This window comes from Pseudomonas sp. Marseille-QA0892 (assembly GCF_054950135.1).
In genome coordinates, this window is the sequence record NZ_CM143104.1 from 2,562,297 (window position 1) to 2,618,855 (window position 56,559).

Here is a 56,559-nt window from a genome sequence, read left to right on the forward strand (position 1 = left end):
CAAGCAGTACAACCTTTCGACGTCCGAGCTGAGCCGTCTGCACAACGAAGTCGACGAGTTCCCGGACTTGATCAACCCGTATGGCCTTGTCTTCCTCTTCCGGCTCGATGACAAAATTATCAGGGTGGGTGCCTGCCGCAATAAGGTGGCAGGATTTGCACTGGCCACAAGGCTGGCGATCTGCCGGGCTGTGACAGAGCAGCAATGCCATCAGACGGTCTGCAAACAAGCGCTTTCCGATCCCGGCAGGGCCGTGAAGCAGATACGCATGTGCATGCCGCTCGCGACTCGCCAGGCTAGCCCAGGTAGCGGCCTGCCAAGGCAGCAGATCAGGCACGTAGACGCCCCCGGATCATTGGCACGAGGGTATCGAGGTGCCGCTGGACGTCAGCAAGCGGCTGCGCAGCATCGAGCACGCTATATCGATCCGAATCGAGCGACGCGCGTTGGAGGTAACACTGCCGAACAGCTTCGAAAAACGCCTGTCCTTCCTGCTCGAAACGGTCCAACTGGCCTCGCGCGGCTGCACGCGACAATCCGACCTCGACCGGCAGATCGAACACCAGGGTCAGGTCTGGTACACGGTCACCTTGTACAAACTGTTCCAGCGCGGCGATCCGCTCGACAGGTACGCCACGGCCTCCGCCTTGATAGGCGTAGGTCGCATCGGTAAACCGATCGCAGATCACGATTTCCCCACGTGCAAGCGCAGGCTCGATGACACGAGCGAGATGCTGCGCACGAGCGGCAAACATCAGCAGAAGCTCAGTGTCGACCGCCATAGGTTCGTCACTCGGCGAAAGCAGAATTTCTCGAATACGTTCGGCGGTCGGCGTTCCGCCAGGCTCCCGGGTAAGGCAGACCGTCAGGCCGACGGCGCGCAGTTGTGCCGCGAGATACTCCCGGTTGGTACTTTTACCAGCGCCCTCTGGGCCTTCCAGGGTGATGAACAAACCACTCATTCGGAATCTGCCTCGGTAGAAGCCGCCGGTGCCGGGCTTGATCGATAATCGGAGCGCCGCTTGAGCTGATAATCGCGAACAGCCTGATTGTGCGCATCCAGCGTGTCAGAGAACACATGGCTGCCATCACCACGCGCGACGAAGTACAGGCTGTCACCCGGTTCCGGGTGAAGCGCCGCATGAATGGATTCCCGTCCGACGGCCGCGATTGGCGTGGGCGGCAACCCGGCATTGGTGTATGTGTTGTAGGGCGTCGGCGCACGCAGATCAGCGCGCGTGATCCGTCCCTGATAACGCTCTCCCATTCCATAGATGACAGTCGGGTCGGTCTGGAGGAGCATGCCTTTGGCTAGCCGTCGAACGAAGACACCTGCGATCTGACCGCGCTCCTGCGGTACACCGGTTTCCTTCTCGATGAGCGAAGCCATGATGAGCGCTTCATAGGCATCCTTGTAGGGCAGATTCTCAGCCCGCTGCGCCCACTCTTCCTCTAGGATGCGCGTGAGGCGTTGTTGCGCCTGTCGCAGGATGTCTGCATCGCTCACGCCGCGAACATAACGGTAGGTGTCCGGAAAAAACCTGCCTTCGGGGTGCTTCCCCTCAAGCCCGACTCGCGCCATAACGGCAGCGTCATCGAGCCCAGCCAAGGTTTGTTCGAGCTTGGGCTGAGCCGCCAATGCCGCTCGAATCTGACGAAAGCTCCATCCCTCAACCAGCGTCAACGTATATTGCACCACTTCCCCGCGCTGCCAGGCACTGAACAGATCTGCCACGGTCTGGCCTGGCACGAGCCTGTATTCACCGGTGTGGAGCGAATGATCAGCGAGACGGAATCGCCAGTACAGTTTCAACAGAAACGCATCGCCGATGATGTCGTCCGCCTCGAGCTGACGGAGAATCCCCCCGGGCGTTGCACCTTTGGGAACGTCCAACAACCGCTCTTCCGAAATCTGCAGCGGCTGGGTAAGCATGGCGTGCTGTTTCCAGGCGACCAGTCCGATGCCAACGATCACCAACAGACACAGCCCAACAAACACCTTGAACAGCTTTCGAATCACGCGCCTGTATCCAGCAACTGGTGAGAGAGGCCTTGCATTTTACGGGTCAGTGGCCCTACGGACCATCGTTTACCCTTAAATTCCGTAACGGGCCATATCCCGACCACGCTGTTGCAAACGAAAACTTCCTGAACCGCCAAAAGGGTCTCCAGCGAGATTTCACGGACCTCGCAGCGGATTCCGCATGCGGACGCTGCATCGATCAGAGCGTTACGCATGACGCCTTCGACGCCACAACGGGAAAGCGACGGCGTTACAAGCGTGCCATCCTCAACCATGAAGAGATTGGTGAATACACCTTCTATGACGAGTCCTTCCGCATCTCGAACGAGGCCCTCGGCGAATCGCTCGTCGGACCACTCGGCACGTGCCAGCACCTGCTCCAGTCGGTTGAGATGCTTGAGCCCCGCCAACATTGGCTGGTGCGCAAGGCGTGTATTGCAGGGAAACAGCGCGACCCCCTGCTCTGCATTGCGCGCCGGGTAGCTGGGAAGCGGTGACGCCGTAAGTATACGGCGAGGCGTTGCGGGAATCGGTACCGCATAGCCCCGCTTTCCATCGCCGCGGGTATAGGTGAGCTTGATGACGCCCTCCCCGACCACGTGTGCAAAGCGATTGAGCTCATCGTGCATGGCCGCCACATCGAAGGGCAGGTAGAGCCGCTCGCATCCAGCGCGCAATCGCGCCAGGTGCTGCTGCATTAGCGTAGCGCGCCCATCGCGCACAAGGACGGTTTCGAACAAACCGTCCCCATACGCAAGACCTCGATCGCCGACGGGGATCCGATCGACAGCAAGGCCATCGACCCAGGTCAGCATTAGCCAGCGAACCGCCGGAAAATCAGACTGCCGTTGGTCCCGCCGAAACCGAACGAGTTCGACAGCACGGCCTCGATCGGCATTTGCCTCGCAGTATGCGGTACGAAGTCCAGATCACAACCGTCGCCTGGCTCGTCCAGATTGATCGTCGGCGGTGCGACCTGGTCACGCAGCGCAAGCACACTGAAGATGGCCTCGACAGCGCCCGCAGCGCCCAGCAAATGACCTGTCATCGATTTGGTCGAGCTTACCGCCAGCTTATAGGCATGGTCCTCGAAAACGGCCTTGATGGCGCGCGCCTCCGCGACGTCACCCGCTGGCGTGGAGGTACCATGCGCGTTGATGTACTGGATGGCATCAGGCGGCAGCTGCGCATCCTTCAGCGCATTGCTGATGCAGCGGCGTGCACCCGCACCGTCTTCCGGTGGTGCTGTCATGTGAAATGCGTCGCCACTCATGCCAAAGCCTACGAGTTCGGCCAGGATATTGGCGCCTCGCGCCTTCGCGTGCTCGAGCTCCTCAAGCACCAGGATGCCTGCCCCGTCACCGAGCACGAAGCCATCACGATCCTTGTCCCACGGGCGGCTTGCCTTGACCGGGTCGTCGTTGCGCGTCGACATCGCTCTAGCCGCAGCGAATCCGCCGATACCCAAGCCACAGGAAGCCATTTCCGAGCCGCCGGCGATCATCACGTCAGCTTCGCCATAGGCAATATTGCGTGCTGCCATTCCGATACTGTGCGTGCCGGTCGTGCAGGCGGTCGCCACCGAATAGTTCGGTCCCTGAAGCCCGAGGTGGATCGACAGGAAGCCGGACACCATATTAATGATCGAACCGGGTACGAAGAACGGTGAGATACGGCGCGGCCCCTGATCGGCCAGGGCCTTGCAGTTATTCTCGATGTTGGTGAGCCCGCCAATCCCGGAACCAATTGCAATACCGATACGCTCTCGGTTTGCGTCGGTGACTTCGAGACCCGAATCAGCCACGGCCTGAAAACTAGCCGCGAGCCCGTACTGGATGAACAGGTCCAGCTTGCGTGCTTCCTTCGCCGACAGATACTGCTCGACATCGAAGCCCTTGACCGAGCCTCCAAAGCGGGTAGCGAACGCCGAAACGTCCATGTGTTCGATGGTGGCGATACCACTCCGACCATCCAGGATGCCAGCCCAAGTGCTGGCGACATCATTACCCAGCGGGGAAACCATCCCCATGCCGGTAACTACGACGCGTCTACGCGACACAAATGCTCTCCTCATCAGCACATGTTCCGGTGCGATTCAGCTCGACACGAAACACCTGGGCTCTTTGACGGTCAGTACGAACGTACGAGAAGTGATCTTATCAATTACCGGCCGCCTCGAGACATGCGACAGGCGTAAGCGACCCACGCGGGCCTGAGGCCGATCGCGCCAAACAAAAAACCGCACGCCCTGGCAAGGCAAGGCAGTGCGGTTGTACCGGTCGGGAATCCGACGATTACATCATTGCGCGTGGGCGTTGATGTAATCGATAGCTTCCTGAACAGTGGTGATCTTCTCGGCTTGTTCGTCCGGGATCTCGGTCTCGAATTCCTCTTCCAGAGCCATCACGAGCTCAACGGTATCAAGGGAGTCGGCACCCAGGTCCTCAACGAAGGAAGCGCTGTTGGTCACTTCCTCTTCCTTGACGCCCAATTGCTCGGCGACGATCTTCTTGACACGTTCTTCGATGGTGCTCATACCTTGTTTTCACTCCTAATGGAAAAATCCGTGCAGCCGGGGCAGCAGTGTATAGAAAGGGTTTTCCAACTTTCAAGCTGAGCCCCATCGAACCAACCGTGCCTTCGGCTACACCAATCGTCCCCGCAACACGGGGAAGCTGATTCACATATACAAACCACCGTTCACCGGTATGGTAGCACCTGTGATGTAACCTGCGTCATCCGAAGCCAGGAAGGCTACGGCCTTTGCAATCTCCTCGGGCTGGCCGAGGCGATCCAGAGGGATGCCTGCCAGCAACTGTGCGCGATGCTCTTCGCCCAACTCGCGGGTCATGTCGGTATCGATAAACCCGGGCGCAACGGTATTCACCGTTACCGCACGAGAGCCCAACTCACGTGCAAGCGCGCGGCTATAACCCTCTACGCCTGCCTTGGCGGCCGCGTAATTGGCCTGGCCAACGTTACCCATGGCTCCAACGACTGACCCGATATTGACGATCCGACCCCAGCGTGCCTTGGTCATGCCGCGAAGGACAGCCTTGGTCATGCGGTACATACTATTCAGGTTCGTATCGATGACGCTGAACCATTCATCGTCTTTCATGCGCAGCATCAGGTTATCGCGTGTGATACCGGCATTGTTGACCAGGATCAGAGGAGCGCCAAATTCCTTCTGAATACGCTCGAGAACGGCCGAAACGGAGTCGTCACGACTCACATCAAGTGTCATGCCGGCGCCTTTTATTCCATGCTGCTCGAGGGTCTGGGCGATGGCAGCCGCGCCCGAATCGGATGTCGCGGTCCCGATCACCACGGCACCCTTACGGCCGAGCTCGAGCGCGATTGCTTGTCCGATACCGCGGCTCGCACCCGTGACCAGGGCGACTTTGCCTTGCAATTCCATAGTGTTCCCTTACTCGTTCAACAGTGCACTACGCGCTGCCGCGAAGACGTCAGGCGTATCAAGATTGAAAGTTTCCACGCCCTTGACGCAGCGCTTGTTCAAACCCGACAGCACCCGTCCGGGGCCGCATTCTACCAGAGCCGTGACGCCTTGCTGCTGCAGGCACACCATTGATTCAACCCAGCGAACCGGGCTGTACAACTGAGCTACCAGATTGGCCTTCACGCGATCTGCGTCGCTAGCGATAGCGGCATCGACGTTCTGTACCAATGGCACCTTCGGCGCCTGCCAGTCGATTGCCGTCAACGCATCAGCGAAACGCTCCGCGGCCGGGCGCATAAGATCACAGTGGGACGGCACACTCACCGGCAGAGGCAGTGCCCGCTTGGCACCTTTGGCCTTGCACGCCTCGATCGCCCGCTCCACAGCCGCAGCGACCCCAGCGATGACGACCTGCCCAGGCGCATTGAAATTGACGGCACTAACGACCTCACCTTGCGACGCTTCGGCGCACGCAGCCAACACATCAGCGTCCTCCAGACCGAGAATCGCCGCCATCCCGCCCTGCCCCTGGGGTACGGCCGCCTGCATCAACTGTCCACGTAATTCAACGAGTTTTACAGCTGCAGCAAACGGAAGGCTTTCGGCAGCGACCAATGCGGAGTACTCACCCAGGCTATGGCCCGCCACGTATTGCGCACCGGGACCGCCCTCGGCATTCCAGAGACGCCAAAGTGCGACGGACGCAGCAAGAATTGCTGGCTGGGTTTTGTCGGTCTGATTAAGGTTTTCAGCAGGACCGTTCTGGGCCAGCGCCCATAGGTCGTAACCCAGTGCGTCAGAGGCTTCCTCGAATGTCTGCTGGATCAGCGGATAGTGTGCCGCCTGATCGGCCAGCATGCCTACAGCCTGGGAACCCTGCCCGGGAAAGACGAATGCAATGGATGAGCTCATCGATCTTCTCTTTCTAGCGTCGACTAAAAAATGCGACCGTTCACGACGGATCGCCCAACACGGCGCCAAGCCGGTCACTTACGCGACGAGGCAATCCCTCATCGATCTCACGCACGGCACGGCGAATGGCACTGGCGTAACCCTGCTCCCCCGCCGAGCCGTGACTCTTTATCACAATACCCTTAAGGCCAAGCAAACTGGCACCGTTATGACGAGCAGGGGCCAATTCCTCTTGGAGCTGCCTAAGCAGCGGCAGTGCCACCCCGCCAATGACCCGTGCCGACAGCGACTGATTGAATACGGAACGCAAGCGCTCCGAGATCATACCCGCCAGGCCTTCGCTCGCCTTTAAAAGCGCATTGCCCACAAACCCATCGCATACAACGACATCGGCCTTGCCTTTGTAGAGATCATCACCCTCGACGAACCCTATGTAGTTCAACGCGCCCGACCGTTCGAGCAACTCCGCAGCCAGGCGAACCTGTAGATTCCCCTTGCCTGGCTCTGCACCCACGTTCAGCAACGCCACTCGCGGCCTGGAACAGCCGGATGTCTCTACGGCCACAGCTCCCATTACCGCGAACTGGTAAAGCTGCTCCGGTGTGCAGTCGACATTCGCACCCAGATCCAGTACATGACACGGTTCGGCCCGCGTCGGTATAGCCGCCATCATGGCTGGTCGGTCGACACCCGGCAGCATGGTCAATACCTGCCGAGACAACGCCATCAGCGCCCCGGTATTACCCCCACTGACGCATGCCGCGCTTCTTCCGTCACGCACGAGCTCCAATGCGACCCGCATTGAGGCGTCAGGCTTGCTTCGCAGGACGGCAGAAGGCCGGTCGCCCATCCCTACCACTTCACTGGCATGCACAATCTCCAGACGTGAGTAATCAACGCCGGGACACTGGGCGGTAAGCTCTTTCAGGAGTTGGGAGTGGCCGACAAGGACCAGATGAAGCGAAGGGATTTCGGCCAGGCATACAGCGCAAGCCGGAACAATGCAGTGGGGACCGAAGTCCCCACCCATTGCATCGATGGCGATGACCGGGACTGACAAATTACTCGTCAGCGCCCTTGTCGATCACTTTGCGACCACGGTAGAAACCGTCTGGGGAGACGTGGTGGCGCAGGTGGACTTCGCCAGTGCTCTTCTCGACAGACAGAGCATTGGGGGTGAGCGCATCGTGCGAACGACGCATGTCACGTGCGGAACGGGACTTTTTGTTCTGCTGAACAGCCATAATTCATTAACTCCTAACCGTTTGGGTCACGCTTCAACTGCGCCAGTACGCTGAACGGGTTGGACCGCTTAACCTCGTCCTCGCTCGGCTCAGGCTCGTCGAGACCTGCCGGCTGCTGGCAATCTTCCGGATCGTGGACCGGCACGATCGGCAAGGCGAGCAACAACTCATCCTCAACCAACGTCAGCAGATCCAGGGGTTCTTCGCCTACTTCCAATGTGTCATAGGCTTTGGGCACCGACTGCTCGGAGCCCGGCCATACCACAACGTATGTATATTCGCCGTGGATTGGCAGTGCGGCCACATCGAGGCACCGCTGACATATCATCCTGACCTCGGTCTCCAGCACGCCACGCATCAAGGGAGCGCCGAGCTCGTCCCGTTCGAACGTGAAGCTCGCATGGACATCGCCGACGGTATCGACTAGCTGCGCAGAGAGACGCTCAAACCGCGACAGCGGCAGCGAACCTTGGAGGGACGCACCGCGGTCCGCCAGCTTGCGCGGATCAACGTGAGGTGGAATCGGGCCATTCAACATAGGCGCGGTATTCTATGGACGCCCCCTGGCGCTGTCAAAGAAAATCCCCAAGGCACATGCAATCGGCGCCGAATGGCAGTATCGCCTATTCGGCCTTGCATGCTCCCCCTTGATCGAGGCGTTTATGAAAAACCTTATTCTGGCATCCAGCTCGCCCTATCGCCGCGAGCTGCTACAGCGGCTGCATATCCCCTTTCAGCATGCTTCACCCGAGGTGGACGAAGAGCGACTACCACACGAACCGGGACGGGACATGGTGGCACGGCTCGCCGAGCAAAAAGCGAAGGCACTGGCCGACCGCTTTCCGAACCACTTGATTATCGGCTCGGATCAGGCAGCTATCCTAGGCGATGAAGTGCTGGGCAAACCCCATACCCATGCGCGCGCAGCGGAACAACTTCGAGCAGCCAGCGGGCAAAGCGTACGCTTCGAAACGGGCCTCGCACTTCTCAATACCTCTACCGGCCGGATTCAACGCGACACAATCACCTTTACCGTCCACTTTCGCGAACTGGACGAGACGATAATCGATCGCTATCTGCGAGCCGAGTCCCCCCTCGACTGCGCAGGAAGCTTCAAGGCAGAAGGACTAGGTATCGCCCTTTTCAGCAGCATGGAAGGCAGCGACATGACCAGTCTGATCGGGCTTCCCCTTATCAGACTGGTCGATATGCTGCTAGAGGAAGGCGTTCAGGTACCGTGACGCTCTTTAGTCACCGCAGCGACGGGCCGGAGAAGCCGGTCCAGATCGCGATGTTTTCTGCAACGCTCGCGCCCAGGCGCTTCGCGAACCGATCCAGGGGAGATTCCTCGATTGTATAATCGACAATATTCTCCTCGCCGATTACGTCTCGCGCCACCTGACTTGAGCTACCCAGCCCATCGATCAGACCCAGCGCCAGCGCCTGCTCGCCCGACCATACAAGCCCGGAAAACAGTTCCGGATGATCCGCGTCCTTCAAACGATCTCCCCTGCCCTGCTTCACGCTGGCTATGAATTGCTTGTGGGTTGTTTCAAGAACCTGCTGCCAGAAGCGTGCCTCTTCTTCCTTTGGCGGCTGGAATGGATCAAGGAAGGCCTTGTGCTCCCCGGCGGTATAAACGCGCCGGTCGACGCCGAGCTTATCCATGGCACCGACGAAGCCAAAACCTGCTGCAGTGACCCCTATGGACCCAACCAGACTTGCCTTGTCGGCATAGATCTGGTCCGCGGCGCTTGCAATGTAATAGGCACCGGAAGCCCCCAGATCCGTGATGACGGCGTAGACCTTGGTGTCTGGGTGCAGCGCACGCAAGCGCCGGATCTCGTCGTATATATAGCCAGACTGAACCGGGCTACCGCCGGGGCTGTTTATGCGAAGGATCACACCGCGCGCGCCAGGATCATCGAACGCTTTGCGCAGGCTGCCGACAATATTGTCCGCGCTGGCGCGAGTATCACTTGCGATTTGGCCACGCACTTCAATCAGCGCCGTGTGCGGTTCACCACTACCGCCACTGCCGGACGACAGGCTGAACAGCGGCGATATCAGAAACACAGCCACGAAGAGATAGGCGAAGGTCAGCAACTTGAAGAAAATACCCCAGCGCCGCGCGCGTCGCTGCTCTCGAATTCCCGCAAGTAGGGTTTTCTCCAGAAGCTTCCAGCTTTTGGCGTCCCCGTTCTCTGGTGGCGCCTTCCATTCATCCGACATGTTCGTTCAATCCCCTGGACTGCTGTGGACACATCAACCAATCGGTCAATGCCGAAAACTGGTCGATAACCCGGGTAGGCCGCGCCGCCTGGAGCCGCTCGGCTGGCTGCGCACCATAGGTGACGGCAATCGAGCGCATTCCCGCCCTGTGGGCCATCTCCAGGTCAAATAGCGAATCGCCCACCATCACCGCCCGAGATGCCGGCACGTCGCAGTACGACAGTATTTCATGGAGCATGCGTGGATCGGGCTTGCCCGCGGACTCATCGGCGCAACGCGTGACATCGAAAAATCGGGTCCAGCCGTGCTGCGCCAGGACCCGATCCAACCCTCGACGGCTCTTGCCTGTTGCCACCGCCATGCGATAACCCGCCTCCGCGTACGCAGAAAGAGCATCCGCAACCCCGGGAAACAATGGGGACGGCTGTACCGTATCAGCCTCCAGGTAATGGGCGCCGTAGGCAATAATGAAGGGTGCCAGCAGATCCTGATGCAAGTCCGGGTGAACCATACGGATCGCTTCATCGAGCGACATACCAATGATCGCTCGGACTGCGTCCGCACCGGCAGGCGCAATCCCGCAATCGAGCGCTGCTGACCGCATGGCGGCCACGATACGCGGCACCGAGTCACACAGCGTGCCGTCCCAATCGAAGATCAACAACTCGACGTCACGCATCAAGCCGCTCCAGTGTCTCCACCCAAATCTCATCCACGGGCGCCTCCAGCGACAATGCTTCGCCATCCGGCAGTGTGATGACGAGCGCGTGCGCATGCAGGAACAGGCGCTTGCCACCCAAATCCCTGATCTCGCGGGTGAAGTCGTCGTCGCCGTACTTGGAGTCCCCTGCAATTGGATGACCCGCATACTTGGCATGCACGCGAATCTGGTGGGTTCGACCGGTGACCGGGCTCGCTTCCACGAGGGTCGCAAACTCGCCAAACCGCCGAACGACCCGAAACGTTGTCAACGCTTCCTTACCCTCGGCGCTCACCTCGACCATCCGCTCGCCTGAGCGAAGGTTGCTCTTCTGCAACGGCGCATGGACCTGCTTACGCGAGGCAGGCCAACTGCCGCGGACCAGCGCGTAATAGCGCTTATCCACCCCATCGCCGCGCAACGCTTCGTGAAGATGACGAAGCATGCTGCGCTTCTTAGCGACCATCAGCAGCCCTGACGTATCGCGATCCAAACGGTGAACCAGTTCGAGCTCCCGGCACTCGGGGCGTAGTTGACGCATTGCCTCGATCACGCCAAAGCTCAACCCGCTTCCACCATGCACGGCAATGCCAGCCGGCTTGTTCAGAACGAGCAGACCCTTGTCTTCGTATACGATTGACGCTTCGAGCCGCTGCAACAGCGCCTTTGCCACCGGCACCGGCTCGCCCGCCTCAGCCAGCCGCATGGGTGGGACACGAACGATATCACCGGCCTGGAGTTTGTATTCAGGCTTGATGCGTCCCTTGTTTACCCGCACCTCTCCCTTACGAAGAACGCGATAGATCAACGTCTTCGGCGCACCCTTGAGCTGGGTTTTCAGGAAGTTATCGATGCGCTGGCCCGCATACTCGGGTGCCACTTGAATGAACTGCACGCCCTGCCCCGCCTGGGTATCAGTCGCCATGCACCCTCCATCGGCAGCTGATATCGACGGGCTGCGCCTTGGCGCCAGCCGAGCTTGCCCGACAGGACAGTGCTCTATGCAGATGGATCAAATCCTTCTCCTTCTTGAAGCCACACCGCTGGAGACCGCAAATCGCACGGGCTGCGATCCGTTTGGAAGGCCTCTACGGCGGCCCCGGAGCATAGCAATTTCAGCTATTTGAAGCACTTAAATATTACTGTTATAGTCGCGAACGCCGCTTGACGCGGCCCGCACGGAAGCCCGGCTCACGCCGTCCCGAGCAGATTGCTACAGTTCAATCCGGACGTAAGGCCGTCCCCTCGGTGCTCCGCCAAAAGCGATGAGCAGCCCGAAAAACCAGAGCCTGACTCGTGATGCGCAGCCTTGAAGAGGCCGCGAATTTTAATAAAACCCGCTCCGGATTCAGTGAGCGGCACCCGATTTTCAAGGGTTACGTGCAGGTGGAGATGCACGGAGCCGCTTGCGTGAGCGATAAGACGCTCGAGACGCGCTTGTCCCGTCCGCAACCGGTGTTCGATTCCTCCTCCTGATCCTGTGCTTGCGTAGTGCAACAGCAAGCAGGAGACGTCGTCGCGATCCGCCATTCGATGGGGGATTTTGCTAGACACTGAAGCGGCGTGCCGCTTCTGACGCACACCTGACACGACCGCGAGAGTCGTGTGTGCCGATCGTTGTTTCCGGTAGCCCGGAAACCGTTGGTAACACATGAAAAGAATGCTGATTAACGCAACTCAACCCGAAGAGTTGCGTGTTGCCCTCGTAGACGGCCAGCGCCTGTACGACCTCGATATCGAGTCTGGTGCACGCGAGCAGAAGAAGGCCAATATCTACAAGGGCCGTATCACCCGCATCGAGCCCAGCCTCGAAGCCGCCTTCGTCGATTTCGGCGCCGAGCGTCACGGCTTCCTCCCCCTCAAGGAAATTTCCAGGGAATACTTCAAGAAGTCTCCCGAAGGCCGGGTAAACATCAAGGACGTACTCTCCGAAGGCCAGGAAGTCATCATCCAGGTCGAGAAGGAAGAGCGCGGCAACAAGGGTGCAGCCCTCACCACCTTCATCAGTCTCGCAGGACGCTACCTCGTCCTAATGCCAAATAACCCTCGCGCAGGCGGCATCTCGCGGCGCATCGAGGGTGAAGAGCGGAACGAGCTTCGTGAGGCCTTGAATGGTCTCGACGCCCCGGCCGACATGGGCCTTATCGTTCGCACGGCAGGCCTCGGCCGCAGCAGCGAAGAGCTGCAATGGGACCTCGACTACCTTCTGCAACTGTGGACCGCCATCAAGGACGCTTCGCAGGATCGCGCCGCGCCCTTCCTGATCTACCAGGAATCCAACGTCATCATCCGGGCCATTCGCGACTACCTGCGCCAGGACATCGGCGAGGTTCTGGTCGACAGCGTCGACGCGCAGGAAGAAGCACTCAGCTTCATCCGCCAGGTGATGCCGCAATATCAGAACAAGATCAAGCTGTACCAGGACAGCGTTCCGCTGTTCAACCGCTTCCAGATTGAAAGCCAGATCGAGACAGCCTTCCAGCGTGAGGTGAAGCTCCCGTCCGGCGGCTCGATCGTCATCGACCCCACCGAAGCGCTCGTATCCATCGACATCAACTCGGCGCGCGCGACCAAAGGTGGCGACATCGAAGAGACTGCGTTGCAGACCAACCTCGAAGCAGCTGAAGAGATCGCGCGGCAGCTGCGTCTGCGCGACATTGGCGGCTTGATCGTCATCGACTTCATCGACATGACGCCCGCCAAGAATCAGCGCGCAGTCGAAGACAAGATGCGCGAAGCTCTCGAGGCCGATCGCGCTCGCGTCCAGATTGGTCGCATCTCGCGCTTTGGCCTGCTCGAAATGTCCCGTCAGCGCTTGCGTCCGTCGCTGCGTGAAACCAGCGGCATTGTTTGCCCACGCTGCAATGGTCAAGGGATCATCCGCGATGTGGAATCCCTGTCACTCGCGATCCTCCGTCTTATCGAAGAAGAGGCGCTCAAGGACCGGACTGCGGAAGTACGCGCGCGCGTGCCATTCCAGGTGGCTGCGTTCCTGCTGAACGAGAAGCGCAACGCGATCACCAAGATCGAGCTACGCACCCGTGCACGCATTTTCATCCTTCCAGATGACCACTTGGAAACTCCGAACTTCGAAGTGCAGCGCCTTCGCGACGACAGCCCCGAAGTCATCTCCGGTCAATCCAGCTACGAAATGGCGCCGATCGAGACCGAAGAAGTACAACCCATCAGCTCGACGCGCACCCTGGTTCGCCAGGAAGCCGCCGTCAAGACAGCACCCGAGCGCACAACGCCTGCACCTGCCGCTGCCGAACCCGCCGCCGCGGCGCCGCTTTCGCCTGCAACGTCAGCCTCCGAGCCCAGTCTATTCAAGGGCCTGGTGAAATCGCTGATAAGCATATTTGCGGGTAAGCAGCCGGAAGCCGCTCAGCCTGCCGAGAAAGAAGAGCCTACCGAGCGACCGAACCGTAGCAACGAGCGCCGGAACGGCCGTCAGCAGAATCGTCGCCGCGACAGCCGCCGCGATGATGAGCGCAAACCACGTGAAGACCGCCAGCCGCGCGAAGCACGCGATAATCGCGAGCCCCGTGATGCTCAGGAAGGCCGCAAGCCACGCGGCGAGCGCCCAAGCCGTGAACTGCGCGAGCCTCGTGAAGAGCGCCAGAGCGAGCGCGCACCGCGAGAGGAACGGCAGCCACGCGAGGAGCGCCAGGCGCGCGAAGAACGCGCCCCTCGTGAGGAGCGCCCTGCGCGTGAAGACCGTCAGCCCCGGGACAGTGCAGAGCGTCCCGAAGGCGGCCGTCGCGGCCGTGGCGAACGTCAACGCGAGCTGAGAGAGCCGCTTCCAGAGACCAACGAAGAGATCAAGGATCAGGAAGAGCTGGCGGACGATAGCCAGGAAACGATCGATGGCGAGCGTCCGCGCCGCCGTTCGCGTGGGCAGCGCCGTCGTAGCAACCGCCGTGACCGTCAGCGTGATTCGTCCGATGAAGCAAACGATGCGAACGCTGAGGGCCAGCCGAACGAATCGACTGATATCCCGGCATCCGAAACCTCGGTCGCCGCTGCGGCGACTATCGCTGCCGCCTCCGTGGCTGCCGAAGATTCCGCCGTCGAAAAGACACCTAACGTTGCAAGCCAGATCGACGCAGCGCTTGAGGCATCTGAGCAAAAGCCTGCCGCAGTCATGGCCGCGGACACTGATCGCCCTCGAGAAGCGGCAGTCGACGCTACAGAGGAAATCGCAGCAGTTGAGTCGATCGAGACGCCGAAGGCCGAGACACCGCGTGAGGTGACAGCGCCCAAAGCCGAGGTCAACGTAACCGAAGTTGCCGCCATCGAAGCATCTGCGGCCGTTGCAGAGCCTGTAGCAGCCGAGCAGAAGCCGGTCGTCGAAGCGAAGGCGGAAGCAACCGAAGTGCCAGAGGCCCGCAACGCAGCGGAGCCCGAAGCTGCCGCCCCGTCACCTGCTGTCACTACTGGTGGTCGTGCACCGAACGATCCTCGTGAAGTTCGTCGTCGTCAGCGGGAAGCCGAGCGCCTGGCGCGCGAAGCAGCCGAAGCAGTCGAAGCAGTCGAAGCAGTCGAAGCCTCCGAATCGACCAAGAGCGAACCGGCTAGCCCAATGATTGCGAGCGAAGCAGCAAGTGAATCGGTTTCTCAGCCGGTTCAGGCCATCGAGCCGGCACCAGCCGAGGTGATTGTCGAGCCGGTTAGCGACAGCCAGCCAGTGGCGGATGAGATCGAACAGATCGCCTCCCTGGCGAGCAGCAGCGTCCGTGAGGAGCAACCTGCCAGGGAAGAAGCTCCGGAGGTTGAATCGGCTAAAGTGGATACACCAGCCGACTCAACCCAGGCAACTGGTGATCTGCGTGACGATGAGGATGACCACGATCGTTTGAAGCGTGATGAAGCCATCACTACTTCGGACAACAAGCCTAACGCCTGATGGTGTGGTAACAAAAAAGGGATGCCATGGGCATCCCTTTTTTTGGCCGCGAGTTAAGTATCAGATGGGCTCGTACATCAGGCGCTTCCGCCTATCGTCGGCTGCAAGCGAGCAACCCAACTGGCAGCTCACAACTGCCTGGGTCTTTTTTGAAAGCGAGGTAGGCGCTGCCGACCGCTTTAGGCTGAAAGTCGGCGCATTCAGCCAAGCAGAGCGATACGCAGACTCTACTTAGCTAGCGGGCATCACACGAAAACAAAAAGGCCGACTATGCAGTCGGCCTTTTCACGTACCGGTTCAAGAAGAGCGGGCCTCGTGCACGACTCAAGCGCGAACGCTCAGCTGTCTGTTATTACCACATCAGATCGTCCGGGATCTTGTAGGCCGCGTATGGATCATTTTCATCCAGCTCTTCAGTCGCCTCGTTCAGGGCCACCACGCGACGAGGATCGCGCTCCTGGATCTTGAGAGCCACCTCACGGGGGACGACTTCGTAACCGCCACCATGGCGGACAATACCGAGCGAGCCACCGCTCAATTTGGAGCGCATCAGTGCATTGACCGCGATTCGCTTGACCTTCTTGTCATCGACGAAGTTGTAATAGTCATCTGTCGTCAGCTTCGGCAGACGACTGTTTTCTATGAGTTGCTTGACCTGAGCGATACGAGCCTTCTGTTCAGCCTTTTCCTGTTGTTGGCGGTTCAGCTCCTGATCTCTCGCCAGCTTCTCGGCCTGCGCCTTGAGCGCAGCCTGACGCTGGCTATCGTCGACTTCGACCTGACCCTTCTTCTCCAGCCGCTGTTGCTTCTGCTTCTGACGCCCGGCCTGTTTGGCCTGCTTCTCATTTACCAAGCCAGCTTTAAGCAACTGGTCACGTAATGACATGCTCATTGGATCGAACTCTCTCGCTTCGCCACGGAGGAAATCTGAAACGCTACGCCCATGGGACCTATAGAATGCGGGATTGCGTTCATCAGCCTCAAGTGTGAGTCTATGGCGCGCAATGCTCCACGGATTCTTTCATCGCTTCGGATAGCAAGCAAACATGACGCCTACTTTTTTTCTCAAGTTCGGGGTGCTCTTCGTTTTCGTCGCAAGCATCCTTTATGTTCATCTTCGCGGCCAGGCACGACTTCCGCTGCTGCGCCAACTGGTCAACCACTCTGCGATCTTCGCGCCTTACAACGCGCTGATGTATCTCTTCTCTCGCGTACCGTCCAAGCCGTACCTTGACCGGGACCGGTTTCCCGAGCTGGATGTACTGAAGGATAATTGGGAGGTTATTCGCGAAGAGGCCCTACGTCTCTTCGACGAAGGCTACATACGCTCAGCCCTCAAGGACAATGAGGCCGGATTTGGCTCGTTCTTCAAACGTGGCTGGAAGCGTTTCTACCTGACCTGGTATGACGGCCCCTTACCTTCTGCACAGCAACTATGCCCGAAAACGGTCGAGATCCTTCAGCAGGTACCGAGCGTCAAGGGCGCGATGTTCACGCTCCTCCCACCGGGTAGCCACCTGAATCCGCACCGTGATCCCTACGCCGGCTCGCTGCGATATCACCTTGGTCTCTCCACACCCAACTCGGACGACTGTCGGATTTTCGTCGACGGTCAACCCTACGCATGGCGTGACGGCGAAGACGTGATGTTCGACGAAACGTTCGTACACTGGGTGAAGAATGAAACCGACAAGACGCGCGTTATCCTTTTCTGCGACGTCGAACGTCCACTGCCTGTCGGTCTGAGGAGCGTCAATCGTTGGTTGAGCGGCGTACTCGGCCGTGCGACCGCGCCGCAGAATGTCGAAGGCGAGCGCGTAGGTAGCGTCAATCGAGCGTACGGCCTGTTCAAGCGCATGGGCGATACCATCGGCAGCCGAGTGAAGCAGTTCAAAAGGCGCTACCCGAAGGCATATCGCATCGGGCGCCCGGTGTTGGCCGTCGCCCTTCTGGCGCTAATTATTCACTGGATGGTCGGCTAACCCGACCGACCGCAGCGCGGGGCCTTCTCGTTGACCTTGGCCTCGCCCCACAGCTCCTCGAGTCGCTCGAGGCTACACGCCTCGAGCGTCTGCCCTGTCTCGGTCACCCGCTGCTCAATGAAGCGAAAACGCCGCTCGAACTTGGCATTGGCCGACCGCAGCGCCGCCTCCGGATCGACCTTAAGGTGACGAGCCAGGTTGACCGCGGCGAAGAGTAGATCCCCCACCTCTTCCGCTTGAGCGTTCGCATCCGCCTGAGCCATGGCTTCAAGCACCTCCTCGAGCTCTTCGCGAAGCTTATCGACTACAGGCAGCGCATCCGGCCAATCGAACCCGACCGTGGCTGCGCGCTTTTGCAACTTGCCGGCTCGCGAAAGCGCAGGCAGCGTCGTCGGTACATCATCGAGCAATGATAGCTGTTCGGGCGCACCCGCCTTCTCTGCACGCTCCTCGGCCTTGATCTCTTCCCAGCGGCGTTTGATTTCAAGCTCGCCCAAGCGCGGAATTGCAGTCGAACCGTACAGATCACCATCAGGGAAGATATGCGGGTGGCGCCGCACGAGCTTTTGGGTGATCGAGTCGACTACGGTCGTGAAGTCGAAGCGCCCTTCCTCTCGACCAAACTGGCAGTAATAGACCACTTGAAAAAGCAGATCACCCAACTCACCGGGCAGATGAGACAGATCATTCCGCTCAATGGCATCGGCGACTTCGTAGGCTTCTTCGATGGTATGAGGAACGATCGACCGATAGGTTTGCTGGAGATCCCAGGGGCAACCGTACTCGTTATCCCGCAGACGGGCCATCAGGTGGAGAAGGTCATCCAGCGTATACATCGAGGGTCTCCGGTTGGTCGCAGCCGTCGCGCACGTATGGCTGCACGCGCGCGGCTCAGGCGGCCCGGTTGCGGCGCGCCTCTATGATATTGGGAAGCTGTGAAATCCGAGCAAGGAGGCGACCGAGCGCATCAAGGCCAGGGATCTCGATCGTCAGCGACATCGTCGCCGTGTTCTCGTCCTTATTGGAGCGCGTATTAACGGCCAGCACATTGATGCGCTCATTCAGCAGCACCTGGGAAACGTCACGCAGCAGTCCCGAACGGTCATACGCCTTGATCAGAATGTCGACCGGGTAGGTTTGGACAGGTACCGGTCCCCAGCTTACCTGGATCATTCGCTCAGGCTCGCGCCCCGAAAGCTGCAGGACAGTGGCGCAATCCTGACGGTGAATCGTGACGCCACGACCCAGTGTGATGTAGCCCACGATGGGATCGCCCGGCAACGGCTGACAGCATCCCGCCATTTGCGTGAGCAGATTACCCACGCCCTGGATCTGCACATCACCACGACGGGCCCCCGGCTTGGTGCTGGGCCGTTTCGGCAGCAGATCAAGCACCTCGACCGGCCGTTCCGGCTCGACGAGTTGCTGCGCCTGATTTACGAGTTGGGCCAATCGGAGATCGCCAGCGCCCAGCGCAGCGAACATGTCCTCACCAGTCCGCATGTTGGCTTTCTCAGCCAACTTTTCGAAATCTACCGGCGGCAGAGCCAAGCGGGTAAGCTCGCGCTCCAGCAGAGCCTTGCCTGCGGCCACGTTCTGATCCCTGGCCTGCAGCTTGAACCAGTGGACGATCTTGGCGCGCGCCCGCGAGGTATTGACGTACCCCAGGTTCGGGTTCAGCCAGTCACGGCTCGGGCCACTGTTCTTGCCGGTGATGATCTCGACCTGCTCACCGGTCTGAAGGTTGTAGTTCAAGGGCACGATACGCCCGTTGATCTTCGCACCACGGCAGTTGTGCCCGACCTCAGTATGTACGCGGTAGGCAAAATCCAGCGGGGTCGCCCCTTTCGGTAGGTCGATGGCGTGGCCATCCGGAGTAAACACGTAGACGCGATCAGGCTCGATATCGACCCTGAGCTGATCCGCCAGCCCGCCGATGTCGCCAAGTTCTTCGTGCCATTCGAGCACCTGCCGGAGCCACGAGATCTTCTCCTCGTAGTGACTGGAGCCTGACTTCACATCGGTGCCCTTGTAGCGCCAGTGAGCGCAGACACCCAACTCAGCCTCCTCATGCATCGCATGGGTCCGGATCTGAACCTCGAGCACCTTGCCTTCGGGCCCGATCACCGCCGTGTGGAGCGAGCGATAGCCGTTCTCCTTCGGGTTGGCGATATAGTCATCGAACTCCTTGGGAATGTGGCGCCACAGCGTATGGACGATGCCCAGCGCCGTGTAGCAATCGCGCATCTCCGGTACGAGGACACGAACCGCTCGAACGTCATATATCTGACTGAATTCCAGCCCCTTGCGGCGCATCTTTCGCCAGATCGAGTAGATGTGCTTGGCGCGGCCGCTGATATCAGCCTTGATGCCTGTAGCGGCGAGCTCGTCCTTGAGTTGCTGCATGACCGTATTGATGTATTGCTCACGGTCGAGCCTGCGCTCATGCAGCAACTTAGCGATCTGCTTGTACTGTTCGGGCTCGAGGTAGCGAAACGACAGGTCCTCAAGCTCCCACTTGATGTGACCGATGCCGAGGCGGTGCGCGAGGGGCGCATAGATATCGAAAACTTCCCGCGCGACCCGGTGGCGCTTCTCATCGTCGGCCGTTTTGACGGCGCGGATGGCGCAGGTTCGCTCCGCGAGCTTGATAAGCGCGACGCGGACATCGTCCACCATCGCGACCAGCATCTTGCGCAGGTTTTCGACCTGCGCCTGTGTACCCAGTACGAGTGAATGTCGCGGATTGAGGCTTGCGCTGATGGCAGCCATGCGCAGCACGCCTTCAATGAGCTTGGCAACCACGTCACCGAAGCGCTTGTGGACCTCCACAAGATCCGTCTTGCCTTCCCGCACGGCCCGGTAGATGAGCGCAGCGACGAGCGAGTCCTGATCCAGCCGCAAATCCGCGAGTATCTCGGCGATCTCCAGGCCCGTCTGGAAACTGGAGGTGCCCTCCACCCACAGGTTTTGCGCCGCGTTCGCCTGTTGCTCGACCTCACGTGCGAATTCACACGCCGCGCGCAGTGCATCGCGGTCCAGGAGCGGATCGAGGCTGACCACGTGGTCCAGCCACGCCTCAAGGTTGATGCTGCCGTCAGTGTTGATCGGCTGGTGCGCTCTAACCTGTACCATCTCGCATACCTTCCTTCAGGACCCGCTTTCAGCGGGCCAGGGCGCCGACATTCATTGTCGGTCGGTTCGACATCGGGAGCTACACCATCGCCGGATGGGCCGCCCCGTAACCGCCTTCTTCAAACTACAGACGCCATGCCACTTCAAACCCATCAGCGCTCACGCTCGAACAACGCCATCGCTTCGACATGAGCGGTCTGCGGAAACATGTCCATGGCGCCAGCACGAACCAGCCGATAGCCGTATTTTGACAACTCGGCAGCATCACGGGCGAGCGTTGCCGGGTTACACGATACGTACAGGACCCGATTCGCAGACCAGCGCTTGGCATCTTGGACAACCGCGAACGCACCATCACGCGGCGGGTCGAGCACGATGACGTCATAAGCATCCTCGACCCATGGTAAGTCAGGCAGCGGCTTCGACAGATCGGCCTCGAAAAAGTGCACATTGTCCAAACCATTCTGCGCGGCGTTGGCGCGGGCACGGATCACCATTTCGCTGGAGCCTTCGACACCTGCCACGCTTAGGGCGCGCCGAGCCAAAGGCAACGAGAAATTGCCGAGACCGCTGAACAGGTCAAGTACCTTCAAACCCTCCAGCGGGCCCAGCCATTCGAGCGCCTGAGCGACCATCGCATCGTTGACCGCTGCATTGACCTGTATGAAGTCGCCGGGCCGATACGCAAGACTCATATGCTGCGAAGCAAGTGTGTAGGTCAGCCCTTTCTCAGCACTTACCTGCTCGGGCTCGCCTTTGCCTTGCAGCCAAAGCTGGGCATCGTGTGAACTACAGAATGCAAGAAGCGCCGCCTGGTCCGCCCTACCGAGCGGGCGGGTATGACGAACCAGCACGACGCTGGCATCGCCTTGGAACAACTCCACGTGACCAATTGAACGCGGGTCCTCTAATGCGCCAAGCACAGGGGACAGCGATCCCAGGATGGGCCGGAGCGACGGCACCAGGACAAGGCAATCGCTGATGCCGACAATCGCCTGGCTGGAAGCCTCACGAAAGCCAACTTCGAGTGCCTGCGCAGCCTCGCTCCAACGGACCGCCACGCGCGCGCGCCGGCGGTATTCGAACGCAGGCCCGGCGAGCGGCTGCGCCCACTCGTCCGGCTTCAGGTTCGCAATACGCTCCAGATGGCTGGCCAACGCTTTTTCTTTCAGCGCAAGCTGATCGGCATGGTCGATATGTTGGAGAGAGCAGCCGCCGCATTGACGTGCCCACGGGCATGGCTCTTCGCGGCGCTGCGGCGATGATTCGAGCACGCGTTCCAGCCGGGCTTCCACGACCTGTCCACGTGCGCCCAATACCCGTGCCTGCACCGACTCACCTGGAAGCGCTCCTGTCACGAACCATGTGCGGCCTTCGGAAAATGCTATCCCGCGCCCATCATCGGCCAGACGCTCGATCCCAAGCGTCTGCTTCTTGCCCGTCGGTACCGACACTTTTCGCGCGCCGCCGCTCGGCTGGAAACGCAACCCACCACTACGCCTGGCCATTACTCACCTTGCCGACTGCTCAATCCTGTACAGACCGCCGAATCACGGCTGGTCGTAAATCCCGGTAGACAGGTACCGATCGCCGCGGTCGCAGATAATCGCCACCATGACTGCGTTTTCGACTTCGGCCGACAAGCGCAGCATGGCCGCCACCGAGCCGCCCGATGACACGCCACAGAAGATGCCTTCCTCCCGCGCTAACCGACGCATCACGTTCTCCGCCTCTGCTTGAGACATGTCGACGATGCGGTCGACGCGAGACGGTTCGAAAATGCTGGGCAGGTAGGCTTCGGGCCAACGACGAATACCAGGAATGGACGCGCCTTCCTGCGGCTGCAGCCCTACGATCTGCACGTTGGGATTCTGCTCCTTGAGGTACCGGGAGGTCCCCATGATGGTACCGGTCGTACCCATGGAACTGATGAAGTGTGTCACGGTGCCGCCGGTCTGGCGCCAGATCTCGGGCCCCGTTCCCGTGTAGTGCGCAATCGGGTTGTTGCCATTACCAAACTGGTCAAGGACCTTGCCCTTGCCTTCGGCCTGCATGCGCACGGCAAGATCACGTGCGCCCTCCATGCCTTCTTCGCGGGTCACCAGAACCAGCTCGGCCCCATACGCGGTCATGGCCGCCTTGCGCTCGGCGCTCATGTTGTCGGGCATGATCAGGAGCATTCGGTAGCCTTTCATCGCCGCTACCATCGCCAGCGCGATTCCGGTATTGCCGGATGTAGCCTCGATAAGGGTATCGCCCGGCTGGATTTGACCGTTGAGCTCGGCGCGCTCGATCATGGAAAGCGCTGGCCGGTCCTTGACCGAACCTGCAGGGTTATTGCCCTCGAGCTTTACCAGCAGGGTATTCGTCGTATTGCCCGGCAGCCGTTGCAGACGAACCAGGGGCGTATTGCCGATGCACTCGGCAATCGTGGGATAAGACAGGCTCATGTGTGACTCGAGTCCAGACAGCTGGAAAGACAACCATGATACCGGGAAAAAAGCGCCAGCCCCAACGGGCGCTCCAACGGCCTGCCTGTGACCTTGGTACGGAGTGGATCAGCGACGGGTGACGCCCGCGATCACCGGCGTTCCGCTGACTGGATCGGCCATCAGCGTGCAGCGTACGTCGTAGAGCGCCTCGACAAGCTCTGGTGTCACGATGGCCGAAGGCGCGCCCTCGGCGATGATACGGCCAGCTTTCATGGCGACAAGATGATCGGCATACCGGCATGCACTCGACAGGTCGTGCACCACCATGACTACTGTCTTGCCAGCCCCGGCCAAATCCCGAATCAGCTCGAAAACCTCAATCTGGTGGCCGAGATCCAGGGCCGAGGTCGGCTCATCCAGCAACAGTAGCGGTGTCTGCTGAGCGATGGCCATGGCAATCCAGGCACGCTGTCGCTGCCCACCTGACATGGACTCGAGCGGGCGCTCGGCCAATGCTTCCAGGTCCGCTACTCGTAGTGCCTCATCAATAATCGCCTGGTCCTCGGGCGACCACTGGCGCAACAGGCTCTGGTGCGGTTGCCGGCCAAAACGGATCAATTCGGAAACCGTTAGTCCGTCGGGCGCCATTGCGTCTTGCGGCAGCAACGCAAGCAGCCGTGCCACATCCTTGGACGGCAGGGTCGAAATGACCTTGCCGTTGAGCAGCACACTCCCCGCGCTGGGTTTATGCAGACGGCACAAGCCCGCCAGCAACGTGGACTTGCCACACCCGTTCGGTCCGACGATCGCCGTGACGCGGGCAGGCGGAATGCGCAGCGACAGCCCTTCAATGATGGCCGTATCGGGATAACCCAGGCTCAAGGCCTCTGCGGCAAGCGTTACGTCAGTGGCAGGGCGTGTGGCAAAGAGGTTCGAGGTGGTCATTAACATCCATCCAAAACGGCCGCCGCCCCGGAGACGGCACTCAGGCCAGTCTCCGGGACGACTGACGCAGCAATATCCAGAGCAGGTACGGCCCACCAACGATTGCGGTGATGACGCCTACGGGAATTTCAATCGGAGCCAGCCACGTACGACCGACAAGATCGGCGCAGGTCATCAGTAGCGCACCCGCGAGCGCAGAGCACAACACCGGGACGCCCCGGTGTCCATTCAGGTAACGAGCCATTTCCGGCGCAGCGAGCGCGATCAGCCCAACGGGCCCAGCCACCGCAACCGCCAGCGCCGTCAGCACCACCGTGGTAACCAGAGTCAGCATGCGCATCGCCGCGAGGCGCACACCGAGGCCGATCGCGACACTGTCGGAAAAGCGCATGAGCGTTAGCGTACGGCCGAGGTATTTGACCAATGGCAGCGCGACCAGCAAGCCGATGCCCAGTAGCCATATCGCCTGGGGTGGTCGCGCGTTCAGGCTACCGACCGTCCAGGGGTATGCGAGATTGGCCGCGTCAATGTCCGCTCGCGCCAGCATAAGATTGGTAATCGCCCCGAAGATGGCACCTACCGCGATACCCACCACAATAAAGCGATAACCTCGCGCGCCGGCACCCGCGCTTAATCCGAAGGCCAGGGCGGCGGCCGTCGTTGCGCCGATCAGAGCCAGCATCGACGGCGCGAGTGTTGTGGGAACCGCAACGATCGACGCTACCGCAAATGCCGTGGCGCCGTCATCGATGCCGATGATTCCAGGCGTCGCCAGGCGGTTACGCGCGAGTGTTTGCAGCAAGCAACCACCGATACCGAATGCGGCGCCGGTCATGAGCCCAGCCATGAGCCGTTGCAAGCGCAGCTCCTGGACCAGGAATACGTGCATCGGCTCGCCCTGCCCCAGCGCAGCCGCCAATGCGGTCATTGGCCCAAGACCTGCGGAACCCGCTGCCAGACTGACACCGCTGATCAGCAGGACACCGAGCATCAGTATGAGGCCAACAATTGCACCGCGCTGATGCATGAGGACGCGCCATGGGCCAACGGCCAAAAGCCAATGGCCAGCGGGCGCACGTTTGGACGTGATAACGGGCAGCGTCATAGCGTCGGCAACCGATGGGTTCTGACGACAGCCATGAGCACCGGCGCGCCGATGAGCGCCGTGATCACGCCAATTGGAAGCTCATATGGGCTGACGAGAAGCCTGGACAGAATGTCGGAGAACAGGATGATGCTTGGCCCCAGGATCATGGAGAGGCCAAGCGTTCGGCGAATGTCCGGACCGGCCAACCGTCTCGCAACGAAAGGAACCACCAGTCCGACGAACGCGATGGGCCCTGCCGCGGCAGTGGCCGTGCCAACCAGAATCGCAACGGCCACCAGCGCACCGATACGCGTCAAGGCAGGGCGGTGTCCGAGCCCGGTCGCCATTTTTTCGCCGAGCGCGAGTGCGGCGAGCGGACGTACCAGCGGAACGAGCAGCAGGAGCCCCATCAATAACCCCGGCACGCTCCAGGTAAGGACGTCTTGTGGCCGCCCCGCCAAGGCACCGATGATCCAGAAGCGGATTTCATCCGAGCTGCGTTGGTCGTGGAGGAGAATCAACGCGCTGATGGCCGTCAGGATTCCCGAGAATGCAGCGCCGGCCAGCACCAGTCGCACCGGGTCATCGCCTACCCCGCGCGTCTGGCTTACCAACAGCACCAGCAGACAGCCTGCCAATGCGCCACTGATAGCAACGCCAAGATGAAGCGTAGCTGCGCTGGCACCCAGACTGATGGCCAGCACCACGGCGAACGAGGAACCTGCACTAACGCCCAGAAGCCCTGGCTCTGCCAATGGGTTGCGGGTAGCGGCTTGCAGCACTGCCCCGGCCGCACCAAGTGCAATACCGGTCAACAGCCCAAGTAATGTGCGGGGGAGTCGGAGTTCGAACACGACAAAGCGGGCTTCCCCATCCGCAGACGAAAAAAGGGCAGCCGCACTCTGCGGGATACCGACGTCTCCGGCCCCGATCAGCAAACTGGCAATACACAGGCAGGCTGCCAATGCGAGACAGCCTGCCAATGCGGTCGCGAGAGGAAGCCGACCGCCATGGCGCAAGGAGGTCATTGCGAACTGACGGCCTTCTCCACGTCATCGAGGATGACCCGGGCAGCCAGCGGGCCGCTGCCACTCGTCCATATCTGCCCGTCGACTGTTGTGACATGGCCCTTGCTAACCGCATTGAGACGGGCGAACGCTGGCTGCTGACGGGCTTGAGCCAGCGCCTTGCTGCCATCCTCGTTCAGTGTCGCCAGAAACAGCCAGTCCCCATCGATGCGCGAGAGGTTCTCGAGACTGAGCGGGTCGCTGTGTGGTTTTTGCGTCAGGCTTTCCGCCGTTGCGGTGCCCTTGAATCCAACCGCGCCAAGCAATTGCCCGACAAACAGATGGGAAGACATCACACCGGGGCCCTGCGGGTTCCACCGTATTACGGATGCGACCTGACCCGGTTCGATCTTGCCTTTGAGCTCTGCGATACGCGCCTCGATTGCCTCGATTTCCGCGTTGGCCTCAGCGGATTTGTTCAATGCTTCGCCATAAAGGCGCACGAGTACCCGCCAGTCATCGAAAAAGTCGCCTTTGGGCACGATGGTCGGCGCCATCAGGCTCAGTTTTTGATACTCGTCCTTGCTTAACGAAGGAGAAGTGAGGATGAGATCGGGCTTCAGTGCGAATACGGATTCGAGATTGGTTTCCCTCGCCGTACCCACGATACGAACGTTGCCAGCTCTCTCCTTGAGATACTCCGATACATCGTTGCCACCTCGCGTGGCCACGGCACCTACGGGTGTGACGCCGACTGCCAGAGCGACATCCAGCGGATTCTCGCCAAGCGCAATGACCCGTTGTGGTGTCCCATCGAGCTGAACCGGACCATAGGCCGTATCGATAGTGCGAGGCTCAGCTAGCGCCAGGCCGAAGGGGAGCGCACCAACGATGCCAACCAGGGCCAGCCGGCTCACCAGACGGCGTGTGTTGCGCGGGATTCCAAATATCATCAAATGCTTCCTTCTGGTGAATGAACAACAATGCGGAAGGCTGCTGGCAGCGAATCCGTGCCTGACAGCGCTCGGTATTCTACGCGCTCCGAAGCAAGCGGTGCTGATGCAGCACGACGGTTCGGCGGACGCCGTTTCAACCGACTATGCATCATTTTCCCGCCTCGGCAGACGTTATGCCCGCAGCGCCCCGGAGTGCCTGCCGAAGCGAAGCCGGTAGCATCGGCCCGTGGCCGAGTTCCGGAAATGCTTGATAGCTCACGCTCATTCCAAAGTTGGCGGCGAGGCGATGGGCCAGCTTTTCAGTTGCATCTGGCGGGAACGCGTTAACGGCATGTTCGCGTCTCTGGACCTGCGCCCTATCCTCGCCGTCGGCCGGACGCTCGCGGGTAGCCATGCCCTTCATCAGTAAAAGCGTTGGCTGGTTTTCCGAAGGCACATAGGCGTCGGCTTCGGACAGGATGAAACCGCCCTTCCACCAAAGGGACGGGTCTCCCGCGACGTAATGCTGGAACATCCCAGGCCGGGTGAACAAGGTATGGAGAGCGAATAGGCCGCCATAGGAATGCCCCCAAAGCGTCTGTCGACCTCGATCGATAGGAGCGCGCGACTCAACGGCCGGCTTGATGCGATGTTCGAGCAGGTCCAGGAATACATCCGCGCCGCCCCCTTTCCTGTCACGCGCGAGATCATCCACGACCGGCTCGCCCTTCGGTAAGGGTGGTGTGTAGTCATACGCGCGCGCGGTCGTGTCGAACCGGAGCGGCGTCGCGTAGCCGACTGCAACGATGACGGGTGGCTCACCGCGCTCTAGCTCGGCCAATTGCGGGTCGTCGAGCGCGCCCATGGCTGCGTTGCCGTCCAGCAGGTAGATGACAGGCCTGCCGTGTGAGGATGACGCTTTGCGCGGCTCGCCAATCCAGATTCGGTAATGCCGATCGCCGTCCGCCGAGTCCAGATCGAAACGTGAAAAGCGGTAATGACTCGAACCGGTGTCAGCAATTGTCGGCCCCTGAGGTTTCGACAGATCGGGCTTTGCCATCGCGGCCACGGGTGTAATCAAAACGGCATAGCACAGCCATTTCCAACACGTCATGCTCCGACCACCCCATATTGCTGCCAGATGGGCAAGACCTCACGTTCGAACCTAGCCAGTTGAGCGCCGAGGGGCTCACCCGCATTATCGACGGCCTTCCACCCCGATCGCCTGAGCATCGCATCCACGGTCTCACGCAATAGCGTGCCACGTAACCTCGGATGGTCCAGCAGCACGCGGGCAGCCGCCATTTCCACGAAGTCCGCAGCTATGCCCGAACCCAGACTAGGCGCGGCCAAATGGGAATAGCGCTCCCCTGCTATCACGCGTTCACTGATCACGCGATTGAAAGCCTGACAGGTCGCAACATCGACGCGGCCCGGCAGCATCGGATGGATGTGACCGGCCCATGTGAGCGTTTGAAGCGCTGGGCTGATGTCGCTGATTTGCCCTGCCAGCGCCGGCGTACGTGCAAGCCCGGAAAACCGCTGCGGTTGACGCGCCAGTGCATCTAGAATGGGTGAAAACAGCGATGCGTCGCCTTCTACTGGACCGATACGGGTATCAAAACGCACATTGCCGGGCGCAGGCGCGCGTGGGAGCGCCGCGACGACCTGCTCAAGCAGCGCAACGCGATGTCCCGCTTCGCTCATGGCCGCATTCGGCCGCTGATACAGGTCACGACGGTGAGTCTGGTTTCGAGCAAGATCCTTGAACGTCTCGCGTAACCGGATTCCCGAGAGGTCAGCCAACATTGGCAGCACATTGCCAGGCAGCGACAGCGCGTTCACATTGTCGATTGGTGTGGCGCTTCCCAGGTAGGCCGTACCGATACCCTCGAAATCGTGGATCACGTCTGCAACCGGCAAGGTCGCCCAATGCTCGTTGAGCAGCTCGTGAGCGAGATACGAAGGATCGTCACCGAGAATGCGATCGACGTAGTTCGCGATCTTCGGGTCATGCGCGAATACGCCCGCACCCGAGCGGCAAAGGCACTGCAGCGCGCGGAGCCCTGCCATGACCCGCTCGGCCGACGTGCCTTCCACAGTCTTGGCGTACTGCTGGACGAATCGGCGCGGCGCGGAAAAGAACTCCAGCCCGGGCTGGGACATGTAACCGACGAAGGCTATGCCGTCTGGTTTGAGCTGGCGTTCAATGAACGCTCTGAGTGTCGCCCTGTCCGCCTCGGAAACCCAGGAATAGACCCCGTGCAAGATGATGAAATCGTACTGCGGTTCCTCACCGGACGCCGACAGCATGCCGGCGAAGGTATCCTGGATGAACTCGACATTTAACACACCCGCCGCTGCAGCCAACTTGCGGCCATGCTCCACATGCGCTGCATTGAAGTCGACGCCGACGAAATGTCCCTGCGGGTTCGCGGCAGCCTGCAGAACACTACCGAACCCCTGCCCACAGCCAAGCTCGCAAACGGCAAATGGCTGCCGTAGATCAGGGCAACGACGCCCGAGTGCCGTCGCTACGAAATTCAACCAGACAGGCGTGGTCTCCCGCTGGAAGAAGTGTGGATAGGGAATGTCGGTAATGTAATCGGTCATCGGCATACACGCTCAGCACGCAGGACGCCACCAACCGAAAGAGCCGATGGCGTACACAACGTCAGAACGAAGCGGTAACAGAAGCGTAGATCGAACGCCCCGGCTCATTGTAGTTGTTGGCACCAGCACCGCCGGAAATGCTCTCACGACGGATCTGCTTGTCGAACAGATTGTTGACTCCCGCTGCGAATCGCCAATTTTCGCTTAGCTCATAATTGGCACCCATGCCAACGAGAGTGTACGGGTCACGAGCTCTGAGCGCATCACCGGAGGCGGCCCCTCCTGCTGTTGTTAATCGGCGGGGCTCCTGCTTACCGTAATGCGTGACAGTAAGGGACAGGTCGAGCGCTTGGGTCACGCGCCAGTCGAGCATGGAATTAACCGTGTACTTGGGAATGATCGACAACGGTTCGCCCGATGTCTTGTTCTTGTTCTGGATCATGTAGGTGAAGTTGTTTCGCCAGCTGAGGGTCTCGCCGGCTTCGCCCAGCAGCGGAATGTCCAGATTACCTTCCCAGCCAGATACGACGGCTTTGGGGGCGTTTACCCATTGGTACACCTCAGCTGCATTTCCAGTGGCGCCCGGTACGACCTGAATCGGACCACTGCCATCACCCATGCCGGCAACGATCTTGTTCTTGTAATCGTTATGGAAGTAGGTCAGCCCGGCGCCCCAGCCTGCGTCGTTGAATGAAAGGCCGATTTCCTTGTTCAGGCTCGTCTCGGCATCCAGGTTCTGGTTACCCAAGATGTAACAACCGCCGCCTTGCCCGCTTCCGTCCGGGCATCCATTACCCTTGGTGAAGTACAGATAATTGGCATTCGACTGGTATAGGTTCGGCGCCTTGAAGGCTCGAGCTACGCCGCCCTTGAGTGTCAGCGTATCGGTCAGCTTGTAGGAGCTGTTGAGGCTCGGGCTCCAGTTGTTGCCGAACAGGCTGTTGTCATCGAATCGCACGCCTGGCGTGAGAATCCAATCCGGGGTCAGTTCGATGTTATCTTCGACAAAGACCGCATAGTTTTCAGCACTTGATTCGCCGCTGCGCCCAGTCGATGCGTATCCGGGCAGCGTCACACCATTGTAGGACGTGCCCTGGCTGTTCGAGTACGGATCGTCCAGCTCTTCTCGCTCGTATTCGGCGCCCACAGTGAGCGTCTGGTGGAAGCCCAATTCGAGCGGCAGGTTCACTTCTCCGAACGCACGATAGTTCTGCAATTCCGAGGTCGATTTTTCCCGGCCGCTAATACCGGTTTCAGGGCCGCCCGCCAGCCCCTCGTTCATTCTGCGATTACGCGTGTTCTCGTAGGAAACGCCTACCTGCGATGTTCCAAATGCCCAGTCGCCCCTATGCGTGATGCTTGCGGTTTGGCGATACATGGTGTTGGTCTCGCGACCGAGCAAACCGCTCGTATTATCCGCAGTCGTGGGATGGTCCTGCGCACGCTCACCTGCATAGATATTGCCCTGGCGACTGAAGCCCGTCTGGAATTCCAGCGTTTGTTCTTCAGTCATATCCCAGCGCAGCAGAGCATCGAGGTCGCGGTTACGGACGCCTTCACGCCCTGCCGGCGCCAGATTGGTGCCGCTGGAATAATTATCATTAATAGCCGGATCGTCGGCGTCCGTCTTGTTGACGTTTCCGTAGACGCGAAACGACAGCGTATCGGTCAGCGGACCTGCCGTGTTGAAACTGAGTCGGCGGGTAACGCCTTCGTCGCTATTTTCTGGAATGTTCGTGAATGCGGTCACCGAGCCAGTGGCGGCCTTGCCTGGAGCCTTGGTGATGATATTCACGACCCCGCCCGCCGCACCCGAACCGTAGCGAGCTGCCGCCGGACCACGCAGCACCTCGATGCGATCGATGGCCTCAGCGGGTACCCAGTTGGTGTCGCCGCGGCCATTGCGCTCACCGGAGCGCCCCATTCGTACGGAATTACGGGAGGTGACCGGCTTGCCGTCGATGAGGATGAGGGTGTTTTCCGGCCCCATGCCGCGTAGGTCGATCTGCCGGCTATTGCCGAACTGGCCACTGGCGCTGTTACCGGTGAGGTTCACCCCCGGCATGCGGCGGATGATTTCCGACATGTCATTGGCAGGGGGGTGACGCTGGATGTCGTCCGCGGTGATGACCGATACGCCGGGCGCCTGCTTGAGTTCCTGCTCAGCTGTACCGATGACGCGGGTCTCGCCTATCTGCATAGCATCAGGTGTGCCGTCGACAGGCAGGACGCCGTCTGCCGCTTCCACCTCGTCCAGCGTGAATTCCATGGTCTGCGCGGCTACCGTGCCGCTGCTTCCGCATGCAAGAAAGATGGCCGTGGCCAACAGGTTTGGCTTGAATCCAGGTTTCATTCCATTCCTCTCTGAGCGACATCACGTCGATCAGCGCACTCATCAAGGGCCGTCCCTGAGCGTGCGCCAAGCTAAAAGGAACTGAATGATAGTAATTATCAAATAGCAGTAAACATCATTTACAAACTATACATTCACTCGACCTCGTCCACTGCCCGCAGAACAAGATGCATCGCCAGACCCGGCCCCCTCCCCGTTGGCGCGGCCCATAACCGCCCGCCCTGCAGGTGGATGGCCCGCCTGGCGATGCTCAAGCCCAGCCCGAAACCACCGTCGCCCGGGCGCGCGCGGTCAACACGAGCGAAGGGCTCGAAAATGAACTCCAGCTGATCCTCAGCCACTCCTTGGCCCTGATCGCAAACGACCAGATGCCAATGCGCTCCCTCTCGGGATCCGGAGAGCGTCACCACACCCTCCTCCGGGGAATGCCGAATCGCGTTTCGCATGAGGTTTTCGAGCGCCCGTCCCAGGCTGGACAGGTTCGCCAACACGACGCAGTCGTCGCCCACCTCACAGCGAAGGTGCCCAAGCGAAAAGCCAGTTTCGAATGCGGCGTCCTCGGCAATCATTTCCCAAAGCTGTGCAACACTGATCGGCTCGGGCTCGAACCGTGGCCGTTCCGAGTCGAGCCAGGCCAGTTCAAGAGAGTCTTCGATGAGCTTTTGCATGAGGTCGACCTCACGCCCAAGTCGGTCGCGCAGGGCTTCGACGTCTCCTTCCCGCTCATGTGCAGCCCTCAGGCGACTAAGGGGGGTGCGTAATTCATGGGACAGATCCCTGAGTAAGCGGCGTTGGTACACCACGGTCGCTTCCAGCCGGCCGGCCATCTCGTCGAACGATCGGGCCAGTTCTCCCAGTTCGTCCTGACGAAGTGCGACCGGCTCCCCTACACGAGCAGACAAATCGCCAGCACTCAGGCGCGCGGCCTGGGAGCGCAGCCGCGACAGCGGTCCGATGAGGAATCGAAATAACGCAATGCACATCAGCAGCGTCAGCAGTGCCGGTGCGACTCGATAGCTAAAGAAGTACAGCACCGGGCGGGGCGCCCATGGGCTCAAGCGTTCAGGCAACTCCATGACCAGCCGGCCCTCGCCCTTGGGCAGCGGTACATCCACGACCGGACGCCATCCACCCTGCATGCCCATCGACATGTCGAGATCACGGACAAAACGCAGCTTGGCAAGGTCACCTTCCGAAAGCGTATGCCCTGTCAAAGGCGTCTGGCGCACATCAACCAGCACTGCCCAACTCGACTCGGCCTGGATCAAATGCCTGATGAATGCATCCGCACCTGCCGCCCCCCCGTGCTCGAGCGCGGCTTCGGCATCTGTTGCCAATGCTCGCAATGTGTTCTGGCTGTCTTCGGAAAGATAGGACGTGCTGCTTGTGATCCATTGACCGGAGGTCAGGCTGAGCGCAACCACGATCAGGCAGAACCCTACCAAAAGAAGACACAGCTTCCAGAACAGAGAATGCGCGCCCGGCATCAGGCCTCCGGGCGCGTCAGTACGTAACCTTTGCCCCAAACCGATTCGAGGCGGCGTCCGCCATAGCCGAGCTTCTGCAATTTGCGGCGGATGTTGCTGACGTGCATATCAAGGCTGCGATCATGCTGCTCGTAGCCTCGATGCAGCACCTGCTGGTAGAGAAACGCCTTGCTCAGCACCTCTTCGGCATGCCGCGAAAAAAGTTCGAGCAGGCGAAATTCGGTCGGAGTGAGCCGCGCCCAATTGCCGGCATGTCGCACGTCGCAGCGCGCCTCGTCGAACGCCAACTCGGGGTCATGCGACTGCCGGGAAGCGTCGCCACGCTCGTAGGCCACACGTCGCAGGACCGCGTCGATGCGCACATCCATCTCGCTCAGGCTGAACGGCTTTGGCAGGTAATCATCCGCGCCGCGGCTGAACCCCGCGATACGGTCCTGTTCAGCACCTAGCGCAGACATCAGGATTACCGGGACCCTGTCATAAAGCCGCAATTCGGCCAGCACCTGTAGACCGTCGAGCCCCGGCATCATGATATCCATCAGGATGAGATCGTAGCGGGCCGTCCGAGCCGTCTCCAACCCAGCCTCGCCGCTGTGCTCGACGTCGACGTCGAATCCTCTTTCGGACAAATGGCCTCTCAGGTGTGCAGCCAGCGCTGGATCGTCTTCGATGGCCAGAATACGTGCTCGGTAGTCGATCGATGGAAGCATGAAATCGTCGCGTAAATGTGAAGGATCATACGCCCGACGCATCGAGCAGGAAATCCGTGATCCGTCTCGGCACACAAGCCGTTACACTGCGCAAAACGCTCGGAGACCAATTGATGTTCAAGGATCTCGGCATTAAAGGTCGCGTACTCATGCTGACCTTGTTGCCAACCAGCCTGCTGGCGCTCGTGCTGGGCGGCTATTTCATCTGGATGCAGCTGGCTGACATGCAGCGCCAATTGCTCCAGCGCGGCCAGATGATCACCGAGCAGTTGGCGCCACTGGCCGCGCCTGCGCTGCAGAAAGGCGATACGGCCTTGCTCCAGCGCATCGCCAGCGCAGCGCTCGAGCAGCCCGATGTTCGCGCTGTAAGTTTCCTTCAACCCGAGAAGCAACGCCTGGCGCATGCTGGACCGAGCATGGTCGCGGAGACGCCGCCGACCGATGGTCTGCACCTTTCGTTACTAAGCGGCGGGGACTCCAGTCGCTTCCTCATGCCCGTGCTGCAAAGCCACCGTATGCTGGCGGATGATGCGAGCACCGTCGCCAGCGATGACCTGCTCGGGTGGGTCGAACTGGAGGTTTCTCATCACGGCACGCTCATCCGCGGCTACCGTAGCCTTTGCGCCAGCCTCCTTCTCATCGTGACCGGGCTTATCGTAACTGCGCTGACGGCACTCAGAATGAGTCGGGCCATCAACGAACCGCTCTGGCGAATCAAGCAAGGCGTGGCCCAGCTGAAGGAAGGCCGGCTCGAGACCCGTCTGCCACCACTGGGCAGCCATGAGCTCGATGAGCTGGCCGCCGGCATTAACCGCATGGCCGAAGCGCTGCAGACGGCGCAGGAAGAACTCCAGCACAACGTCGACCAGGCGACCGAGGACCTTCGCCAGACACTCGAGACGATCGAGATTCAGAATATCGAGCTCGACCTGGCTCGCAAGGAAGCCTTGGAAGCCAGTCGGATCAAGTCCGAATTTCTTGCCAACATGAGCCATGAAATCCGTACACCGCTCAACGGCATCCTGGGCTTCACCAACCTGCTACAGAAAAGTGAACTGACCTCTCGCCAGCAGGATTACCTCAATACAATCGAGAAATCCGCGGACAACCTGCTCAGCATCATCAACGAGATTCTGGACTTCTCGAAGATCGAAGCCGGGAAGTTGATGCTGGAACAGATTCCATTCAATCTGCGTGACCTGCTCGAAGACACCATGACCATCCTCGCCCCGGCTGCCCATGCCAAGCAGCTGGAGCTTGTCAGCCTGGTCTATCGCGATACCCCTCTGCAACTGGTCGGTGATCCCCTTCGCTTGAAGCAGGTGCTGACCAATCTGGTCAACAACGCGATCAAATTTACCCACGAAGGCTCGATCGTCGTACGCGCGATGGTGGAAGACGACTCCGACGACCATGCTCAGCTGCGCATCAGCGTCCAAGACACCGGCATTGGCCTCTCCGAAGACGACCTGCGCGCGCTGTTCCAGGCATTCAGTCAGGCGGACAATTCCATGTCGAGGCAGGCGGGCGGTACCGGTTTGGGCCTCGTGATTTCGAAACGCCTGATCGAGCAGATGGGCGGTGAAATCGGCGTAGAAAGTACGCCGGACGAAGGGTCAGAATTCTGGATCGGGCTCAACCTGCCGAAGGCCAAGGATGACGAAGAGGACCTCTCAAGGCCGCCGCTGGAAGGCCGTCGTATCGTCCTACTGGAACGTCACGACCTTGCACGCCAGGCCATTCAGCACCAGCTCGAAGAATTCGGCCTCGACGTCGGAGCGTTCGATACGCTCGCCCCTTTGATCGAGACCGTACAGCGCGCCAGTGCGAGTAACCGTCCTATTAGCATGGCGGTGCTGGGCGTGAGCAAGTCGTTCGTCCAGCCGGATGAGGTAAGGACCTGTGTCGACACGCTCGAACGCCTTGGCTGTCGCCCATTGCTGCTTTGCCCTACCACCGAGCAGTCCCTCTTCAGTGCCTGCGTGCCTGACCCGCAGATTCAGCTCCAGGCGAAGCCGGCATGCACGTCGAAGGTTCAAAAGGGCCTCACGAGCCTCATCACGACCGAAAGCAGCTACAGGCCAATGCCCGCACCCGCGACACGGGCACCATGCATCCTCTGCGTGGACGACAACCCGGCCAACCTGCTGCTGGTCCAGACGCTCCTGACTGACATGGGCGCGCAGGTGGTCGCAGTCGAGGGAGGCCATGCCGCGCTCGATGCCATGGCTGCAACCGAATTCGACCTGGTATTCATGGACGTGCAGATGCCGGTCATGGATGGCCGCCAAGCCACCGAAGAAATACGCCGCCGGGAAAACGAGATCGGCGCAAAGCCCACTCCCATCGTGGCGTTGACTGCGCACGCGCTGGCGAATGAACGCCGGTTGCTGCTTCAGGGCGGAATGGATGACTACCTCACCAAGCCTATCAACGAACGCCAACTGGCTCAGGTCGTCCTGAAGTGGACCGGCTTGTCACTCGCCTCACTAAGCAAGCGAAGCCCCGAGCTAGAGCGCCCCGCACAGAACGAACTGCGCATCCTCGACGCCGATGAAGGCCTTCGCCTGGCTGCAGGCAAGGCAGACCTTGCGGCCGACATGCTGAGCATGTTGCTGGCCTCTCTGGATACCGACCGCGAGGCGATCCGCCAGGCCCGGGACAATCGCGATCGGGAGGCACTCATTGAACGGGTGCACCGCCTCCACGGCGCAACGCGCTATTGCGGCGTACCGCAACTTCGGGCTGCATGCCAGCAGAGCGAAACCCTGTTGAAACAGAACGATCCGAATGCCGGACTTGCGCTTGACCGTCTCGATGCGGCCATTGTTACGCTTGCGGCAGAGGCAAAACGATTCCCGCTCTGGCAGCACCAATGAATGCAATAGACGCCATCAGGGCCTGCTTCCTATTCGCTTGCATATTGGGTCAGAGGAGGCTGGCTAGCCAACGGCTGACGTGACAACTGTCGAATGGGCTAGGGCTACATGCCCCGCTCGCAAGTGCTGTACGGATCGCACCGATATCAGCGCGCTGTACATAGGCGACGGCGTCGACCATATCTGCAGGCTCACCGAATCCGCCCGCCGTCATTTCCGCAATGGCTTCGTCCCTGCTCCAGCCCTGGATAACCGTGCGATACATGGCCGCCATCAGCCCGGTGCGATCCCGGCCGTGTTTGCAATGTATCAGCACCGGCCCAGGCGCCGCAGCGATGGCTCTCAGGACGTCCAGTACGTCCGACTCGTCGACACGATCAGCGTGAAGCGGGAATGATTCCAGGTGAGCGGAAAAGCGCTCGGAAACCAACGCCGTGTCGTCCGCCTTGATCAGGCTAATGACCGTCGTTACGCCAAGCGCGTGCAACTCGTCGACGTTTAAAGGGCTGGGCTTGGCGCTACGATACAGGCCAGGTGCCATTCGATAGAGATTGAAGGTTGGATTTATTAGCCTTGCCCATTCGCGGGTACTTTCCACCGCGGTCGAGGCCATTGTGTGACCGACTGACACCACTGCCAATAACACCGCTGTTAGCCATCGCAACTGCATGATTGCCTCCCGTTCAGGTAGGCGAAATCTGGGCTAAACGGTGTAAAACGAATGTTGGAAACAGGTGAAAATTTCATTCTGCTGCGTCCCGCAGCCATGCCTATAGGCGCATCTGTTGCGGCGGATGAGCAAAACAGCCTAACTGGCTAGATCACCACCGCTTAGCCAGGTGAAACATCCTGCCCTTCGTTCTTTTAGCAGGCTTAAATCGCGCTATCTACGCAAAAACCGGAACTGTACCTTTCGTTAGGCAGCGAACTGTTATGGTCCTATGCATCAAAACGCAGCGAAAGCCCCCTTTTAGGCGTCATTAACGCCCTAAAACAATGCATGACCAGTACAGTTGCTTCTATCGGTAACAGTACAGATCAGGGTAACACTCAGCCTTGATGCTACTATTTTTCCCAACTGTCTCTACAGCTGAAGCTGACAAAAGCGGATCATTTGCTCATCCAAACAGTTGATCCGCCATGAGGCGGAAGGAAAGCACCATGCAACGCGTCTCTGAGATCGCCCAATACAACGACAGCTTCATTGCGTCGCCTAGCGCTCAAGGCATTCTGTCCACCCTCGCCGTCTGGCAGCGCCGAATCGTGAGCCGTCATCAGCTCGCTCGCCTCGATGCCCGTCTGCTGGCCGACGCTGGTATCAGCGAAGCCGACCGTGCTGCGGAGCTCCGCAAGCCGTTCTGGCGATGAGCGCCAAGGCGCCACGCCTCACTGGCCCCCACCTGGCCGGTAACGTTTTCTAGAAGCCCCGCACTATGCGGGGCTTTTTGTTTGCCCAAGCTGGTTGTCTGGCACAGCCACCTTCGTGGCAGAATCACGGATTACCCAAGCCAATACACGGACCCGTCGATGATACGTACCCGCACCCTTCCACTTCTGGCCCTGCTCGCCGTCGCACATACGGCTCAAGCCAGCAGCTTCGTTGCCACGACCGACACCATCGCTCACGGCCTGGGTGAGTCCCTGAAGGCTTCGACCGACATCAGTTCTTCGTTCCGCGACAACAAGCAGGTGCTGGCCGCGCGCGACGATGCCGCAAGCTTCGTCGCCACATCCGGAGAGTACCGCGGAGCGCGTCTTGAAGGTGCGCTTGCGCATGTCCGTGCAATGCAGCCTGAACTGCAGGCTACGGATATGGAACTGGCCGAAGCCATTCTTTCACTGTAAGCACCGCTTACTGAACCGACCGGCGCGGCCGACGTCCAACGCCGGTCGTATGTCCCGCCGGGAGAATCTGTTACATGCGCATTTCGCTTTACGCCGGGGCGGTGGTGCTGGCATTCGTATCCGCCAGCGCCCAGGCCCAAACCCTTGTCGCGACCAGCAATATCATCGTTCGCGCACTGGATCGCAGCATCAACTTCACGTCGGATACAACGACATCCATTCGTGACATGAAAGTGGTCGTTGAGGCACGCGATGACGCCGCCAGCTTCGTCGCGTCGAGGGGTGACATTCGTGGCGCCCGCCTTGAGGCCGCTTTCGCAGCCTTGCGGGCGCACCTGCCAGAAGCCCGCGCCGCTGACGATCAGCGCCTGGCCGAGGCAATCCTGGCGATTTGAACATCACCTCCATGCGCACGCGTTTGCTCTGTCTCGCCACGATTCTGCTGTTGGGCGGGCCAGCTCATGCCTCGCTGAAACTTGAGCTGACCGATAGCGGCTTGAGCGAGGCTCAGCGAAACGCGAGCCAGGCCCTGCTCGACGATGCCATTGCCGCCCTGCCGCCAAGCTTGCTCGAACGAATGGACAGTACCGTCCATATCACCTGGCGCAACGACATGCCTCCAGAGGCGTATGGACAGATCACGCGCCTGGACGCCCTGTCCTTGAATGCACGGCTTCTGCCGGCCCTGGTGGACGGAACGGCCGCCACCATGCAGACGGGGCGGCCGCATGGCACAGTGCGCCAGGAACTGCTCGCGACAGTACTGCACGAACTGACGCATCTCTATGACCGGGCCCGCCTGTGGACACCCAAGGAACGCAAGCAGGAGCAGCAATGCAGGCGCCAGCAGCGACGGCTGGGGGATGTTGGCCTGCCCGACCAATGCCGAGGCCAGACGACCCGACGCTTCACGTTGAGCGACGACCCACGCTTTCTGGACCTCGCGGGCTGGCAACAGCTGGTTGGAACTCGAGGGCAGCGAGAGCGCGCCAATGGTCAGCATGTCCGTAGCCCTGATGCGTACGAACTGACGAACCCGCGCGAATTCCTGGCTGTAAACATGGAGTATTTTCTGCTGGACCCCTCCTACGCGTGCCGGCGACCGTCCATGAATCGGTTTCTGAGCGAGCATTTCGGATGGCAGCCCGCCAAGCGTGATTCTTGCCTGCGGGGGTACGCCTATCTAAATGCAGGACGGGATTTCGGGAAGGCGCCCCTAGGCCTGCTCGATCCAGAGCGGGTGTACGAAGTGGACTACCTGTTCGCCGAATCCAACAACGCCTGGGCCAGCCGCTGGGGACACAGCATGCTGCGGGTGGTTGTCTGTGCACCAGGGCGGCCCCGTGGACCGGATTGCCGACTCGATCTTGATCAGCATCTCGTGCTGTCCTATCGGGCATTCGTCAATGACGTACAGATTTCAAGCTGGGATGGACTGACAGGTAACTACCCTTCCCGCCTATTCGTTCTGCCGCTTGCGCAGGTGATCGATGAGTACACGAAGGTGGAGATGCGCAGCCTTGCCTCAGTTCCCCTCAAACTGGACCGCCATGAAATAGACGTACTCGTTGAGCGCGCGGCTGAAATCCACTGGGGGTATGACGGCGATTATTACTTCCTGTCGAACAACTGCGCGGTCGAAACGTTGAAGCTGCTGCGCAGCGGCATCGAGCGCGACGAATTAGCCGCGCTTGATAGCATCATGCCCAACGGGCTGCTGGAGCAGCTTGTTACCAGGGGCCTCGCAGACGATGCGCCATTGAAAGATCCAAAGGAAGCGTTGCGCCTGGGTTACCGATTCGATTCCTATCGCGATCGGTACCAGTCCATGTTCAAGGTACTGCGCGAGCGCCTTGAGATACCGCAGACGTCAGTCGAGGAATGGCTGGAGCAGACGGCAGCGAAGCGCCAACCGTGGATCGAGAAGGCCGACCTGCGCGCGAGCGCCGCGATGCTCCTGCTTGAACAAGCCGGCTTAAGGCGTCAGTTGCTGCTTGCGCAGGATGAACTCAAACAGCGCTATCTGGGCAAGAGTGGAAGCGATGAGCTGGCCAAGGCTGGCGAAACGCTTCAGGGCATCCTGGAAAATTCAGGGTTCCTGAGCCGGCCCGCCGAGCTGCTCGATGAGGGGTATGGGTTGCCGCAAGAAAGCGAATGGAAGCGACTGGAGCGCCAGACCAGCGACCGGCAGAAAACGCTTGTGCGTCTCAACGACGAATTGGACGTGGAACTGCGTCGATTGTTGCTGCCTGAACGTCGCAACGAGCTTGATGCCACGCAGCGCAATGTAGATGCGATCGGCGAGCACCTGCGTGCCCTTCATCGCGAAAGCGGTGGTTTTACGCTACCGTAATCCTTCGCGGAGGCCATACAGCCTCTCCCTCTCAACAGGGCCACGATACCCACTTCGGAACTCCTCGGGGCGCGCCTCCTCTCAACTAGGGTCGCCGGTTCGACTAACGCTTTTTGACCGGTTAAATCACCCCTGGAGGATTCCATGAAGAAGACTGCATCCGCTGTCTGGCAAGGTACGCTCAAAGAAGGCAAAGGTACCATCAGCACTCAAAGCGGTGCCCTGAAGGAAAATCCGTACGGCTTCAATACCCGCTTTGAAGACCAGCCCGGGACGAACCCCGAGGAACTCATTGGCGCAGCTCACGCCGGATGCTTCTCGATGGCCCTCTCGAACATTCTGGGCAGCGCTGGCCTGACCGCCGACCGCATCGAGACCCAGGCGGTCGTGACGCTCGACAAGGAAGGTGATGGTTTCGCGATCACTGCAATTGAACTGACATTGAAGGCCAAGATTCCAGGCACCAATGACGCTCAGTTCCAGGACCTCGCCAACCAGGCGAAGGTCGGCTGTCCCGTGTCCAAGGTGCTCAACGCCAAAATCACGCTGAACGCAACGCTGGAAAATTGATACACCCAGCCCGCCACGCCAGCGCCGTGGCGGGCTACCGTGCCTCGCAACGCTAAATCGCCTGCTCGCCCCTCCCCGCCTCCCCTGACTACGCCATCACCCGTGTACGTATGCGGGACATGTCCGCTGCAAAACACCGGCCCTGCTCTATCCAACCAGACCTACATACAAGTTGAAGCAAATAGCGCAAGCTCGCTTGCGGCGCCCTCCGCCACTGGTCAAGATACGAGAAAAAACGGAGCCCCGTTGTGACTGACCTGCTGCTGGCCCTCTGGCCGTTGTTTGCCCTGATTATTGCCGGCTTTGTATTACGCAAGCGAGGGTTCCCCAGCGAAGCATTCTGGCCAGGCGCTGAACGTCTCAACTACTTCATCCTCTTCCCAGCACTGCTTTTCACCAATCTTGCCAACGCGCCCCTAGACAACCCGGCTCTGACACGCCTCGCTGTCGCTGTGCTGATTGGCCTGGCCATCGGATGGATTGCCCTACTCGCGGCCCGCCGCGTCTTTGGCTGGAATGCGGGCCGGTTTGGAGCCATCACGCAGGGCGTACTGCGTTTCAACACTTACCTTGGCCTGGCCGCGACCGGCAGTCTTTATGGGCAAGAAGGTCTCATGGTGGCAGCGCTCATGCTCGCGCTCATGGTACCGGCGGTTAATGTGCTTTCAGTCTGGTCATTAACCAGTGAACGAGGCGTAAGCGCCCGATCCTTGCTACTGCCCATCGCGAAGAACCCACTGATCCTGGCATGCCTGGCTGGCGCCTTGGTCAATGTGTGCGGGCTTGGAATGCCGGGTGGCTCCGATCGGCTGTTGAGTTTGCTTGCTGCCTCCAGCCTACCGCTTGGCCTGCTGTGCGTTGGCGCCGCGCTGCGCCCTGAAGAACTGACGGACGAAATGCGAGCGATGAGCTGGAACAGCCTGGCCCGCCTCGTTCTGATGCCGGCAATGGCGCTGGCTGTGGCGATGGCGCTTCATCTACCGCCGGTAGAGAGCACCGTACTGGTTCTATTCTTCGCGCTGCCAACGGCGCCGACGGCATATGTCCTTACACGCCAACTTGGGGGAGACAGCCAATTGATGGCGGGCATCATTACTCTGCAAACACTCCTTGCGGCCGTATCTCTGCTGGCTGTCATGGCGGTATTGCAACATCTCTGAGGCGTTTGTTGCCGTCTGGACGATAGGGCGGAAGTGACCTGAACCGCCCGTCCGCTATGACGTTCAGATAAATATCCCAAGCTGGATACGGTCATGAAATGCAGCCAGGCGTGACAATTTTTTCACGTCTGGCGCTTTAGACTCCGCCGCCGCACACGTATCGCCCTCCGAGGAAACAGAACAAAATGGAATGGCTTGCCAGCCCCGAGATCTGGGTCGCGTTTCTTACGCTGACGGCGTTGGAGATCGTCCTGGGCATCGACAACATCATCATGATTGCCATTCTTGTCAGCCGGATGCCGCCGCACATGCAGGCACGGACGCGCTTCTTCGGTCTGGCGCTGGCAATGGTCACGCGGATCGCACTGCTTCTGTCGATTAGCTGGATCATGCAGCTCACGACTGATCTGTTCCACCTCTTCGGTCAAGGCATATCGGGCCGAGACCTGATCCTGTTCTTCGGCGGCCTCTTCCTTCTCTGGAAAAGCAGCACCGAGATCTATCACGGTATGGAGGGTGAAGACGAGAATGGCGAGCCCAAAAGCGCCGCCAAGAACTTCATTGCGACCATCATCCAGATCGCGATTATCGACATCGTGTTCTCTCTCGACTCCGTCATCACGGCCGTCGGCATGGTCGACCATGTGCCCGTCATGGTTGCAGCGATTGTTGTCGCGGTTATAGTCATGATGATCGCCGCAGGGACAATCAGCGCTTTCATTGAACGTCATCCCTCGCTCAAGATCCTCGCGCTATCCTTCCTGATCGTGGTCGGCACGGTTTTGATCGCCGAAGCCTTCGACGTGCACGTACCGAAGGGTTACGTCTACTTTGCCATGGCGTTCTCGCTGGGCGTGGAAGCGCTGAACATACGGATGCGCACGGCCAAGGGCCGCAAGCAGGATCCGGTCAAGCTCAGGAAGAGCACACCGGCTGATTGATGGCTGAAGGGTGCTGGCCACCAGCACCCTTTGCTTGGCCCAGCTCAGAAGGACGAGCGTCGAAGCCTCACGCGAAGGCCGCCCTCAACAGTGATAGCATTCACGCTTCGCTGGAGGACCCATGGCCGAACACGACTTTCGCTACACCCTGCTTTCCCCTCAACACACCCTGAATGAGTGCCGCGCGCTGGCGCCTGGCCGTTATCAGGTGACCGGCATCGGCGGCTCGATCATGACCGGCGATACGTTGCTCGTCTCGCTCAAAGGCAGCCAGTCGCTGCATATGCGCCTGGTCGTCGAGAAAGTCCGCCGTCTGATCAATCCGCCTGGCCAGTGGCTCGCCGTTACGTCCGGGCCGGTCTTCAAGGAATTGGCCATTCATCAGTGGGCGTTGAAATGCGATGCCTGCGGTCATGAGGCCTCGCTCGAGTTCGCAGCCGATGCCACTCTGGGTGAGCCCGGCCGCCTCCAGGCGGCCGCCGCCCGCGCCAGCGAGCTTGGCTGGGAAGCCCAAGCCAATGGTACGCATAGATGCCCCCGCTGCGCAGGCGCCGCAGCATGAACAAAACACTCATTGGCATCGCAGCGCTTGCCCTGACGGGGTGTATGCAACTAACGCTGGAACGTGAGCATGGGTACCAGGTTCAGTCCATGAATGGGCAAGCCGTACTTTCAGGTACGCGTATCACCCTGACGCTCGACAAGGACGGTCGCGTCTACGGTAACGCGGGTTGCAACCACTTTTTCGGCACCTACCATCTCGATGACAAGGCTCTGACCTTCAGCCAGCTGGGTAGCACGCGACGCCTATGCGCCGAACCGGTAATGGCCCAGGAATCCGCCTTCCTCGAACGCCTGTCACGGAACGTAAGGTGGTCGAATTCTCATGATCAGCTCAGATTACTGTCGAAGTCCAAAGAGCCTCTAGTGCTTATCAGGGACAAACACTAACTCGCAGAACGCTGCGCTTTTGCCCTGAACAAAAAGAAGCCCGCCATTGGCGGGCTTCTTTTTGTTAGTCGGCCTGAAGCGGCTTTCCACGATTTCCATGTGCGCTGACGAACGCCTGGACAGCGCCAAGATCGTTTGGCAGGACCGTGCAACGCTCTTCCCTCTGGAAAAGGTCGGCCAAGTGCGCGGGCAACTCGATACCCTTGCTTATCCCGGCCCGCTGCACTGCCTCAGGAAATTTCACTGGGTGTGCCGTACCAAGCACAACCATCGGTGTTGCAAGGCTGCGACGGCACTCGCGCGCGGCATGAACGCCGATTGCCGTATGCGGATCAAGGACCTCGCCTGTGCGCTTGAACACGGACTCGATCGTGGCGCAGGTCTGTGCGTCGTCCACTGCCAGTGAATCGAACAGTTTACGGGCCTCCAACCAGCGATCTTCTTCCACAGAGAAACCACCACCCGCCCTGAAGTTCTTCATCAGTTCGGCGATGGCGGCACCATTGCGACCGTGGAGGTCGAACAGCAAACGCTCGAAGTTGGACGACACCATAATGTCCATGGACGGCGACAGGGTCGGATGCAACGTCTCCTTCTCGTAGCGATTGCCACTCATGAAGCGGTGGAGGATGTCATTGCGGTTGGTAGCAACGATGAGCTGGTTGACGGGCAGTCCCATGTTGCGCGCCAGGTAGCCCGCGAAAATATCACCGAAGTTGCCCGTCGGTACCGAGAACGCCACCGACCGGGCCGGGGCGCCAAGCTGCAACGCAGCATGGAAGTAATAGACCACCTGGGCCATGATGCGCGCCCAGTTGATGGAGTTGACCGCGACCAGGCGCGTCCCCTTCAGGAAGCCCTGATCCGCGAAACTTGCCTTCACCATTTCCTGGCAATCGTCGAAGTTACCTTCAATGGCGATGTTGTGGATGTTGTCGCCGAGGATCGTCGTCATCTGCCGACGCTGCACCTCCGAGACACGGTTATGCGGGTGCATGATGAAGATGTCGACGTTGTCACAGCTCCGGCAGCCCTCAATCGCGGCCGAGCCGGTGTCGCCGGATGTGGCGCCCATGATTACGACGCGTTCGCCGCGTTTGGCCAACACATGGTCCAGAAGCCGGCCGAGTAGCTGCAGCGCGAAGTCCTTGAATGCCAGCGTTGGCCCATGGAAGAGTTCCAGAACCCATTCATTGCTGTCGAGTTGACGCAGCGGCGCGACCGCCGAATGGGCGAAGACACCATAGGTATCAGCCAGTATCTGCTTGAAGTCCGCATCCGCAATGCAGCCCGCAACAAAGGGGCGCATCACTCGGAACGCGAGTTCATGATACGGCAGGCTGGCCCATGAAGCGATTTCTTCCGGCGTGAAGCGTGGCAGGTTTTCCGGCACGTACAGGCCGCCGTCAACGGCCAGGCCTGCCAACAGCACTTCTTCGAAATTCAGAGACGGCGCTTGGCCACGGGTACTGATGTAGCGCATGTGATTCGAGCCTTGAATCTGGCGGGGAACCGCACCGGTCGGGCGGATTCCCGCGGGGATTAGTTGAGCAGTTCGACGCGGATGCGAACGACGTTTCCAGCGACCCCCTCAAGGGCTTCAAGCGCAGTGATGGCGTCATCGATCTGCGACTCGACCACGCGGTGCGTGAGGAGAATCATCGGCACGAGGCCATCCTGTTCCTCAGCTTCCTTCTGCATGATCGATTCGATGTTGATGCCTCGGTCAGAGAGGATACTGGCGACCTGTGCGAGCACGCCGGGATGATCCTTGGCCTGTATCCGCAGATAGTAGGCGCTCTCACACTCCGCGATTGGCAGGATCGGATGATCGGAGAGCGAATCCGCCTGGAACGCAAGGTGAGGCACTCGGTTCTCGGGATCCGTCGTGAGCACACGCACCATGTCCACCACATCGGCAACGACCGCGGACGCCGTTGGCTCCATGCCAGCACCGGCACCGTAGTAGAGGGTAGAACCTACGGCATCACCATTGACCATCACGGCGTTCATGACACCATTGACGTTGGCGATGAGTCGATCGGCCGGGATCAGCGTCGGATGTACCCGAAGCTCAATACCATCCTCTGTACGCCGTGCGATACCCAAATGTTTGATGCGATACCCCAACGCCTCGGCATAGGTGACATCGGCCGTCGTCAGTTGCGTGATGCCCTCTGTGTAGGCCTTGTCGAACTGCAACGGCACACCGAAGGCGATCGAGGCCAGGATGGTCAGCTTGTGCGCTGCATCGATGCCCTCAACGTCAAAGGTCGGATCGGCTTCGGCATAGCCCAGCGCCTGCGCTTCCTTGAGCACATCCTCGAATGCGCGGCCTTTTTCGCGCATCTCGCTGAGGATGAAATTTCCGGTCCCATTGATGATCCCGGCCAACCAGTTGATCTGATTACCGGCCAGACCTTCACGAATTGCCTTGATGACAGGAATACCGCCAGCCACAGCAGCTTCGAATGCGACAATCACGCCCTTTTCGCTGGCCTTGGCGAAAATCTCGTTGCCGTGGACCGCAATCAGCGCCTTATTGGCTGTGATGACGTGCTTGCCGTTCTCGATCGCCTTGAGGACCAGATCACGCGCCAGGGTATAGCCACCGATCAACTCGATGACGATATCGATTTCCGGATTGTTCGCGACTTCGAAAATGTCGGCGGTGATCGGGGTATCACCGGTGTCGCATTTCGGATTGGGACGGCGAGCAGCAATCTGGGCAACCTCGATACCGCGCCCGGCACGGCGGGCAATCTCCTTGGCGTTGCGTTTAAGAACATTGAAGGTACCGCCCCCGACGGTACCCAACCCGCAGATCCCCACTTTGACCGGTTTCACGCTCGACTCCCATCGTTACCGCACGACGCGCCCTACAAAACGGACGCAGAAAAGAGCCGCACATTACGAAGCACCGGTGGTTTAGTCAATTGGCGGCTGCGGTGGCAGCCAGCCATGTCAATCCAGTGCCACACCGAGGCGCTCATGCCATTGAGCCAATGACTCATCTGGATATTCCGCGAAACATTTGTCGCGCTCACTCGCCTGAACTTCAACCCAGGCTGCCTTCGAGTCGGTCATCAGATGAGTGTGCTCGGGTGGAACCGGTAGATCCGTGTCGATGGCCGAAGCGTGGGGATGAACGAGGTCAGGGTACGTTGGATCCCACAACCAGAGCGCGCTCCCGCAGTGCTTGCAGAAGTGTCGTCGGCCGGTGCTCACTTCGCCCCCGGGCATCTTTGCGCGATAGACGTTCACATGTTCGCGTCCTTCGACGTCGAAAGTCTGGTTATCGCCGCCGAGATTGATGGCATAGCCACCGCCCCCTGCCGTCTTACGACAAATCGAGCAGTAACACCGCATGAACGGGTAATACTGTTTGGATTCAAGCGAAAATCGCACTGCACCGCAGTGGCAGGATCCGTGCAGCTTCATTGTGGCCTCCAGATAGGTCGGCGCCCTTGGGCACATTCCCTATCTCGGACTCTTCACTAAGCCTTGCGTTGCCCACCAATAGCCAAACGGCCCATGCCGACATGGGGCGAAACGGCCCATGCCGACATGGGGCGAAACGGCGCCCCCAAACGCTCGCAAGGCCCATCAGCTACCGCTGGTGTTCGCCTGTGCTGTTCGGGCCGCCTCGATGGCAGCACGTGCTAGCTGCCCCGCGGGCTGGTAGCCGGGAATCATCTGTCCATCTTCGAGAATCACTGACGGGGTACCCTGCACGCCAACCATCTGTCCGAGTGAAAATTGCTTGGCCACAGGGTTGTCGCAACTGGCTTCAGCAACCGATGCCTGTGACTTCGCAGCGTTCATGGCAGCCTGACGATCCTTGGCGCACCAGACATTGACGAGCGTGTCGTAGCCATGGGATCCAATACCCTGACGGGGGAATGCCAGGTACCGCACTTCTATCCCCTGCTTGTTTAATTCGGCCATTTCGCTGTGTAGCTTCTGGCAATAGCCGCAGTCGGTATCAGTAAAGACCGTGATGTGCGCTTTCGGATCCTTGGCGCGGAAAACAACCATCTCGGACGCTGGAATAGCGTTGATCTGGGCAGCGACAGAACGTCTTTCAGCCTGCTCGGTGAGGTTGACGGCCTGCCCATCCTTGACCTGGAACATGTACCCCTGAATCAGAAATTGGCCGTCGCCGCTGGCGTAGAGTTGGCGGCCGCCCTTCAGCTGGACCTGATAAACCCCAGGCATCGGGCTCTCAGCGATCGCTTCGACCGGTAGGTCAGGCTGTAGCGCTTGAAGCGTTTTGCGAATCGCTTGTTCCGAATCGCCGGCGAAGGCGAGCGAACCGGCCAGGCTGGCGACTGCCAAGGTTAGAGAAGGGATCAGACGCATGACGACTCCGATGAACGCGGGTGCCGCGCAGCGTAGCACAACGGAGAATTGCACGTGTCTACCGGCTCCCACTCCATCACGGTCAGCCTCGCGGATGGTGCTGGGCGTGAAGCGCTTGAAGCCTTGCCTTGGCAATGTGCGTATAGATCTGGGTCGTCGACAGATCACTGTGCCCGAGCAACATCTGTACAACCCTGAGATCTGCGCCGTGATTCAACAGATGAGTCGCAAATGCATGGCGAAGGGTGTGCGGTGAAATGCTGCTGCGAATGCCGGCTTCCCGCGCATGTGCCTTGATCCGATGCCAGAAGGTCTGGCGGGTCATCTGCTCGCCCCGTTGACTGGGAAAAAGAACGTCACTCGGTTTACCTGCCATCAACAGCGCCCTTGCCTCGCGGTAATAGCGTTCGATCCAGTCCATCGCCTCATCGCCCATCGGCACTAGGCGCTCTTTGCTGCCTTTACCAAATACGCGAATGACCCCTTGACGCAGGTTGACCTGCTCAACCGTTAACGCCACCAGTTCGCTCACGCGCAGTCCGCATGCGTAGAGAACTTCGAGCATCGCGCGATCGCGCAGGCCGAGCGGATTTTCCACATCGGGGGCATGCAGCAGGGCTTCGACATCCTGCTCGGAAAGCGACTTGGGAAGAGGCTTACCGATTTTCGGTAGCTCCACGTCCAGCGTCGGGTCGTGACTGATCAGTGTCTCTCTGATCAGAAATCTGTAGAAGCCGCGCGCACCTGACAGGAAGCGTGCTGTGGAGCGCGCGGTGTAGCCTTCTCCAATACGCCAAGCAAGGTAGTCGAGCAGTTCACCTCGCTTTGCATGGGATAGCTCACTACCGGAGCGGTGCAGCCAGGCGCTGAACTGAGCAAGATCGGTGCCGTATGCCATACGGGTGTTGTCGGAGAGACCACGTTCGAGCCAGAGCGCATCGAGATATCGATCGATCAGTGGATGAGACGGCAATGCCATGAATGGTCGTCCCGTTCAATGTTTAGCCTTGGAGCCAGTCTGGCAGGACTGGCACCGGCTTCTTGTGACCGTCTACCGCGACAAAGCTAAACGCGCCCGAGATCGCCAACTCACGCCCCTCTTCGTACATACCCTCTACGAATACGTCGACCTGCACCTTCAGACTCGTATTGCCTACTTTGATGACACGCGCGATCAACTCGACGATAGAGCCAGCAGGAATCGGATGATTGAAATCGATTCGGTCGGAGGCAACGGTGACCAACGGCAGCCTGCAGAACCGGGTTGCGGCGATGAATGAAACTTCATCCATCCAGGCCATGGCGGTTCCACCGAAAAGCGTGTTGTGGTGGTTGATCGTGGCAGGAAAGATCGTCTTTGCAATCCGTGTTTCGGACGATGCAATACGGCGTTCGATTTCCGCATCTCTTGGCGACATGGACACTCTGATCCTCAAGAACTGAAAGACAGACTGAAGGTGCTTTTTCAGCCATAAAAAAAGCAGCCCGAAGGCTGCTTTTTGTCGGAAAACCGGATTAGACCAGTTTTTCCTTGATGCGCGCTGCCTTGCCCGACAGTTCGCGGAGGTAGTACAGCTTCGCCTTGCGAACGTCACCACGACGCTTGACGGAGACGCTGTCGACCAGCGGGCTGTATGTCTGGAACGTACGCTCTACGCCCACACCGCTGGAAATCTTGCGGACGGTGAATGCGCTGTTCAGGCCGCGGTTACGCTTGCCGATGACCACGCCTTCGAAAGCCTGGAGACGCTGACGGTCGCCTTCCTTGACTTTCACCTGGACAATCACGGTGTCGCCTGGGGCGAACGCCGGGATTTCTTTGTTCATCTGCTCGGCTTCGAGCTGCTGGATAATCTTGTTGGTCATCGCGAGGTGCTCCATAGGCATATACACATATGCCATCGATACGTTAACTATCGTCCCGCTGGCGAAGGTATTCCGCCAGCAGCTTTTGCTCTTCTCCAGAAAGCGAGCGGCAATCCAGAAGATCAGCGCGGCGTTCAGCGGTCCTACCCAGGGCCTGCATGAGTCGCCATCGCCGGATGTGTTCATGATTGCCGCTGAGCAGCACCTCAGGAACACGCTTGCCCTCATACACCTCAGGTCGGGTGTAGTGTGGGCAATCGAGCAGGCCGTCAGTGAACGAGTCCTCCTCGGCGGAACCCGCATGGCCCAATGCGCCAGGCAGCAACCGCGTTACCGCATCGATCAGGACCATTGCTGGCAGCTCACCGCCAGACAACACGTAGTCACCAATCGACCATTCCTCATCGACGTGCGTTTCAATGAAGCGCTCATCGATACCTTCGTAACGACCCGCGATCAGAATGAGCGCCTCTGCCTGAACCAACTCACGAGCGCCCGCTTGCTTCAGCGGTCGCCCTTGTGGGGACAGATAGATCACTCTGGCCGCGCCGCCCAGCGCAGCACGGGCATCAGCCAGTGCGCGCTCAAGCGGCTCTATCTTCATCACCATACCGGGACCGCCACCAAAGGGACGGTCATCGACTGTCTGGTGGCGGTCCTCGGTATAGTCTCGCGGATTGCGGCAGTTGAATTCGACCAACCCTTGCTTCATCGCACGGCTGGTAATTCCGAATTCCCTTATTGCCGCAAACATCTCGGGAAAGATGGTGATGACCTCGATCTTCATCAGAAGTCAGCGTCCCATTCCACATGCATGATGCCCGCTTCGAGGTCTATTTCCCGTACACATTGGTCCGTGTACGGCAAAAGACGCTCACGGTCATCGAGGCTGCCTTCCATCGGCTTTACCGCGATGACATCATTCGCACCCGTTTCGAGCAGGTGATCAACCTTACCGAGCAATTGCTCTGCCTGGTTGACAACCTGCAAGCCGATCAGCTGATGCCAGTAATACTCGCCATCATCCAGGTCGGGTAGCAAGCCACGGGGGATCGAGATCTCGAAGCCTGCGTAGGTACGCGCCACTTCACGATCGTCAAGACCCTTGAGCTTGGCAACGAGTACATTGCCTTGCGTACGCCCCTTGACCAGCTCAACCTGCTGAGTTTCGCCATCACGCGTGAGCGTCCAGTGACGATAGCCGAGCAGGTTGTCCAACGGGTCGGTAAAGGAATAGACCTTCACCTCACCTTTCACACCATGCACCGAAACGATTTTGCCGAGTACGATCATGTCATCGGCCGAAGACGGTGCGCTCATGGTGCTCAGGCAGTAGCCTTGGCAGCTTCCTTCAGCAGCTGAGCAACGCGCTCAGACGGCTGCGCACCCTGGCTCAGCCAGTAGTTGGCGCGCTCTTGGTCGACAGAGAGCTTCACTTCAGCACCTGCAGCGACCGGGTTGAAGAAGCCGATACGCTCAACGAAGCGACCATCGCGCGCATTGCGGCTGTTGGTCACGGTCAGGTGGTAGAAGGGGCGCTTCTTGGAGCCGCCACGAGCAAGACGGATGGTTACCATGTGAAAATTGTTCCTGTAGTCGGTGCTTAAAACCGGATTGCACACCGGGCCTAGGCCCGAAAGGCCGCATATTCTAAGGGTAAATGCGGCGAATGCAAATCCTTTTGCCATATATTGACGAGCGAACCGGCACGGCCTGCGTACCGGCGTCCGCCAAGGTCAGAACTTGGGCATGCCTCCGCCGCCTGGGAACATGCCCCCCATGCCGCGCATCATCTTTGCCATGCCTCCCTTGGCGGTGAATTTCTTCATCATTTTCTGCATCTGCTTGTGCTGCTTGATGAGCCGGCCGATGTCCTGCACCTGCGTACCCGAACCCATCGCGATACGACGCTTGCGGGAGCCGCTGATGATGTCAGGATCGCGGCGCTCGGCAGGGGTCATCGAATTTATGATGGCTTCCATCTGCTTGAACTGCTTCTCAGCCACGTCCTGGGCATTGCCCATCTTGGACAGGTTGACGCCGCCAATGGCCGGGAGTTTGTCCATGAGGCCACCGAGGCCGCCCATGTTCTTCATCTGCTGAAGCTGGTCACGGAAGTCCTCGAGGTCAAAACCCTTCCCTTTCTTGAGCTTCTTCGACAGCTTGTCGGCTTTATCGCGATCAAGGGTCTGCTCCGCCTGCTCGATGAGGCTGAGGACGTCACCCATACCGAGAATACGAGACGCAACGCGATCAGGGTGGAAGGGTTCCAGCGCTTCGCTACGCTCCCCCATTCCAAGGAACTTGATCGGCTTGCCAGTGATATGCCGTACCGACAACGCCGCACCACCGCGCGCATCACCGTCCACCTTTGTGAGTACAACACCGGTCAGCGGCAACGCTTCCCCGAATGCCTTGGCCGTATTCGCCGCATCCTGGCCCGTCATGGCGTCAACGACGAACAATGTCTCGGCAGGCTTTACCGCCGCGTGTAGCTGCTGGATCTCGGCCATCATGTCCGAATCGACGTGCAGACGACCCGCCGTATCCAGCAGGACCACATCAATGAACTTCAGCTTGGCTTCGCGAACAGCTGCATGAGCGATGTCGACTGGTTTCTGGCTTGCGTCCGATGGGAAGAAGGTCACACCCACTTCGGCCGCGAGCGTTTCCAACTGTTTGATCGCAGCGGGACGGTAAACGTCCGCAGACACCACCATGACCGACTTCTTCTTCCGCTCCTTTAGGAAGCGCGCCAGCTTGCCTACCGTGGTTGTCTTGCCCGCACCCTGCAGGCCCGCCATCATTACCACGGCGGGCGGCGATACATTGAGCGCAAGGTCCTCGTTGGCAGCGCCCATGAGCGATTCGAGCTCGATGCGCACGATCTTTACGAAGGCCTGCCCAGGCGTCAGGCTCTTGGAGACTTCGGTACCAACCGCGCGGTCCTTGACTCGATTGACGAACTCCTTGACGACCGGCAGTGCGACGTCCGCCTCGAGCAAGGCCATACGCACTTCGCGTAGGGTGTCCTTTATATTGTCTTCAGTCAGCTTCGCCTTCCCGGTTACGGAGCGAAGGGTATGAGACAGGCGATCGGTTAAGTTTTCGAACATACGCGTTCCCAGGGATACGAAAGGCGCCCGGAGGGCGGACGGCGAGCGCGGCAGTATAACGAAGAGCGCCTGGCGCTGACACACGCCAGATACCGTGATGCGACCCGCGTATCCGACATGATGAGCAACGGCAGCATTCTTTTGTGCCAGGCGGTTCTGTGCCAAACTCACGAGCTTCCGATCAGCTGCATCCCACCGATCTATGAATCCTCTGCTCCCGAGTCTTTTCGCCGCCGCGCTTTATGCGGGCGCCGCCGTCTATCAGGGGACCCACCTGTTCCGGCGATTGATGCCGAACAAGCTGATACTGACACTACTGACGCTGATCGCTGTGCTGTTCCATGGCGGCGCGCTTCTAGTCGAGCTCCGGGTGAACCCGGGTCTTGAGCTGGACTTCTTCAACGCAGCCAGTCTCATCGCTTATGCCATTATCATCCTGACTCTGCTTGCTTCGCTGCGCATGCCTGTCCAGGTATTGTTGCTACCGCTGCTGCCACTGGGCGCGATAACGGTCCTATTGGCGCAGTTACTGCCGCCCGGCACCGCACACCCCATTCAACAGCAGCCTGGTCTGCTCACTCACGTGATGCTTTCCATTCTTGCGTATGGATTGCTGACGATTGCCGCCTTCCAGGCGCTGCTCCTGCTGCTGCAGGACCATCAGCTCAAGCACAAGCACCCGTCCGGCCTCATCCGCAACTTCCCGCCGTTGCAAACAATGGAAAGCCTGCTTTTCGGCTTCCTGTGGGCCGGTTGGGGACTGCTGTCGCTGTCGCTGGTGTCCGGCTGGGTGTTCCTGGAAAACATGTTCGCGCAGCATCTGGTTCACAAGACGTTATTGTCCTGCTTTGCCTGGATCGTCTTCGGCGTGCTGCTGATCGGCCGTACTCGCCTGGGATGGCGAGGCCACAAGGCCGTGCGGTGGACACTCGTCGGGTTCTGCCTGCTGATGTTCGCTTACTTCGGCAGTAAGCTCGTCCGAGAGTACATCCTGCACATCTAGCTCAAACGAAAGAGCCCCGCAGAAGCGGGGCTCTTTTTGCCACATGCCTTACGCTCAGAGTTCGACGTCGATCGCCTTCGCCGACTTGGTCGCCTTGGCACGGGCTGCCTCGATTGACGTATCGCGAGCCAGCGCTACGCCCATCCGTCGCTGACCGACCACCTCGGGCTTTCCGAACAGCCTAAGCGCGGTATCAGGCTCAGCAAGGGCAGTGGCGACATTATTGAAGCTTGCCTGCTTCGATTCGCCCTGTACGAGAATGACGGCGGACGCCGAAGGACCGTGCTGACGAACCGTCGGGATCGGCAAACCCAGAATTGCCCGGGCATGCAGCGCGAACTCGGAGAGATCCTGGGAGATCAACGTGACCAGCCCGGTATCGTGAGGCCGCGGCGACACTTCACTGAACCAGACCTCATCCCCTTTCACGAACAGCTCGACGCCGAACAGGCCACGACCGCCCAGCGCTTCGGTGACGGCTTTCGCCACCCGCTCGGACTCTGCCAGCGCCGCCGGGCTCATCGCCTGTGGCTGCCAGGACTCATGGTAATCACCCTTGACCTGCCGGTGACCGATTGGCGCACAGAAGGTTGTTCCGCCGATATGGCGAACGGTCAGCAGCGTGATCTCATACTCGAAGTCGATGAAGCCCTCGACGATCACGCGCCCCTTCCCTGCACGACCTCCCTCCTGCGCATAATCCCAGGCGGCCTTGACGTCGTCAGGTCCCTTGAGGAGGCTTTGGCCCTTGCCCGAAGAACTCATGATGGGCTTGACCACGCACGGGAAACCCAGCGCCTTGACGGCGGCCTCGTAGTCTTCATAGGTATCGGCGAAGTGGTACGGCGAAGTTGGAAGACCAAGCTCTTCGGCGGCCAATCGACGGATGCCCTCACGATTCATCGTCAGCTGCGCAGCGCGGGCCGTTGGGATCACGGTGTAGCCTTCCTGCTCGAGATCGACCAACGTCGCGGTCGCGATCGCTTCAATCTCGGGAACGATGTAATGGGGTTTTTCCTGCTCAATGACAGCGCGAAGCGCATCCCCATCGAGCATGTTGATGACATGGCTACGATGCGCGACCTGCATCGCCGGCGCATTGGCATAACGGTCTACGGCGATCACCTCGACGCCGAGGCGCTGCAGCTCGATGACCACCTCCTTGCCAAGCTCGCCCGAGCCACACAATAGAACGCGTGTCGCGCTCGGCGACAAAGGGGTACCGATACGGGACATGATTTGAAAAATCCTCGGCTGATTCATCGGACGAGCCCGTCTGGCTCGTGGGGCTGCGTATTCTCTTCGATCAGCGCTTCGAGCGCAGCCTCGGTAACGCCATCAGGGCGG

The 56,559-nt window shown here is 59.8% G+C and carries 55 protein-coding genes (1 of these 55 cut by a window edge); 14 read left to right on the plus strand and 41 right to left on the minus strand.

Features of this window, described 5'->3' with window-relative positions:
- The 11 genes from ACY8D3_RS11890 to ACY8D3_RS11940 form a co-directional block, all read right to left on the minus strand.
- A protein-coding gene (locus ACY8D3_RS11890) for a DNA polymerase III subunit delta' (RefSeq protein ID WP_462378989.1) crosses the window boundary here: on the minus strand, positions 1-337 show its beginning. 650 nt of this gene lie to the left of the window's left edge; only the first 337 of its 987 coding nucleotides appear in the window; the start codon lies at positions 335-337; the stop codon falls past the left edge of the window.
- Positions 330-962: a dTMP kinase gene (gene tmk, locus ACY8D3_RS11895; RefSeq protein WP_462378990.1), complete on the minus strand. Its 633-nt coding sequence runs from the start codon at positions 960-962 to the stop codon at positions 330-332. Before tmk ends, ACY8D3_RS11890 begins: the two co-directional genes overlap by 8 nt.
- On the minus strand, positions 959-2,020 hold the full coding sequence (mltG, locus tag ACY8D3_RS11900) for an endolytic transglycosylase MltG (protein WP_462378991.1): 1,062 nt from the start codon (positions 2,018-2,020) through the stop codon (positions 959-961). Before mltG ends, tmk begins: the two co-directional genes overlap by 4 nt.
- Entirely contained in the window at positions 2,017-2,838 is an 822-nt protein-coding gene (gene pabC / locus ACY8D3_RS11905) for an aminodeoxychorismate lyase (RefSeq protein WP_462378992.1), read from the minus strand. The genes mltG and pabC overlap by 4 nt, the downstream gene beginning before the upstream one ends.
- Positions 2,838-4,082: a beta-ketoacyl-ACP synthase II gene (gene fabF / locus ACY8D3_RS11910; RefSeq protein ID WP_462378993.1), complete on the minus strand. Its 1,245-nt coding sequence runs from the start codon at positions 4,080-4,082 to the stop codon at positions 2,838-2,840. Before fabF ends, pabC begins: the two co-directional genes overlap by 1 nt.
- 240 nt (positions 4,083-4,322) lie before the next feature.
- Complete coding sequence (gene acpP / locus ACY8D3_RS11915) at positions 4,323-4,559, minus strand: acyl carrier protein (protein WP_003283670.1); 237 nt, start codon at positions 4,557-4,559, stop codon at positions 4,323-4,325.
- A gap of 144 nt (positions 4,560-4,703) precedes the next feature.
- Entirely contained in the window at positions 4,704-5,444 is a 741-nt protein-coding gene (gene fabG / locus ACY8D3_RS11920) for a 3-oxoacyl-ACP reductase FabG (protein ID WP_462378994.1), read from the minus strand.
- 9 nt (positions 5,445-5,453) lie between these two features.
- The gene (gene fabD / locus ACY8D3_RS11925; protein ID WP_462378995.1) at positions 5,454-6,398 is read right to left on the minus strand and encodes an ACP S-malonyltransferase; all 945 of its coding nucleotides are present in this window, start codon (positions 6,396-6,398) and stop codon (positions 5,454-5,456) included.
- A gap of 40 nt (positions 6,399-6,438) precedes the next feature.
- Positions 6,439-7,458: a phosphate acyltransferase PlsX gene (gene plsX, locus ACY8D3_RS11930; RefSeq protein WP_462378996.1), complete on the minus strand. Its 1,020-nt coding sequence runs from the start codon at positions 7,456-7,458 to the stop codon at positions 6,439-6,441.
- Position 7,459: 1 nt separating this feature from the next.
- Positions 7,460-7,642 (minus strand): 50S ribosomal protein L32, encoded by a 183-nt coding sequence (rpmF, locus tag ACY8D3_RS11935; protein WP_462378997.1) that lies wholly within the window; start codon positions 7,640-7,642, stop codon positions 7,460-7,462.
- Between the two features lie 13 nt (positions 7,643-7,655).
- Positions 7,656-8,180 carry a YceD family protein gene (locus ACY8D3_RS11940; protein WP_462378998.1) on the minus strand — a complete coding sequence of 175 codons (525 nt, stop codon included), beginning with the start codon at positions 8,178-8,180 and terminating at the stop codon, positions 7,656-7,658.
- 124 nt (positions 8,181-8,304) lie between these two features.
- Between ACY8D3_RS11940 and ACY8D3_RS11945 the strand changes: the two genes are divergently transcribed.
- Positions 8,305-8,883: a Maf family protein gene (locus ACY8D3_RS11945; RefSeq protein ID WP_462378999.1), complete on the plus strand. Its 579-nt coding sequence runs from the start codon at positions 8,305-8,307 to the stop codon at positions 8,881-8,883.
- A 10-nt stretch (positions 8,884-8,893) separates the two neighbouring features.
- Here ACY8D3_RS11945 and ACY8D3_RS11950 read toward each other — a convergent pair whose 3' ends face one another.
- Genes ACY8D3_RS11950 through rluC form a run of 3 tightly spaced genes read right to left on the minus strand, consistent with a single transcriptional unit; the run spans position 8,894 to position 11,499 of the window.
- Entirely contained in the window at positions 8,894-9,874 is a 981-nt protein-coding gene (locus tag ACY8D3_RS11950; protein ID WP_462379000.1) for a S49 family peptidase, read from the minus strand.
- Positions 9,864-10,553 carry an HAD-IIIA family hydrolase gene (locus tag ACY8D3_RS11955; protein ID WP_462379001.1) on the minus strand — a complete coding sequence of 230 codons (690 nt, stop codon included), beginning with the start codon at positions 10,551-10,553 and terminating at the stop codon, positions 9,864-9,866. Before ACY8D3_RS11955 ends, ACY8D3_RS11950 begins: the two co-directional genes overlap by 11 nt.
- On the minus strand, positions 10,546-11,499 hold the full coding sequence (gene rluC, locus ACY8D3_RS11960; protein ID WP_462379002.1) for a 23S rRNA pseudouridine(955/2504/2580) synthase RluC: 954 nt from the start codon (positions 11,497-11,499) through the stop codon (positions 10,546-10,548). Before rluC ends, ACY8D3_RS11955 begins: the two co-directional genes overlap by 8 nt.
- Positions 11,500-12,225: 726 nt before the next feature.
- On the opposite strand from rluC, the gene rne reads away from it, so the two are divergent.
- Positions 12,226-15,480 carry a ribonuclease E gene (gene rne / locus ACY8D3_RS11965; protein WP_462379003.1) on the plus strand — a complete coding sequence of 1,085 codons (3,255 nt, stop codon included), beginning with the start codon at positions 12,226-12,228 and terminating at the stop codon, positions 15,478-15,480.
- A 352-nt stretch (positions 15,481-15,832) separates the two neighbouring features.
- On the opposite strand, the gene ACY8D3_RS11970 is transcribed toward rne, so the two are convergent.
- Positions 15,833-16,372, minus strand: coding sequence for a DUF2058 domain-containing protein (locus ACY8D3_RS11970; RefSeq protein ID WP_462379004.1), 540 nt, complete (start codon positions 16,370-16,372; stop codon positions 15,833-15,835).
- Between the two features lie 154 nt (positions 16,373-16,526).
- On the opposite strand from ACY8D3_RS11970, the gene ACY8D3_RS11975 reads away from it, so the two are divergent.
- Positions 16,527-17,462, plus strand: coding sequence for an aspartyl/asparaginyl beta-hydroxylase domain-containing protein (locus tag ACY8D3_RS11975; protein ID WP_462379005.1), 936 nt, complete (start codon positions 16,527-16,529; stop codon positions 17,460-17,462).
- On the opposite strand, the gene mazG is transcribed toward ACY8D3_RS11975, so the two are convergent.
- The 13 genes from mazG to ACY8D3_RS12040 all read right to left on the minus strand — a co-directional run bounded on the left by mazG (position 17,459) and on the right by ACY8D3_RS12040 (position 34,166).
- Complete coding sequence (mazG, locus tag ACY8D3_RS11980; protein WP_462379006.1) at positions 17,459-18,298, minus strand: nucleoside triphosphate pyrophosphohydrolase; 840 nt, start codon at positions 18,296-18,298, stop codon at positions 17,459-17,461. The genes ACY8D3_RS11975 and mazG overlap by 4 nt on opposite strands.
- Positions 18,299-18,353: 55 nt before the next feature.
- Complete coding sequence (gene relA / locus ACY8D3_RS11985) at positions 18,354-20,597, minus strand: GTP diphosphokinase (RefSeq protein WP_462379007.1); 2,244 nt, start codon at positions 20,595-20,597, stop codon at positions 18,354-18,356.
- A gap of 152 nt (positions 20,598-20,749) precedes the next feature.
- Positions 20,750-22,105: a 23S rRNA (uracil(1939)-C(5))-methyltransferase RlmD gene (rlmD, locus tag ACY8D3_RS11990; protein WP_462379008.1), complete on the minus strand. Its 1,356-nt coding sequence runs from the start codon at positions 22,103-22,105 to the stop codon at positions 20,750-20,752.
- A gap of 42 nt (positions 22,106-22,147) precedes the next feature.
- On the minus strand, positions 22,148-23,047 hold the full coding sequence (gene cysM, locus ACY8D3_RS11995; RefSeq protein ID WP_462379009.1) for a cysteine synthase CysM: 900 nt from the start codon (positions 23,045-23,047) through the stop codon (positions 22,148-22,150).
- Positions 23,048-23,155: 108 nt separating this feature from the next.
- Positions 23,156-23,974, minus strand: coding sequence for an ABC transporter ATP-binding protein (locus ACY8D3_RS12000; RefSeq protein WP_462379010.1), 819 nt, complete (start codon positions 23,972-23,974; stop codon positions 23,156-23,158).
- 40 nt (positions 23,975-24,014) lie between these two features.
- Complete coding sequence (locus tag ACY8D3_RS12005; RefSeq protein ID WP_462379011.1) at positions 24,015-25,079, minus strand: FecCD family ABC transporter permease; 1,065 nt, start codon at positions 25,077-25,079, stop codon at positions 24,015-24,017.
- The gene (locus ACY8D3_RS12010; protein ID WP_462379012.1) at positions 25,076-26,089 is read right to left on the minus strand and encodes a FecCD family ABC transporter permease; all 1,014 of its coding nucleotides are present in this window, start codon (positions 26,087-26,089) and stop codon (positions 25,076-25,078) included. The genes ACY8D3_RS12005 and ACY8D3_RS12010 overlap by 4 nt, the downstream gene beginning before the upstream one ends.
- Entirely contained in the window at positions 26,086-27,021 is a 936-nt protein-coding gene (locus ACY8D3_RS12015; RefSeq protein ID WP_462379013.1) for an ABC transporter substrate-binding protein, read from the minus strand. Before ACY8D3_RS12015 ends, ACY8D3_RS12010 begins: the two co-directional genes overlap by 4 nt.
- 151 nt (positions 27,022-27,172) lie before the next feature.
- Positions 27,173-28,117, minus strand: a complete 945-nt coding sequence (locus tag ACY8D3_RS12020; protein WP_462379014.1) for an alpha/beta hydrolase — start codon at positions 28,115-28,117, stop codon at positions 27,173-27,175.
- Positions 28,114-29,616, minus strand: coding sequence for a class I SAM-dependent methyltransferase (locus tag ACY8D3_RS12025; RefSeq protein ID WP_462379015.1), 1,503 nt, complete (start codon positions 29,614-29,616; stop codon positions 28,114-28,116). Before ACY8D3_RS12025 ends, ACY8D3_RS12020 begins: the two co-directional genes overlap by 4 nt.
- Positions 29,617-29,677: 61 nt before the next feature.
- Positions 29,678-31,969 (minus strand): TonB-dependent siderophore receptor, encoded by a 2,292-nt coding sequence (locus ACY8D3_RS12030; RefSeq protein WP_462379016.1) that lies wholly within the window; start codon positions 31,967-31,969, stop codon positions 29,678-29,680.
- A gap of 134 nt (positions 31,970-32,103) precedes the next feature.
- Positions 32,104-33,456, minus strand: a complete 1,353-nt coding sequence (locus ACY8D3_RS12035) for a histidine kinase sensor domain-containing protein (protein ID WP_462379017.1) — start codon at positions 33,454-33,456, stop codon at positions 32,104-32,106.
- Positions 33,456-34,166, minus strand: coding sequence for a response regulator transcription factor (locus ACY8D3_RS12040; RefSeq protein ID WP_462379018.1), 711 nt, complete (start codon positions 34,164-34,166; stop codon positions 33,456-33,458). Before ACY8D3_RS12040 ends, ACY8D3_RS12035 begins: the two co-directional genes overlap by 1 nt.
- A gap of 113 nt (positions 34,167-34,279) precedes the next feature.
- Here ACY8D3_RS12040 and ACY8D3_RS12045 point away from each other — a divergent pair, with 113 nt between their 5' ends.
- The gene (locus ACY8D3_RS12045) at positions 34,280-37,045 is read left to right on the plus strand and encodes an ATP-binding protein (protein ID WP_462379019.1); all 2,766 of its coding nucleotides are present in this window, start codon (positions 34,280-34,282) and stop codon (positions 37,043-37,045) included.
- A gap of 49 nt (positions 37,046-37,094) precedes the next feature.
- Here the strand turns inward: ACY8D3_RS12045 and ACY8D3_RS12050 are convergent, their stop codons facing one another.
- Positions 37,095-37,715 (minus strand): tyrosine-protein phosphatase, encoded by a 621-nt coding sequence (locus ACY8D3_RS12050; RefSeq protein WP_462379020.1) that lies wholly within the window; start codon positions 37,713-37,715, stop codon positions 37,095-37,097.
- 491 nt (positions 37,716-38,206) lie between these two features.
- Between ACY8D3_RS12050 and ACY8D3_RS12055 the strand changes: the two genes are divergently transcribed.
- From ACY8D3_RS12055 to ACY8D3_RS12095, 9 genes are all read left to right on the plus strand, one after another.
- On the plus strand, positions 38,207-38,413 hold the full coding sequence (locus ACY8D3_RS12055; protein ID WP_462379021.1) for a DUF1127 domain-containing protein: 207 nt from the start codon (positions 38,207-38,209) through the stop codon (positions 38,411-38,413).
- 159 nt (positions 38,414-38,572) lie between these two features.
- A complete protein-coding gene (locus tag ACY8D3_RS12060; protein ID WP_462379022.1) occupies positions 38,573-38,890 on the plus strand; it encodes a DUF2388 domain-containing protein in 318 nt (105 codons plus the stop codon).
- A gap of 74 nt (positions 38,891-38,964) precedes the next feature.
- Entirely contained in the window at positions 38,965-39,285 is a 321-nt protein-coding gene (locus ACY8D3_RS12065; RefSeq protein ID WP_462379023.1) for a DUF2388 domain-containing protein, read from the plus strand.
- A gap of 11 nt (positions 39,286-39,296) precedes the next feature.
- Positions 39,297-41,243, plus strand: coding sequence for a DUF7844 domain-containing protein (locus ACY8D3_RS12070; protein WP_462379024.1), 1,947 nt, complete (start codon positions 39,297-39,299; stop codon positions 41,241-41,243).
- A 144-nt stretch (positions 41,244-41,387) separates the two neighbouring features.
- Positions 41,388-41,813 carry an OsmC family protein gene (locus ACY8D3_RS12075; RefSeq protein ID WP_462379025.1) on the plus strand — a complete coding sequence of 142 codons (426 nt, stop codon included), beginning with the start codon at positions 41,388-41,390 and terminating at the stop codon, positions 41,811-41,813.
- 248 nt (positions 41,814-42,061) lie between these two features.
- Complete coding sequence (locus ACY8D3_RS12080; protein ID WP_462379026.1) at positions 42,062-42,973, plus strand: AEC family transporter; 912 nt, start codon at positions 42,062-42,064, stop codon at positions 42,971-42,973.
- A gap of 185 nt (positions 42,974-43,158) precedes the next feature.
- A complete protein-coding gene (locus ACY8D3_RS12085; RefSeq protein ID WP_462379027.1) occupies positions 43,159-43,914 on the plus strand; it encodes a TerC family protein in 756 nt (251 codons plus the stop codon).
- A 121-nt stretch (positions 43,915-44,035) separates the two neighbouring features.
- Positions 44,036-44,476, plus strand: a complete 441-nt coding sequence (locus tag ACY8D3_RS12090) for a hypothetical protein (RefSeq protein ID WP_462379028.1) — start codon at positions 44,036-44,038, stop codon at positions 44,474-44,476.
- Complete coding sequence (locus ACY8D3_RS12095) at positions 44,473-44,865, plus strand: META domain-containing protein (RefSeq protein WP_462379029.1); 393 nt, start codon at positions 44,473-44,475, stop codon at positions 44,863-44,865. Before ACY8D3_RS12090 ends, ACY8D3_RS12095 begins: the two co-directional genes overlap by 4 nt.
- 64 nt (positions 44,866-44,929) lie before the next feature.
- Here the strand turns inward: ACY8D3_RS12095 and thrC are convergent, their stop codons facing one another.
- The 11 genes from thrC to ffh all read right to left on the minus strand — a co-directional run bounded on the left by thrC (position 44,930) and on the right by ffh (position 54,209).
- A complete protein-coding gene (gene thrC / locus ACY8D3_RS12100; RefSeq protein WP_462379030.1) occupies positions 44,930-46,348 on the minus strand; it encodes a threonine synthase in 1,419 nt (472 codons plus the stop codon).
- Positions 46,349-46,407: 59 nt separating this feature from the next.
- Positions 46,408-47,712 carry a homoserine dehydrogenase gene (locus ACY8D3_RS12105; RefSeq protein WP_462379031.1) on the minus strand — a complete coding sequence of 435 codons (1,305 nt, stop codon included), beginning with the start codon at positions 47,710-47,712 and terminating at the stop codon, positions 46,408-46,410.
- Between the two features lie 117 nt (positions 47,713-47,829).
- Entirely contained in the window at positions 47,830-48,306 is a 477-nt protein-coding gene (locus tag ACY8D3_RS12110) for a GFA family protein (protein WP_462379032.1), read from the minus strand.
- A gap of 165 nt (positions 48,307-48,471) precedes the next feature.
- Positions 48,472-49,227, minus strand: a complete 756-nt coding sequence (locus tag ACY8D3_RS12115; protein ID WP_462379033.1) for a thioredoxin fold domain-containing protein — start codon at positions 49,225-49,227, stop codon at positions 48,472-48,474.
- An 82-nt stretch (positions 49,228-49,309) separates the two neighbouring features.
- Entirely contained in the window at positions 49,310-50,206 is an 897-nt protein-coding gene (xerD, locus tag ACY8D3_RS12120) for a site-specific tyrosine recombinase XerD (RefSeq protein WP_462379034.1), read from the minus strand.
- Positions 50,207-50,228: 22 nt separating this feature from the next.
- The gene (locus ACY8D3_RS12125) at positions 50,229-50,645 is read right to left on the minus strand and encodes an acyl-CoA thioesterase (RefSeq protein ID WP_462379035.1); all 417 of its coding nucleotides are present in this window, start codon (positions 50,643-50,645) and stop codon (positions 50,229-50,231) included.
- A 97-nt stretch (positions 50,646-50,742) separates the two neighbouring features.
- Entirely contained in the window at positions 50,743-51,093 is a 351-nt protein-coding gene (gene rplS, locus ACY8D3_RS12130; RefSeq protein WP_462379036.1) for a 50S ribosomal protein L19, read from the minus strand.
- A 43-nt stretch (positions 51,094-51,136) separates the two neighbouring features.
- On the minus strand, positions 51,137-51,880 hold the full coding sequence (trmD, locus tag ACY8D3_RS12135) for a tRNA (guanosine(37)-N1)-methyltransferase TrmD (RefSeq protein WP_462379037.1): 744 nt from the start codon (positions 51,878-51,880) through the stop codon (positions 51,137-51,139).
- Positions 51,880-52,413 carry a ribosome maturation factor RimM gene (gene rimM / locus ACY8D3_RS12140; protein WP_462379038.1) on the minus strand — a complete coding sequence of 178 codons (534 nt, stop codon included), beginning with the start codon at positions 52,411-52,413 and terminating at the stop codon, positions 51,880-51,882. The genes trmD and rimM overlap by 1 nt, the downstream gene beginning before the upstream one ends.
- Positions 52,414-52,418: 5 nt before the next feature.
- Positions 52,419-52,670 carry a 30S ribosomal protein S16 gene (gene rpsP, locus ACY8D3_RS12145; RefSeq protein ID WP_188982648.1) on the minus strand — a complete coding sequence of 84 codons (252 nt, stop codon included), beginning with the start codon at positions 52,668-52,670 and terminating at the stop codon, positions 52,419-52,421.
- Between the two features lie 159 nt (positions 52,671-52,829).
- Entirely contained in the window at positions 52,830-54,209 is a 1,380-nt protein-coding gene (gene ffh / locus ACY8D3_RS12150; protein ID WP_462379039.1) for a signal recognition particle protein, read from the minus strand.
- A 202-nt stretch (positions 54,210-54,411) separates the two neighbouring features.
- On the opposite strand from ffh, the gene ACY8D3_RS12155 reads away from it, so the two are divergent.
- Complete coding sequence (locus tag ACY8D3_RS12155; RefSeq protein WP_462379040.1) at positions 54,412-55,212, plus strand: cytochrome C assembly family protein; 801 nt, start codon at positions 54,412-54,414, stop codon at positions 55,210-55,212.
- Between the two features lie 54 nt (positions 55,213-55,266).
- Here ACY8D3_RS12155 and purT read toward each other — a convergent pair whose 3' ends face one another.
- Complete coding sequence (gene purT / locus ACY8D3_RS12160; RefSeq protein ID WP_462379041.1) at positions 55,267-56,448, minus strand: formate-dependent phosphoribosylglycinamide formyltransferase; 1,182 nt, start codon at positions 56,446-56,448, stop codon at positions 55,267-55,269.
- Positions 56,449-56,559: the final 111 nt, after the last annotated feature.

What these genes read in the sequence shown, in the direction of transcription:
- ACY8D3_RS12055 (WP_462379021.1), top strand. Translation starts at nt 38,207, where the DNA reads ATGCAACGCGTCTCTGAGATCGCCCAATACAACGACAGCTTCATTGCG.
- ACY8D3_RS12045 (WP_462379019.1), top strand. Translation starts at nt 34,280, where the DNA reads ATGTTCAAGGATCTCGGCATTAAAGGTCGCGTACTCATGCTGACCTTG.
- ffh (WP_462379039.1), bottom strand. Translation starts at nt 54,209, where the DNA reads ATGTTCGAAAACTTAACCGATCGCCTGTCTCATACCCTTCGCTCCGTA.
- ACY8D3_RS12030 (WP_462379016.1), bottom strand. Translation starts at nt 31,969, where the DNA reads ATGAAACCTGGATTCAAGCCAAACCTGTTGGCCACGGCCATCTTTCTT.
- ACY8D3_RS12005 (WP_462379011.1), bottom strand. Translation starts at nt 25,079, where the DNA reads ATGACGCTGCCCGTTATCACGTCCAAACGTGCGCCCGCTGGCCATTGG.
- ACY8D3_RS12090 (WP_462379028.1), top strand. Translation starts at nt 44,036, where the DNA reads ATGGCCGAACACGACTTTCGCTACACCCTGCTTTCCCCTCAACACACC.
- rplS (WP_462379036.1), bottom strand. Translation starts at nt 51,093, where the DNA reads ATGACCAACAAGATTATCCAGCAGCTCGAAGCCGAGCAGATGAACAAA.
- ACY8D3_RS12050 (WP_462379020.1), bottom strand. Translation starts at nt 37,715, where the DNA reads ATGCAGTTGCGATGGCTAACAGCGGTGTTATTGGCAGTGGTGTCAGTC.
- ACY8D3_RS11945 (WP_462378999.1), top strand. Translation starts at nt 8,305, where the DNA reads ATGAAAAACCTTATTCTGGCATCCAGCTCGCCCTATCGCCGCGAGCTG.
- ACY8D3_RS12040 (WP_462379018.1), bottom strand. Translation starts at nt 34,166, where the DNA reads ATGCTTCCATCGATCGACTACCGAGCACGTATTCTGGCCATCGAAGAC.
- ACY8D3_RS12125 (WP_462379035.1), bottom strand. Translation starts at nt 50,645, where the DNA reads ATGTCGCCAAGAGATGCGGAAATCGAACGCCGTATTGCATCGTCCGAA.
- rluC (WP_462379002.1), bottom strand. Translation starts at nt 11,499, where the DNA reads ATGGCGACTGATACCCAGGCGGGGCAGGGCGTGCAGTTCATTCAAGTG.
- rpsP (WP_188982648.1), bottom strand. Translation starts at nt 52,670, where the DNA reads ATGGTAACCATCCGTCTTGCTCGTGGCGGCTCCAAGAAGCGCCCCTTC.
- fabD (WP_462378995.1), bottom strand. Translation starts at nt 6,398, where the DNA reads ATGAGCTCATCCATTGCATTCGTCTTTCCCGGGCAGGGTTCCCAGGCT.
- ACY8D3_RS12115 (WP_462379033.1), bottom strand. Translation starts at nt 49,227, where the DNA reads ATGCGTCTGATCCCTTCTCTAACCTTGGCAGTCGCCAGCCTGGCCGGT.
- ACY8D3_RS11940 (WP_462378998.1), bottom strand. Translation starts at nt 8,180, where the DNA reads ATGTTGAATGGCCCGATTCCACCTCACGTTGATCCGCGCAAGCTGGCG.
- trmD (WP_462379037.1), bottom strand. Translation starts at nt 51,880, where the DNA reads ATGAAGATCGAGGTCATCACCATCTTTCCCGAGATGTTTGCGGCAATA.
- rpmF (WP_462378997.1), bottom strand. Translation starts at nt 7,642, where the DNA reads ATGGCTGTTCAGCAGAACAAAAAGTCCCGTTCCGCACGTGACATGCGT.
- ACY8D3_RS12155 (WP_462379040.1), top strand. Translation starts at nt 54,412, where the DNA reads ATGAATCCTCTGCTCCCGAGTCTTTTCGCCGCCGCGCTTTATGCGGGC.
- relA (WP_462379007.1), bottom strand. Translation starts at nt 20,597, where the DNA reads ATGGTACAGGTTAGAGCGCACCAGCCGATCAACACTGACGGCAGCATC.
- pabC (WP_462378992.1), bottom strand. Translation starts at nt 2,838, where the DNA reads ATGCTGACCTGGGTCGATGGCCTTGCTGTCGATCGGATCCCCGTCGGC.
- ACY8D3_RS11975 (WP_462379005.1), top strand. Translation starts at nt 16,527, where the DNA reads ATGACGCCTACTTTTTTTCTCAAGTTCGGGGTGCTCTTCGTTTTCGTC.
- xerD (WP_462379034.1), bottom strand. Translation starts at nt 50,206, where the DNA reads ATGGCATTGCCGTCTCATCCACTGATCGATCGATATCTCGATGCGCTC.
- rne (WP_462379003.1), top strand. Translation starts at nt 12,226, where the DNA reads ATGAAAAGAATGCTGATTAACGCAACTCAACCCGAAGAGTTGCGTGTT.
- fabG (WP_462378994.1), bottom strand. Translation starts at nt 5,444, where the DNA reads ATGGAATTGCAAGGCAAAGTCGCCCTGGTCACGGGTGCGAGCCGCGGT.
- rimM (WP_462379038.1), bottom strand. Translation starts at nt 52,413, where the DNA reads ATGAGCGCACCGTCTTCGGCCGATGACATGATCGTACTCGGCAAAATC.
- ACY8D3_RS12025 (WP_462379015.1), bottom strand. Translation starts at nt 29,616, where the DNA reads ATGACCGATTACATTACCGACATTCCCTATCCACACTTCTTCCAGCGG.
- ACY8D3_RS12000 (WP_462379010.1), bottom strand. Translation starts at nt 23,974, where the DNA reads ATGACCACCTCGAACCTCTTTGCCACACGCCCTGCCACTGACGTAACG.
- ACY8D3_RS12015 (WP_462379013.1), bottom strand. Translation starts at nt 27,021, where the DNA reads ATGATATTTGGAATCCCGCGCAACACACGCCGTCTGGTGAGCCGGCTG.
- ACY8D3_RS11950 (WP_462379000.1), bottom strand. Translation starts at nt 9,874, where the DNA reads ATGTCGGATGAATGGAAGGCGCCACCAGAGAACGGGGACGCCAAAAGC.
- ACY8D3_RS12065 (WP_462379023.1), top strand. Translation starts at nt 38,965, where the DNA reads ATGCGCATTTCGCTTTACGCCGGGGCGGTGGTGCTGGCATTCGTATCC.
- mazG (WP_462379006.1), bottom strand. Translation starts at nt 18,298, where the DNA reads ATGTATACGCTGGATGACCTTCTCCACCTGATGGCCCGTCTGCGGGAT.
- ACY8D3_RS12070 (WP_462379024.1), top strand. Translation starts at nt 39,297, where the DNA reads ATGCGCACGCGTTTGCTCTGTCTCGCCACGATTCTGCTGTTGGGCGGG.
- ACY8D3_RS12085 (WP_462379027.1), top strand. Translation starts at nt 43,159, where the DNA reads ATGGAATGGCTTGCCAGCCCCGAGATCTGGGTCGCGTTTCTTACGCTG.
- cysM (WP_462379009.1), bottom strand. Translation starts at nt 23,047, where the DNA reads ATGAGCCTGTCTTATCCCACGATTGCCGAGTGCATCGGCAATACGCCC.
- acpP (WP_003283670.1), bottom strand. Translation starts at nt 4,559, where the DNA reads ATGAGCACCATCGAAGAACGTGTCAAGAAGATCGTCGCCGAGCAATTG.
- ACY8D3_RS12020 (WP_462379014.1), bottom strand. Translation starts at nt 28,117, where the DNA reads ATGACGTGTTGGAAATGGCTGTGCTATGCCGTTTTGATTACACCCGTG.
- ACY8D3_RS12095 (WP_462379029.1), top strand. Translation starts at nt 44,473, where the DNA reads ATGAACAAAACACTCATTGGCATCGCAGCGCTTGCCCTGACGGGGTGT.
- ACY8D3_RS12010 (WP_462379012.1), bottom strand. Translation starts at nt 26,089, where the DNA reads ATGACCTCCTTGCGCCATGGCGGTCGGCTTCCTCTCGCGACCGCATTG.
- ACY8D3_RS12075 (WP_462379025.1), top strand. Translation starts at nt 41,388, where the DNA reads ATGAAGAAGACTGCATCCGCTGTCTGGCAAGGTACGCTCAAAGAAGGC.
- purT (WP_462379041.1), bottom strand. Translation starts at nt 56,448, where the DNA reads ATGTCCCGTATCGGTACCCCTTTGTCGCCGAGCGCGACACGCGTTCTA.
- rlmD (WP_462379008.1), bottom strand. Translation starts at nt 22,105, where the DNA reads ATGGCCAGGCGTAGTGGTGGGTTGCGTTTCCAGCCGAGCGGCGGCGCG.
- thrC (WP_462379030.1), bottom strand. Translation starts at nt 46,348, where the DNA reads ATGCGCTACATCAGTACCCGTGGCCAAGCGCCGTCTCTGAATTTCGAA.
- ACY8D3_RS11955 (WP_462379001.1), bottom strand. Translation starts at nt 10,553, where the DNA reads ATGCGTGACGTCGAGTTGTTGATCTTCGATTGGGACGGCACGCTGTGT.
- ACY8D3_RS12035 (WP_462379017.1), bottom strand. Translation starts at nt 33,456, where the DNA reads ATGCCGGGCGCGCATTCTCTGTTCTGGAAGCTGTGTCTTCTTTTGGTA.
- ACY8D3_RS12110 (WP_462379032.1), bottom strand. Translation starts at nt 48,306, where the DNA reads ATGAAGCTGCACGGATCCTGCCACTGCGGTGCAGTGCGATTTTCGCTT.
- tmk (WP_462378990.1), bottom strand. Translation starts at nt 962, where the DNA reads ATGAGTGGTTTGTTCATCACCCTGGAAGGCCCAGAGGGCGCTGGTAAA.
- ACY8D3_RS11970 (WP_462379004.1), bottom strand. Translation starts at nt 16,372, where the DNA reads ATGAGCATGTCATTACGTGACCAGTTGCTTAAAGCTGGCTTGGTAAAT.
- ACY8D3_RS12060 (WP_462379022.1), top strand. Translation starts at nt 38,573, where the DNA reads ATGATACGTACCCGCACCCTTCCACTTCTGGCCCTGCTCGCCGTCGCA.